This window comes from Enterococcus sp. DIV1375a (assembly GCF_051712205.1).
Taxonomy (GTDB): Bacteria; Bacillota; Bacilli; order Lactobacillales; family Enterococcaceae; genus Enterococcus; species Enterococcus faecalis.
This window is the reverse complement of sequence record NZ_JBIOOM010000001.1, coordinates 2,677,501-2,726,107: the sequence shown is the minus strand read 5'-3', so window position 1 is coordinate 2,726,107 and position 48,607 is coordinate 2,677,501. Positions and strand designations below refer to the sequence as shown.

The following is a 48,607-nucleotide window of genomic DNA, read 5'->3' as shown; positions in this document are numbered from 1 at the left end:
ACAGTGACCTCCTATATGTTTAAATTTTGGTTATCTAAAAAATGTGGATAACTTAAAAGAATGAGCATAGTCGATTTTAGCATTTTTTTAAAACTTTTTCCACAAGCAATTGTTCAATGTGGAAAAAAAGTACACAAGGGTGAAAAAAGTTTTCCACAGGGTGTCGACACTTGCGGAAGGAAGTGGTTGTTGAATGAGTTATCCACAAAAAGTTGAGAATAATTAAGCTTGGCACAATCATGTTTCAAGAACTTATCAACAGCTAAAAAAACACCTGTGCAAAACTTTTTAACAGGCTGTTTTTTTGTGTAAAACTAGTGGAAAAATGGCTGTGAACAGAAAAAAATGTGGAAAACTATCCACAAGCTACTCACAGGAAAATTTAATTTGTGGATAATTGAAACGAATCTTTCTCAGGAAATATTTCTTAAATTTTATTGACAAAAGACCCTATTACTCGTTATACTATCAAAGTATGTCTATATATTGATGGATAGTTACAATTTCAGGAGGTGTAATTGCATGAAAAGAACGTATCAACCAAACAAACGTAAACGCCAAAAAGTTCACGGATTCCGTAAACGTATGAGCACTAAAAATGGCCGTCGCGTATTAGCAAGCCGTCGTCGTAAAGGTAGAAAAGTTATTTCTGCTTAATGATGGTCTGGTCTTTTAAACAGTCAATTTCTAAGAACCCTTAGTTATCTCCATAATTTTTTGGAAGATGTGAAGATAACTAAGGGTTCTTTTTCTGTTTTCAATAAAAGAAAGCAGGATTCTATAGAAAAGGCTACTAAAAAAGAGCGGAAATATGCTATTATTATTAAGAAGTAAAAAAATATAGAAACAAAGGGATGCCGATGAAAAAGTCCTACCGTGTCAAGAAAGAAAAAGAATTTCAACAGGTGTTTAATAAAAAACAATCTTGTGCAAATCGTCGTTTCGTGGTGTACGTTTTAGAGAAACCACAACAAGCCCATTTTCGAGTGGGGATTTCTGTTGGGAAGAAAATTGGAAACGCGGTCACAAGAAATGCTGTGAAGCGGAAAATCCGCGCGAGTTTATTTCAATTAAAAGACCGTATCTCTCCAGAAATTGATTTTATCGTGATTGCATGTCCAGGATTGGAAAAGTTATCGTCTGAAGAAGTGAAAGCTAATTTAACACATGTGTTAAATTTAGCTAAAATATTAGATGTAAGAGAGGGAATTGAGTAGTGAAGAAGTATAAGCGCTTATTATTAATGGCTGGGTTAGTGACCTTAGTCTTTGTTTTATCCGCCTGCGGAACCGCGCCCGTAAGTGAAAGTAGTACAGGAATTTGGGATCGATACATTGTTTATTATTTTGCCCAAGCGATTAAGTTCCTATCATTAGGCGGCAGTGTCGGAATTGGGATTATCCTATTTACGTTAGTCATCCGGATTATTTTATTGCCGTTGATGCATTTCCAAACGAAGAGTATGCGTAAAACACAAGAGTTGCAACCGCAATTAAAGGCCTTGCAACAAAAATATTCTTCAAAAGATCCTGAAACACAACGCTTATTCCGAGAAGAACAGCAACGTTTGTATGCAGAGAATAATGTGAATCCTTACATTGGCTGTTTACCATTGTTGGTTCAACTACCAATCATGATGGCTTTGTATCAAGCCATTTCACGCGTGCCTGAGTTAAAAGAAGGAACGTTCTTGTGGTTAAGCCTCGATAAGCCGGATCCGTATTTAATTTTACCGATTTTAGCGGCTGTCTTTACGTTTGCTAGTACGTATCTTTCAAGTATGAGCCAACTAGAAACAAATGCCTCACTGAAAATTATGAATTACGTTATGCCAGCGATGATCTTCTTTATGGGGATTTCATTAGCCAGCAGTTTATCTCTTTACTGGGTGGTCTCAAATGCCTTCCAAACAGGGCAAACATTGTTATTAAACAATCCATTCAAAATCCGTAAAGAGCGGGAGGAAGCAGCACGTCAAGCCAAAGCACGGGAGCGAGCGCTTGAACGAGCAAAAAGTCCTAAGAAAAAAGGGAAGAAAAAATAAAGGAGGTCGTTCAGATGCCGATTTATGAAGGAAATACAATCGAAGAAGCAACGCAGAAAGGCTTACAAGCACTTGGTTTAACCAAAGAGGATGTTACAATTGATGTGTTAGACGAAGGAAAAAAAGGATTTTTAGGTCTAGGAAAAAAACTTGCCCAAATTTCAATGGAACCAACGATTAGTGAGCAAGTCACAGAAGCGGTCGAAGAAACAGTGGAAGATATTGTTGTTGCCGATGAAGCAACAGCAGTGGAAGAAGCAGTTGAGGAATTAACCGAAGCAATTCCTAGTCTCTCAGAGGAATCAACACATTCTTTAGAAAATCTGGAAGACGAAGCTGCTATTACTGAATTAGCGATGTATTTAACGAATATTTCAAATGAACTGAACGCCCCTGCCATGGTTCGCATAGCGCGCGAGAATGGCAATATTATCTTCCATTTAGAAACAGAAAAACAAGGTATCTTAATTGGAAAACACGGAAAAGTGTTAAATGCGTTACAGTATTTAGCGCAAGTCTTTATTCACCGCATTGCAAGCAATAAGCTATCGATTGTTGTGAATGTCGGAAATTATCGCGAAAAACGTCATGAAATTTTGGAACGTTTAGCGAAACGCACCGCGGAAAAAGCCAAACGCACTGGGCGGCCAGTCTTCTTGGAACCAATGCCGGCTTTTGAAAGAAAACAAATCCATCACACGCTAAGTAAAGATGAGCAAATCAAAACCCATTCTGAAGGGGATGAACCTTATCGGTATTTAGTGGTTGAACCAGTTAAGAAGTATTTTTAAACAGAGGTCGGGACGGAACCGTTTAGCTCCGAGAAATAAGAAGGAATTTCCGAAAATTGCTTTTTAATTTTTGGAGAATTTCGGCTTATTTCCGAAGGAGTTGGTTCTGTTCCCGCCGTTTATCAGGTTTTGAGCCTGGGACAAAAATCCAAAGTGATTTTTGTCCCAGGCTCTTTCCCAGTTAAATGATTTTTTAGCCGTCTCCGTTTCTTTTTTTATGTTATGATAATCAGTAATTACTCCAGTAGTAAATTCAAATGAAAAAGTTTTGTAAAGAGACGTAGGGGGAACAACAGGTATGCGTACGGAGAAAATACTGGTTGTAGATGATGATGCAGCAGTTCGTCGCTTGATTTGGAAAGCATTACAATCAACAGGTATTCTTATTTACCAAAGTGAATCAATTGAAAAAACAAAAGATATCGTGTCCAGAGTTACCTTTGATTTGTTCATTTTAGATGATAACTTGGAACATGACAGCGATGGTTACTACTTAGTCCAAATGATTAGAGAGAAATATCCACTGGTGCCAATTATCTTTTTTAGTAGCAAAAAAGAAGAAGAGGATATTATTGCAGCCTTGGAAATGGGCGTGGATAGTTATATAACGAAACCTTTTTCCTTGAATGTTTTTAAGGCTCAGGTGATTGCTTCGTTGAATCGAGCTCGAATGATTCGAAAACAATTGAATGTTTATAAAAAAGAAGAGCTACAGGTAGGCGATTTCCGTTTTGATTATGGTCGTTATCAACTATTTAAAAAGGATTTACCTATTTCATTGTCTTCGAAAGAAGTTCAATTAATTCAATTTTTTCTGGAGAATCCCGAGCAAGTATTCTCTAAAGAACAAATTTACAGCAGTGTTTGGGGTACTGGGGATGTCGATGCGAATACGATTATGGTTTTTATTAATCGTTTACGAAGTAAATTAGAAGAAAACCCGAAAGAACCTTGTTACCTTCGGACCGTTTGGGGCATTGGTTATACCTTTACGCCAGATGGTTGCGTACAAAAAAAATGAAAAAAGGCCCGCAGTTGCATGAGCGACTGCAGGTCTTTTTTGCTTATTCAATTTGCCGACGTTCCATTTCTTTCAAAATAAATTGAAGCGAACGATTTAGATGTTCATGGGTTAAAAGTGTGATCTGGTCAATATTCTTTGTTTTCATTCCGCGGAAAATTAACCAATGTTCTTCTAGGGCAATACTACGACGTTCTGAGGCACGAATCGCAATATCTCTGAAATAGATTAAGTAAGCATGGAGATCAGTCACAATTTTTTTTAAACGTAGCATCTGACTCTTAGTATAAATAAAGGAATTAAAATCTGAAAAGTTCTGTAGTAAGTCATCTACTTGGTTATTTTTATTGTATTGTTCTCCTTCGAGAAGTAAGGCTTCCAATTCATCAAAATCTTCTGGTGTCATGAGTTCCATGGCTTTAATGGTTGCTAAAGTGTCCAAAGATTTACGAATATCATAAATTTCATAAGCATCTTTCATACTAATCCCTTTAACCACGATACCCACCATAGGTATATGTTCCACCAATTGTTCTTTGACCAATTCTTGTAAAGCAAAGCGAATGGGCGTCCGACTAATGTTTAATTGCTCGGAAAATTCTTTTTCATTAATCCGTTCACCTGCAGGAATATCCCCTAAAATAATGGTTTTCTTAAAGGCTTCATAGGTACAAATTTTTAGAGGTTTACTGCTAGTTAAATCTAAGTTCCGTTTTACTGCTTCAACCGTTGGATTCATATGAGGCACCTCCCTATAGGTTATTTTTATAGATAATAAATATAATATTAAAAATGAAAATATAACGCAAGAAAAGACAAAATGAAAAGAAAACCGAGGAGAAAAGGTACTCCTACGGTTTCAGCGACGACGTTTAATTTTGTGGAATAAATAAAGGCATGTGACCTAAAGCAACAATTGTAACAACGAAAATAACGAAAATTCCTAAGGCATATTTTGCCGATTCTTTTTGCCATTGGCCCATATCTAAACCAGTTAAACGTAATAGCAAGTAAATAAATGCCACTAATGGACTTAATAAGTGGAACGCTTGCCCCATTAAGGAAGCTAAAGCCATAGACATATTGTCAAATCCATAAGAACGTCCAGCTTCTGCTAGGACTGGTAAGACACCGAAATAGAAACCATCGTTTGAAATAAAGAATGTTCCTGGTGCTGAAATGAACGCAATCACTAAGCCCCAAGCGCCGGCTAATTGTTTTGGAATAATATTAACAAAGCTATTTGCTAAGGCATTGGCCATACCAGAACCTTGGAATAAGCCCATGAAGACGCCAGCAGCAAAAACTAAGATAACTACTTGCACAGCATCACCAGCATTTGCACTGATACGGCTGCTTTGATCTTTTAATTTTGGATAGTTGATCATTAAAGCGATACAAGTACCAACTAGGAATAATAATAACGGTGGCATTTCAATCCACGAAGGCAAACCTAATTGACCAACGAATGAACTTAGAACTAACCAACCGATTAAGACAATCGTTAAAATACCATTGAATGCAAAATTCTTTGGACGACGAATTTCTAATAACTCAGGATCGTTAACAATAGTCATTTCTTCCAATTCTTTATCAGTAAGCGTTGTCACGCCTAAGCGAGCACGTTCTTTTTTCCCCATGCGATAAGCAACAAAGAAGATAACATACAATACAGATAAAATCATACCAGGTGCTAAATAAGAAAGAATGTCGGCATCAACTTCTAGTACGGCCATGGCACGAGCTGTTGGACCGCCCCAAGGTAATAAGTTCATAATGGTGTTTTGTAAGATAACAAGCACACCTAAATTCATCAATTTCATATTAAGTTTTTTGTAGATGGGAATAAACGCAGAACAGCAAATCAAGGTCGTAGTTGTTCCATCTCCGTTTAAGGAAACAGCAGCAGCAACTACCGCAGTAGCCATCAAGACTTTCATTGGATCGCCTTTAGCAAAGTAAATCATTTTTTTAGTGATTGGGTCAAACAAACCAGCATCCAACATAATAGAGAAGTAAAGAATGGCAAATAATAACATAATACCAGTTTTTGAAGTAGTTGAAATCCCATCTAAGACGAAATTCCCAATGTTGACTTCAGGGACAACACCGTCAGCACCAGGTGGCGGACTCGCTACTCCAGTTGCAATTGCAATCAAAGTAAAAATAAGAGGAATAATTACTAAAGATGTAAACGGTGACAATTTCTTTTTCATGATTACATACATAAAGATGATAATCATACCATAAGCTAAAATAGTGAGTAACATGTTTTTCTTCCTTTCTTTTTTAGAACTTTTTTGTAAGCGTTAACAACCGGTGTTAATAAAAAAGAATAGCCATGAGAAATGTTTCACAGTATTCTGGTTTACAACAAAAAATATTTTTTGTGTTTGTCTATAGTGTGAGAATATACAAACTTTCGCAGAGAATAAATAGCCTAAAACAAAAAGAACATCAAAAAAACAATTCAACAATCAAATTCTTATTAATAACTTAATATAATATTAATAGAATCTTAACGGTTGATAAATGCTTATATACCAATGTTTACAGAGTTTTTTTCACAAAATAAACAATAAAAGAACAATCTGAGCTAGTGTTTTCACTAGGTTTTTTAATGGTTTTTTCTATAATGAACGTATACCAAGAATTAGTGAAAGGAGAGACAATATGGGCCTATTTAAGTCCTTATTCAAGAAAGAGCAACACACGCAGGATACCGAGATTAATGAAAGCGTTATCCAACGTGAAGCGGATAACTTGGAAAAGCGATGGATAGATATACCAGCATATATTCCTGCTGAGCCAAAAGAATATCAATTGGTAAGTATTGTGGCCACTGCCATCGCAGCAGGAGAGTTTCCAGAAAGTCGTTTTGTTATCAAAAAAATCGCAAAACGAAATCCAGAAGCAAAAGAAGTTGCCATTATTGCAGCCAGTATAGCTGCAGAGCTTTCAGAAGAGTCTCAGCTAGTTGTCAAAAGAATTTCAAAACAAAACCTTGAGGAGGATCATTATGTTACGCAAATTTAAAATTTCAATTGATGGGAAAGAATATTTAGTCGAGATGGAAGAAATCGGTGGCGTCCCACAACCAGCACCTGTTGCGCCACAACCAACAGCGCCAGTTGCTACGACAGAAACACCAGCCCCTGCTGTTGAAGAAGCCCCAGCGCCAGCAGCACAGCCAGCCGCCCCAGCAGGAGCAGATGCAATGCCTGCGCCAATGCCAGGAACTGTGTTAAAAGTATTAGTCAATGTTGGTGATACGGTGTCCGAGAACCAACCATTGTTAATTTTAGAAGCAATGAAGATGGAAAATGAAATCGTTGCAGGAAAAGCAGGTACGGTAACAGGAATTCATGTTACCCAAGGCCAAATTGTGAACCCAGGGGAACCATTAATAACAATTAACTAGAATTAATTTAAGAAGAGGAAGTGATTTGTGTGGAGACACTGATTCAAGGTGTTATAGGAATGGGCCAAGAACCAGGACGCATTGTGATGATGCTGATTGGTGGACTATTAATGTATTTAGGAATAAAAAAAGAGTATGAACCAACACTTTTAGTGCCGATGGGTTTAGGAACGATTTTAGTGAACTTTCCTAATTCCGGCGTATTGAGCGCTGGCGGCGAGCCAGGTCCGTTTAATGTTCTTTTTGATTTTGGAATAAAAACAGAGTTATTCCCGTTATTATTATTTATTGGGATTGGGGCAATGATTGATTTCGGTCCATTGTTACAAAATCCGTTTATGTTGATGTTTGGTGCCGCTGCACAGTTTGGGATTTTCTTTACAGTTATTATGGCTGTTTTATTAGGTTTTGATTTAAACGATGCTGCTTCGATCGGGATTATTGGTGCCGCTGATGGCCCAACGTCTATTTTCGTAGCAAATACCTTACATTCAAAATACATGGGGGCCATAATGGTTGCCGCTTACTCCTACATGGCGTTAGTTCCGATTATTCAACCAGTAGCGATTAAAGCAGTGACGACGAAAGCCGAACGTCGGATCCGTATGACTTATCGGGCCGGTGAAGTTTCTCAAACAGCGAAAATTCTTTTCCCGGTTGTTATTACGATTGTCGCAGGGTTAATTGCGCCGGTGTCATTACCATTAGTTGGTTTCTTAATGTTTGGGAACTTATTAAGAGAATGTGGCGTTTTGGATCGTTTATCCATTACAGCTCAAAATGAATTGGTGAATATTATTAGTATCTTGCTAGGACTATCTATTTCCGTTAGCATGAACTATGCAGAGTTCTTAAAAGTCGATACGTTGATGGTTATTGGCTTAGGGTTAGTCGCTTTTATTATGGACTCAGTCGGCGGCGTGCTTTTTGCTAAATTCTTGAATTTATTTAGAAAAGAAAAAATCAATCCAATGATTGGTGCTGCGGGTATTTCCGCTTTCCCAATGTCTAGTCGGGTCATTCAAAAAATGGCTACAGATGAAGACCCACAAAACTTTATTTTAATGCATGCTGCTGGTGCCAACGTTTCAGGACAAATCGCTTCTGTAATTGCTGGTGGCTTACTATTAGCCTTTTTAACATAGGACGGAAAGGAGAACGAATACATGTCTGTTAACATGGAAGATTTAAAAATTGCTTTTGAACTGTTAGGTTTTGGTTGGGGCGGCGTTTTCGTTGTTTTATTTATCATTTATCTAGCGTCTAAATTACTAACAAAATTATTTCCAATTAAAAAATAAAGGAGGTTATTGCTGTGAGCAGCGTATATACAATGAAAAGAATCTGGTTGCAAAAAGATAAAAAAGCTTATCAAGCTTGGCGCGAATTAATGGAAAAAGCCGAATTGCAAACGACAGAAGCACTTGATTACACCGTTGGCATATATGATGACACAGCATTAATCGCCTCTGGCTCGCTTTCAGGCAAAACGATTAAGTGCGTGGCCGTTTGTAAAAAATATCAATCTGAAAATTTGTTAACCCAATTGGTGGTTCATCTACTTGAAAAACTGAGAGAAGAAAACCAATTACACAGTTTTTTGTATACAAAACCAAAAAATGAACAAATTTTTCAGTCGCTAGGCTTTCAAAAAGTGGTTGCGAATCAAGAGGTGCTATTTATGGAGCAAGGCAAACCAGATTTTGCCGATTATCTTGGTTACCTGACACAGCATAAAAAAGCAGGGCCAGCCAGTAGCATTGTCATGAATGCAAATCCTTTTACGAAAGGCCATCAGTACTTAGTCGAAAAAGCAGCCAAAGAAAGTCCGCACGTTTATGTGTTTGTTTTATTTGAAGATAAATCGCTGTTTTCAAAAGAAGCACGTTTCGCAATGGTGCAAAAAGGGGTAGCCCATTTACCCAATGTGACAGTCCTATCTACAGAAGATTACTTAGTTTCGTCTGCGACTTTTCCTACCTATTTTTTGAAAGAAAAAGCGCCATTAGAGGTAGCTGCAATTCAAGCAACGCTTGATGCAACGTTATTTAAAGAAAGAATTGCGCCAATACTTGAAATTCAACAACGTTATGTGGGAGAAGAGCCTTATTCAGAAGTGACCGCTGTCTACAATCAAGCAATGCAACAAGTTTTCGGACAAACGATAACGCTAACCATTGTCCCGCGATTAGCGAGTGATGGAGAGCTGATTAGTGCGACGAAAGTTCGCAAAGCGATGGCTGAAGGCGACAAAGAGACACTCAAGAAGTTTTTACCAGCAACAAGTTATCAATACTTAGTAGAACACAAGAAACTAATGAGGTGAAGAAAGTGAAGATTATCAAAAATGCTACTGCAGGAACAGTAGAATCAAGTGATATTATGATTACCGTCCAACCCATTGAATCAACAGAAAATACCATTGAATTAGAAAGTAGTGTCGAAAAACAATTTGGCAATCAAATTCGTCAGGTGATTACGACAACTTTGGAACATTTAGATGTCCAAGGCGTTGCGGTCAAGGCGATTGATAAAGGGGCATTAGATTGTACGATCAAAGCTCGGATGATTACAGTTTTACATCGAGGCGCTGAAAAAGAAACGTATGATTGGAAGGAGTTGGACTCATGGAACGTTTAAGAAGAACAATGATGTTTGTCCCTGGAGCGAACGCAGCAATGCTAAGAGATGCACCATTGTATGGGGCAGATTCAATCATGTTTGATTTAGAAGATGCAGTTTCATTAAAAGAAAAAGACTCTGCCCGTGTTTTAGTCCATTCTGCTTTGAAAACTTTCGATTATGGCAATATTGAAATTGTTGTTCGGATCAATGCTTTAGATGCCGGTGGCGCAGAAGATATTGAAGCAATGGTCTTAGCTGGTGTCGATGTGATTCGTTTACCAAAAACAGAAACAGCCCAAGATATCATTGATGTCGAGGCAGTCATTACAGAAGTAGAACAGCAAAATGACATTCCCGTAGGAACAACGAAAATGATGGCTGCTATCGAATCGGCCGAAGGTGTTCTAAATGCGCCCGCGATTGCCAAAAGTTCAACTCGATTGATTGGCATCGCGTTAGGCGCCGAAGACTATGTTACCAATATGAAAACACGCCGCCATCCAGATGGCCAAGAACTATTCTTTGCTCGTAGCATGATTTTACATGCCGCTCGAGCAGCTGGGATTGCAGCTATTGATACGGTCTATTCAGATGTAGACAATACGGAAGGCTTTGAAGCCGAAGTTCGTTTGATTAAACAGCTAGGTTTCGATGGGAAATCGGTGATTAACCCTCGTCAAATCCCATTGGTTAATACTATTTATGCGCCGACAGAAAAAGAAATCCAGAATGCTAAGGAAGTAATCTGGGGCATTCGGGAAGCCGAAGCTAAAGGTTCCGGTGTTATCTCCGTAAATGGAAAAATGGTTGATAAACCAATTGTTGAACGAGCTGAACGGGTCATTGCGTTAGCATTGGCGGCTAAATTAATTACCGAGGAGGAAATATAGACATGGTAGTAAATAAAGTAGGCAAAGACATTCCTCAATCTTATGCAGAGCAATACGGCATTTATGAAGGAGAATTAGCACACATTGATGCTTATCAAGAAGCGAGCCGAGCAATTAAACCAGTGAAACCTCGGGAGACAAAACTTTTAGGAAGTATTCGTGAAGCAATTGAAAAAACAGGGTTGAAAGATGGCATGACCATCTCTTTCCATCACCATTTCCGTGAAGGAGACTATGTGATGAATTTAGTTTTAGCCGAGATTGCCGCCATGGGGCTGAAAAACATTTCGATTGCACCTAGTTCAATTGCAAATGTTCATGAACCTCTGATCGAACACATTAAAAATGGAGTAGTCACCAACATTACTTCTTCTGGTTTGAGAGATAAAGTAGGCGCCGCTATTTCAGCAGGTATCATGGAAAATCCTGTGGTGATTCGTTCACATGGTGGCCGGGCACGGGCAGTAGCAGCAGGCGATATCCATATTGATGTAGCTTTCTTAGGTGCACCAAGTTCAGACGCTTATGGAAATGCGAATGGAACCAAAGGAAAAGCTACCTGTGGTTCTCTTGGATATGCGATGGTCGATGCAAAATATGCGGATCAAGTTGTCATCATTACTGACACATTAGTACCATATCCTAATACCCCTATTAGTATTCCACAAACAGATGTTGATTATGTAGTAGAAATTGATGCAATTGGTGATCCAGATGGAATTGCCAAAGGCGCGACACGTTTTACAAAGAATCCCAAAGAATTATTGATTGCTGAATATGCCGCAAAAATAATTACACATTCTCCTTACTACAAAGAAGGCTTCTCATTCCAAACAGGAACAGGTGGCTCTTCACTAGCAGTTACGCGGTTCATGAGAGAACAAATGCTTAAAGATGGCATTAAAGCAAGTTTCGCTTTAGGTGGAATTACGAATGCAATGGTGGAACTTTTGGAAGAAGGCTTAGTAGAAAAAATTATTGACGTCCAAGACTTTGATCATCCATCAGCTATTTCTTTAGGGGAAAACGCCAATCATTATGAAATTGATGCCAATATGTATGCTTCACCGCTTAGCAAAGGGGCGGTTATTAATCAATTAGACACAGCTATTTTATCTGCTTTAGAAGTGGACACAGATTTTAATGTAAATGTCATTACTGGTTCAGATGGTGTCATCCGTGGTGCTTCTGGCGGACATTCCGATACAAGTATGGCTTGTAAAATGAGTCTAGTGATTGCACCACTTGTTCGTGGACGGATTCCAACAATCGTTGAGCAAGTAAATACAGTCGTTACACCAGGTACGAGTGTCGATGTCGTAGTAACAGAAGTCGGCATTGCAATCAATCCAAAAAGAACAGACTTAATTGATTGTTTTAAAACTTTAGATGTTCCTCAGTTTACGTTAGAAGAGTTGAAAGACAAAGCCTACAACATTGTTGGCACCCCGGAACCAATTAAATATGGAGACAAAGTTGTTGCGTTAATTGAATACCGAGATGGTAGTCTAATTGATGTGGTACGCAATGTTTAATGGGGAAAAAGTAACACTTTTAGAGATGTTGGATGCTCGCGAACAAAGAGCTGCTACACAGAAGGAGTTGTTAGAAACAGCACCAGAAGCTAGTCTCTTATCTGCCACAATGAATATTCCTGGAGAAGTAAAAAATTCGCCCACCTTAACGGCTGTTTTTTTAGAAGTAATTGACGAAGTCGAGCAACAATTGCTGGATCAAGTACCGATTGTTAATTTTTACCGGAATGAAAAAACAGGGCCTGAATATTATTTGGCGGTTTCGTTAGCCCCGCAAGAGTTAAAACAAAGAATGGTCAAAATTGAAGAAACACATCCTTATGGTCGTTTAGTGGACCTAGATGTTTTATGGGGAAATAAAGAACTAAAAAGCCTTCATCGAGGAGATTTAGGCTTGCCACCACGGCGCTGTTTTGTTTGCCAAGAAGAGGCGAAAGTCTGTGGACGAAATCGACGTCACAGTCTTGAAGCAATGCAAGAAAAAATAACAGAAATAATTTTGACACGAAAGGAGCAGCCAAGTGAGTAAAAAAATTCGTTTTACAGAAACGGTGCTACGGGATGGACAACAAAGTTTAATTGCAACACGGATGTCAACCTCAGATATGCTGCCGATTATTAAAACAATGGACGAGGCAGGATTTCATGCATTAGAAATGTGGGGCGGGGCAACGTTTGATTCCTGTGTCCGCTATTTAAACGAGGATCCTTGGGAACGTCTTCGCCAAATTCGCAAAGAAGTTAAAAATACCAAACTTCAAATGTTATTACGAGGACAAAATTTACTAGGATATCGTCATTACGCTGATGATGTGGTGCGGGCCTTTGTCGAAAAATCAGTTGAAAATGGGATTGATATTATTCGTATTTTCGATGCCTTGAATGATGTCCGTAATTTACAAACAGCAATTCAAACAACAAAAGAAGCTGGCGGACACTGTCAAGCAGCGATCTCTTATACCACGAGTGAAATTCATACCATCGATTACTTTGTAAAATTAGCCAAAGAATTAAGTCAAACAGGAGCGGATTCCATTTGTATTAAGGACATGGCAGGCGTTTTGACGCCACAAACTGGTTTTGAATTAGTGAGCAAAATGAAAGATGCCATTGATTTACCTTTAGAGGTGCATACGCATGCGACTAGTGGTATTTCTGAGATGACCTATTTAAAAGTTGCTGAAGCAGGTGCGGATATCATCGATACAGCTATTTCTTCTTTCGCTGGCGGTACGAGTCAACCAGCCACAGAATCTGTAGCCATTGCGTTAGAAGATTTAGGCTTTGAAACAGGTTTAAATATGGAAAAAGTAACAGAGATTGCTGACTATTTCAATCCGATTCGTGATCGCTTTAGAAGTGAAGGCATTTTAAACCCTAAAGTTAAAGATACGGAACCGAAAACCTTGATTTATCAAGTACCTGGTGGTATGTTATCAAACTTATTAAGTCAATTAACGGAGCAAGGCTTACAAGACAAATATGAAGAAGTTTTAGCTGAAGTACCTAAAGTAAGAGCAGATTTAGGGTATCCACCACTAGTTACGCCGCTTTCACAAATGGTTGGAACACAAGCCTTAATGAATGTGATTTCTGGGGAAAGATATTCCTTAATACCGAATGAAATCAAAGATTATGTGCGCGGAGAATACGGCAAATCACCAGCACCTATCGCAGAAGAGATTAAACAAAAAATCATCGGGGATGAAGAGGTAATCACTTGTCGACCGGCGGATTTATTGAAACCAGAGTTGCATAGTTTAGAAAATGAAATCCAACAATACGCAAAATCTGAAGAGGATGTCCTATTATATGCGATGTTCCCACAACAAGGAAAAGACTTTTTAGGCCGTCGTGAAGATCCTTTTTACGATGTACCGTTACAGAAAGTGACAGTCAAACTTGACTTGCCAGAATAGAACGAGCAAGTGCTCCGCAAATGTATAAAGAAGCAAGGGTTTGAGCGACGATAACGGTTGTTCAAACCCTTGCTTCATCAAATAGAAAAAAGGCAGCCCGTGAAAGGAAGTGACAATGTGTTAGAAGAAGTTCTAGCAATTCATCAAAAAAATATTGGTGTGCTAAGTCTTGAAGCAACAGAAGCGGTATTAAACCATCATGATTTAGCCAAAATGTATACACCTGGTGTCGCAGAATTGAGTTTAATGATTGCTCAAAATCATGAATTAGCGCGCGAGTGGACCATTAGTGGTAAGTTAATTGCGGTTATTACAGATGGGTCAGCTGTTCTGGGTCTCGGCAATATGGGCACGCAAGCGGGCTTGCCAATTGTTGAAGGCAAAGCTTTACTTTATAAAAATTTGGCGGGGGTCGATGCTATTCCTTTAGCACTGGAACAAAAATCAGTGGACGAGATGGTTCAAACAATTGAAAATTTACAAAATAGTTTTGCAGGAATCCATCTAGAAGATATTTCTGCACCAAAATGTTTTGAAATTGAAGAAAAACTTCAACAACGTTTGAACATTCCTGTGTATCATGATGACCAAGAAGGCACAGCCATTGTCGTTTTAGCTGGACTAATCAACGCAGCTAAAATTAAAGGAAAACCTTTAAATGAATTACGTGTGGTGATTAACGGAGTTGGTGCTTCTGGTGTAGCGACCGCTAAGTTATGTATTCAAGCGGGGATTACGCATCTCACCTTAGTAGATCGCCAAGGTGTTTTAAGAGAAGAAGACCCGACATTGAATCCTTACCAACGTGCTTTGCTTCGACAGGTAATAAAACCATCAGTAGAAAACAAAGATTTAGCCACCGCTGTCGTCAATCAGGATGTTTTTTTAGGCTTATCAGAAGCGGATGTGCTAACGCCAGCTCTGATTAAATCAATGAACCAAGACCCAATTATCTTTGCTTTAGCAAATCCTAAACCAGAAATTGAACCAGCCCTCGCCCAAGCCAATGGCGTCCGTTTATTAGCAACTGGTTCTTCCAAATATCCGAATCAGGTGAACAACATTTTAGCTTTTCCAGGTCTTTTTAAAGGGTTATTGGCAGCGAAAGGCAGAAAAGTTGATGTCGGTTTGCAAATGACAGTAGCACGAAGCTTGGCCGCTATGATTTCAGAACCCACAGCAGAAAAATTCATACCTAATGTATTTGATGGCGGCGTAGTTGACACGGTTTTTAATGCTGTACTAGACTATATAAAACAAGAAAAGACCATGGCAGAAGAAGGGACGTAAAAGGCAATGACAAAGCAAGCAAGGAGTAAATTAGCGCAGCAAGCACAATTGGCACTACTCTATGAAGTGACCTGTTTAAATAAACCAGGCTTGGTGGATCCAGTCGATGCAGGCGCCCATCAAGATATGGATGTTTTCACTTTTTTAGAAAGTAGTGTGGTTTTGACTCCTTATTTTGAAACCTTCGTTCAAGCTGGGACAGAGCTACGTCATTTGCCGATTGAGGCAACATTTCGCGCGATTCGACAAGTTGGTTTAGAAGCAGAACGAGCGATGTTTGAGGCAACAGAAGGGATCAACACACATAAAGGAGCGATTTTTTCTCTAGGTATTTTTTTAGCTATCTGTGGTCGTCTAATGATTTGGGAGACCCCTTGCACCTTACAATTGTTTCAACAAACGCTTCAAACAATGACGCAAGACTTACTGGCCGACTTTGAAAACCTCGCTACGAATGAGCTAGAAAAACTAACTTGGGGTGAACGATTATTTGTTCAGTATGGCTTGACTGGAATCCGTGGAGAGGCGCAACAAGGGTATCCCGCTGTCTTTAAACAGGGAGTGCCTTATTATCAAAAACATCAAGGCACACAACAACAAAAACTCATTGATACGCTCCTTTATTTATCGCTCTATGTTGAGGATACGAATTTGATTAAACGAAGTCAGAATGTCCGAATTTTTGAAGTATATCAACCGTTAATCCAGGAATATTTTGCTTTAGGGGGGACACAAACGTTACGGGGAACCCTTTGCTTAGAAAGATTGAATCACTTATTCAAAGAAAAAAATTGGAGTATTGGTGGCAGTGCAGATGCTTTAATTTTGGTGGTGTTTTTAGATAAACTAATGAAATTAAATTGGCTGACGCCTTAATTAAAAAGATAGTTACAACGCTGATTTGGTCAGTTATTTTGACCTTATATGCTTATGGAAAGGTCTCAAGAGAATTCAAGAAAGCGATTGACAAATACCACGAAACACAGTATATTTTATTACGAAATCATTCTTATCAGAGTATACAAATACGATGATAAACAGTTGAAGCGAATCTTGATTTGCTTTTCCTAAACCTGATTCTTTTAGAATCAGGTTTTTGTTTGTCTAAAAGGCGGCATTCGTTCAAAAACGGCTGTCGCCTTTTTTTATGAAATTTTTTTAATATAAAAAAATTCATAAAAAAAATCTTAAAAACAGAAAAAATTGTTATAGATTAGAGTCATTTTTTTGATGTAAAGTTTTTATGACTTACAGCCATAAAATTGATAAAAACAGTCAAAGAAGCAGAAAAAATAATAGTGGAATTTCTCAAAAAAATAAAAAAATTTTCCGTTATTTAATTATCGATTTATCAAACGATAAGCTATAATAAAATAATTTATTTATCTTTAATGATTGGGGAGAAACGTATAAACTTCCTCATTTTCCTCTCATTGTATAATAACTCACTAATGAATTAGTGAGTTTTTTAACATATCTAGGACGCTTGTTATCAAATGAATTTTTATATAAAAATTCACAGCATTATATTTTGAAAAACTGAGGAAATGTACTAAACTGCAGGTGTTAAATCCATTTAAATCGCTAAAGGGGGAGATGAACAACTAGGGGAAGCTAATGATTTTGGTATTTATCGTTTATTTTAAAGAAAAGAGGGACGATCAGATGAAAAAGAAAATTGTTGAGGATTTTAATCGGAAAAGTCAGCATAAAAAATGGACAAAACGCAAGATGCTTAATTTAGCAATATCAAGTGGTTTATTATTTACGTCATTAGCAATCCCTGTAAGTATAGCTGTTACCTCTGGCACAATCAGTGCATCAGCAGCGGTCTTGGATATCGAACTATTATCAAATGTTACGTCAAATAATGACAGTGGCACTTCAACGAGTAATCGTTGGACAGCCGCAAACCAAAATCAACCAGTTAATTTCACGGTTTCTGGTGGCGCTTTAGCAGATGCTTCCGCTGTGTTTAGTGGACAAAAACAAGCGGTGTTAGTGGTTCCTCCTGAGTTAAGAGGAAATGTAGCTGCAGCAGGCAGCGCAGCAATCAATACCAATGTCACGATTGATCTTTCAAAAGTTACTTTTTTGACTGCCGTTTTGAATGCAGCCAATGATTTAACCAATGTCATTACTCAAATTACCAGTGGGGCGTTAGGGAATTTAACTGGTGTTGATATTGATTTGACGGAAGTGAATCGTCAATTGGAATTAGTTAATAACATTGAAAACTTAGGTGCTGCTTCATTTACAGCTCCGGAAACGTTAGCAGCTGACGGATCATACATTAGTGCACCGATTAGTGATGGTTTAGGGTTAGTTTTAGCCCAAAATGTTTCAAACATCTTACAAGATTTGAATGCGGCAGTTCAAGCTTTGGAGGCAAAAGGAACCAGTATCCCAAGTAATCTTGTCGCCGCAGCTATAAATGCAGCCTTGCTTCCTGTCAAAGGCACGGTAAACGTGGCTGTTTCAGGTGCTTTGCCTTTATTAGCGGTTGGTGGTTCAGGCGTAAATGAGTTAGTGGATGCTTCTTTACTAGGCACAACCACGGTTACTTTACCAACTACCGTTTCAACACCTCAAAATTTATCCAATAATTAGATGCTCGTTTTGTAGGAACAGTCGTTCAAACAGATCTTTTAGACGTTAATTTATTAGCAACAGCAGACGGTGTATCCAACATTTATTTTGCTGCAGGCACTACTAGTGAAGTAACCGCACCAACAATCACAGGAGTAACAGGTAATTCAACAGCAGGTTACGAAGTTAAAGGAACTGACGATGCCAATGCCACGGTTGAAATCCGAAATGCAGGAGGCACCGTAATAGGCACAGGTACCGCTGATGGGACAGGAGCGTTTACAGTTACCATTCCCGCAGGTGAAGCAGGCGCCAATGAAACATTAACCGCCGTAGCGAAAAACGCCAGCGGTACAGAAAGTACGCCAACAACGTTCCAAACGCCAGCGGATGAGACAACCGTAATCGCACCAACAATCACAGGAGTGACAGGTAATTCAACGGCAGGTTACGAAGTTAAAGGAACTGCCGATGCCAATGCCACGGTTGAAATCCGAAATGCAGGAGGTGCCGTGATAGGCACAGGGAGCGCCGATGGGACAGGAGCGTTTACAGTTAACATTTCCGCAGGTGAAGCAGGTGCCAATGAAACATTAACGGCTGTAGCGAAAAACGCCAGCGGTACAGAAAGTACGCCAACAACGTTCCAAACGCCAGCGGATGAGACAACCGTAACCGCACCAACAATCACAGGAGTAACAGGTAATTCAACAGCAGGTTACGAAGTTAAAGGAACTGCCGATGCCAATGCCACGGTTGAAATCCGAAATGCAGGAGGTGCCGTGATAGGCACAGGGAGCGCCGATGGGACAGGAGCGTTTACAGTTAACATTTCCGCAGGTGAAGCAGGTGCCAATGAAACATTAACGGCTGTAGCGAAAAACGCCAGCGGTACAGAAAGTACGCCAACAACGTTCCAAACGCCAGCAAATCCTAATACGCCCGTGGCGACGCCAATTGTTGAGACTGTAACAGGTAGTACAACAAAAGGCTATGAGGTCAAAGGGACTGCTGAAGTTGGTACCACCATTGAGGTTCGCGATGCAGCTGGCACGGTCCTTGGTACTGCAACAACTGGAACTGATGGAAAATATACAGTGACTTTAGCTCCAGGAAAAGCAACAGCAAATCAAACGCTGAGCGTTGTAGCGAAAAACGCTAGTGGCACGGAAAGTCAACCAGCAACGGCGACAACACCAGCTGATGTCACTGCACCAACAGTTGATAACATCACAGGTAACTCTGGTTCGGGTTATGAAATTACAGGAACAGCAGACCCTAACACAACAATCGAAGTTCGTGATCCAGCTGGGGCAGTCATTGGTACAGGTACCTCTGATGCGAATGGTGATTTTACTGTAACGCTACCAACGGGAACGACCAATCCTGGGGATACGTTAACAGTGATTGGAAAGGATAACGCGGGAAATGAAAGTCAACCGACTGAAGTCCTTGTTCCTGCTGATGCTACGGTTACAGCACCAACTGTAACAGGAGTCACAGGTAATTCAGTTGCTGGCTATCAGGTGACAGGTACCGCTGATCCGAATGCTACCATCGAAATTCGTGATGTAGATGGGAATGTGATTGCAACAGGGACTGCCGATGGGACTGGTTCCTTTGCCGTGAACCTTCCAGCTGGGACGGCAAATGCGAATGAAACATTGACAGCGTTAGCCAAAGATCCTGCTGGCAATCCAAGTACACCGACAACCTTCCAAACACCAGCAGATGAAGTAGTGGCACCGCCAAGTGTCGACAAAGTTACTGGGAATACAACACAAGGATATCAAGTGACAGGTACTGCTGAACTTGGCACCACCATTGAAGTTCGTGCAACAGACGGAACAGTTTTAGGCACCGCAACAACTGGACCGACTGGCCAATATGACGTTAGCTTCAGGAAAAGCAACAGCTAAACAAACAGTGAATGTAGTTGCTAAAAATGATACTGGACTTGAGAGTCAACCAACTACAGCTATGACACCCGCTGATGTTACCACACCAACAATTGGTGACATTCCTGGAGATTCAACAACTGGTTATGAAATCACTGGGACAGCGGACCCTAATACCACCATTGAAGTACGGAACCCAGATGGAACAATTATTGGTACAACGACAACGGATGATCAAGGGAACTTTACTGTGGACCTTCCAGCGGGAGCCGCTAATCCTGGTGATACATTAACAGTTGTTGGAAAAGACGGTGACGGCAATGAAAGTCAACCAACGGAAGTGACGGTCCCTGAAGATGCAACCGTAGCAGCACCAACTGTGACGACTGTTACAGGAACAACTGCCACTGGGTATCAAGTAATCGGCACGGCAGAGCCAAATGTCACCATTGAGATTCACAATGAAGCAGGTTTAGTTATTGCTACGGGAACAACTGATGGTGCTGGCGCCTTTACAATCACTCTTCCGACGGGCACAGCAACAGCTAACGAAGCCTTAACTGCCATTGCGAAAGATGCTGCTGGGAAAGAAAGTAATCCGACTGCTTTCAAAACACCTACTGATCCAGATGCACCAGTCGCGACACCTACTGTTGACAAAATTACTGGTAGCACGACAAAAGGCTATCAAGTAGTAGGAGCAGCAGAAGTTGGTACAACAGTTGAGGTGCGTGACGCCGATGGCACAGTCCTTGGCATGGCAACTACTGGAACTGATGGCAAATACACAGTGACTTTAGAGCCAGGGAAGGCCTCAGCTAACGAAACAATAACTGTCGTAGCGAAAAATGCAACAGGAAAAGAAAGTCAGCCAGCTACAGCAACTACACCAGCCGACTTAGCCACACCAACCATTGATTCTATTACCGGAAATTCTAGTAAAGGTTACGAAATCACTGGAACGGCGGAGCCCAAAACTACTATTGATGTCCGTGACGCAGACGGAACCATCATTGCTGCTACAACTGCTAACGAAACCGGCCAATATACGGTGACTCTACCAGCTGGCGTAGTGACACCAGGAGAAACGATTACGATTATTAGCAAAGATAGCGCTGGTAATGAAAGTCAACCAGCTACAGCCGTTATTCCAGCGGATGTTGTTTTAGCGGCGCCAACTATTACGAAGGTTGAAGGAAACAAAGCCAATGGCTATACAGTCACTGGAACTGCTGATCCAAATGTCACGGTTCAATTTTACAATAGCAGTGAAAAATTATTGGCAAGTGGCAATACAACTACTGGAGGCACCTTCTCCGTTCATATTGCAGCAGGGTTAGCAACAGAAAAAGAAACGTTAACCGCACTAACCACAGATACACAAGGAAATGTGAGTCCTAAAACCACATTTATGACGCCAGCCGATATTACGGGAGAACCAGAAATTAAAATTGCGGCACCAACTGTTTCTTCAGTTTTAGGAACGTCTAAAGCCGGCTACCTCATCAAAGGAACAGCTGAACCAAACCGAATCATTCAAATTAGTAACCGACTATTAAGAAGTGTGATTGCTGTAGGTGCCACCGATGCTGAGGGCAACTTCGCTATCCAATTAACAGCGGGACAAGCGACTGCTCAACAAAGTTTACTTGCGACAGCTACCGATGGCGCAGGACATTACAGTACGGCTACAACCTTCATGACACCAGCCGACCCAACGAAGCCTGGAGGAGGCAATGGTAACACTGGCGGAAATAACGGCAATACAGGCGGCAACACAGGAAACAATGGCGCAACTGGTGGGAATAATGGGAATGGTTCAAACACAGGTTCAAATCCAAATGGAGGTTCTGGTTTAGGCACAACAGGTTCTGGCTTAGGTTCACTAGGCAATGGCCTCGGTACAAATGGTAGTGGCTACAATCCGAAACTAAGTACCATCAGTTATGGCACTGGAAATCACGGGAAAACAGGCTACTTACCTAGTACAGGTGAAAAAGAGTCCTCAGCCGTGACAACAAGTTTGTTTGGCGCCTTTGTCGCATTCCTTGCGAGCATGGGAATCATCAAACGCAAACGTAAAAACTAGCTCTCTCCTTTAATTCCTATAGATGAGAAAACGTATTGTTGAGAATTCCCCACTCAATGATACGTTTTCTCGTTCCATTTAATGAAGAAAAATTGCCAAATAGAATAAAATGTGCTATTCTATTTTCAGAAAATCGAAGGAACAAGCAGTGAAAGTGCTAAATCCAACCTGAATTTTTTAATGCAGGAGGAGTGGGCGCTTTTTTTGTTGTTATGAAGAAAGGAAGCTAATTATGCAATCAGCTACAATGGAATTTGATACAATTGCGGCGATTTCTACGCCGCCAGGTGAAGGTGCGATTAGTATTGTTCGTTTAAGTGGCGAGCAAGCAGTTGCTATTGCAAACAAAGTTTATCGGTCAGGCACTAAAGATTTAGCTAAAGTCCCCACGCACACGATTCATTATGGTCATATTGTTGATCCGCAAAACGATCAATTGATTGATGAAGTCATGCTTTCTGTGATGCGGGCACCGAAAACATTTACACGAGAAGACGTGGTAGAAATTAACTGTCATGGCGGCATTGTCGTGGTGAACCAACTACTGCAATTACTGTTACGTGAAGGCGCACGAATGGCCGAACCTGGGGAATTTACAAAACGTGCTTTTCTAAATGGCCGAATGGATCTTTCACAAGCAGAAGCAGTGATGGACTTAATCCGTGCTAAAACAGATAAAGCGATGAATGTTGCATTGAACCAATTGGATGGTAACTTGTCGGCGTTAATTCGTTCATTAAGACAAGAAATTTTAAATACTTTAGCGCAAGTAGAAGTTAATATTGATTATCCAGAGTATGATGATGTCGAAGAATTAACCACGAAATTACTTTTAGAAAAAGCCGAATTTGTGAAAGCGCAGATTCAACAATTATTAACGACCGCTAAACAAGGAAAAATTTTGCGAGAAGGTCTAAGTACAGCAATTATTGGCCGACCAAATGTCGGGAAATCCAGTTTGTTAAACCATCTGTTACGAGAAGAAAAAGCTATCGTTACAGATATTGCTGGAACGACACGTGATGTCATTGAAGAATACGTTAACGTTCGCGGCGTTCCTTTAAAATTAATTGATACAGCGGGGATTCGCGAAACAGAAGACATTGTGGAACGAATTGGTGTCGAACGTAGCCGCAAAGCGTTAGCAGATTCGGATTTAATTTTGTTAGTCTTAAATCAAAGCGAAAAATTGACAGAGGAAGATCGTCAACTGTTGGAAGCAACGAAAGGCTTAAAACGCGTTATTCTTTTAAATAAAATGGACTTACCGACAAAACTAGATCCTAACGAATTACAAGAATTAGTCCCTGCAGAAGAAATTTTATCCGTTTCGGTGTTGTCAAACACAGGCTTAGACCAGTTAGAAACGAAAATTGCTGATCTTTTCTTTGGCGGCCAAACAGGCGAAAAAGATGCTACCTATATTTCTAATACACGTCATATTGCTTTGCTGGATCAAGCAGCGCTTTCGTTACAAGAAGTGATTAACGGCATCGAAGCAGGTATGCCAGTCGATTTAGTTCAAATTGATATGACCCGTTGTTGGGATTATTTAGGGGAAATCGTCGGCGATAGTGTCCAAGATGAATTAATTACACAGTTATTTAGTCAATTTTGTTTAGGAAAATAAGACAAGAGAGGAATTTTTTATGAATCAATATCAAGCAGAATCATATGATGTTATTGTCGTCGGTGCTGGACATGCTGGCTCTGAAGCAGCCTTAGCAGCCGCACGAATGGGCGTTAAAACGTTACTTTTAACGATTAATTTAGATATGGTTGCTTTTATGCCATGTAACCCTTCTGTTGGTGGACCTGCCAAAGGAGTCGTTGTCCGAGAAATCGATGCATTAGGCGGCGAAATGGGTAAAAACATTGATAAAACCTACATCCAAATGCGGATGCTAAATACTGGTAAAGGTCCAGCAGTGCGTGCGTTGCGCGCGCAAGCTGACAAACATGCCTATGCGACAGAAATGAAACATACCATTGAAAAAGAAGAAAATTTAATCCTTCGTCAAGGGATTGTTGAAGAATTAATCGTGGAAGATGGCGTTTGTCGTGGTGTTGTAACTTCAACAGGTGCCGCATACCGTAGTCAAGCAGTGGTGATTACTGCCGGTACTGCCTTGCGTGGCGAAATTATTATTGGTGAATTAAAATATTCATCAGGACCAAACAATTCGCAACCTTCCGTTGGTTTAGCCAATCATTTAAAAGAATTAGGTTTAGAAATCGATCGCTTTAAAACAGGAACGCCGCCACGAGTAAAATCAAGTACGATTGATTATTCTGTGACAGAGGAACAACCAGGCGATAAAGAACCCAACCACTTTAGTTACAGCACGCCAGATAGTGCCTACAATCAAAACCAAGAACCTTGTTGGTTAACTTATACGAATGAAACAACGCATGAAATTATTCAAAAAAATCTACACCGCGCCCCAATGTTTACTGGGATTGTTGAAGGTGTGGGCGCTCGGTATTGCCCATCCATCGAGGACAAAATTGTTCGTTTTGCAGACAAACCAAGACACCAATTGTTCTTGGAACCAGAAGGGTTGAATACCGAAGAAGTTTACGTCCAAGGCTTATCTACTTCTTTACCAGAAGATGTCCAAACAGAAATGCTTCATTCTATTGAAGGATTAGAAAAAGTAGAAATGATGCGTACAGGTTACGCCATTGAATACGATGTGGTAGTCCCTCACCAATTACGCCCAACATTAGAAACAAAGGTCATTGAGAATCTTTATACAGCAGGTCAAACGAACGGAACTAGTGGCTACGAAGAAGCTGCTGGTCAAGGCTTGATGGCAGGAATTAATGCTGCATTGAAAATTCAAGGCAAAGAGCCTCTTGTTTTAAAACGTAGTGACGGCTATATTGGCGTCATGATTGACGATTTAGTTACAAAAGGTACCAACGAACCTTATCGCTTATTAACGTCACGTGCGGAGTATCGTTTGATTTTACGACATGACAATGCGGACTTACGTTTAACAGAAATGGGTCATGAAATTGGCTTAGTCAAAGAAGAACAATATGCCGCCTATCTAGTCAAAAAAGCGGCTGTTGAAGCGGAAATTGCCCGCTTAGGCAAACATCGGATTAAACCAACCAAAGAAGTGCAAGCATTTTTGGAAACCAAAGGCGCTGCTGGCTTAAAAGACGGTATTTTAGCTAGAGATTTTCTGAAACGCCCAGAAATCAGTTATCAAGAAGTCGCTCAATTTATTCCCGCACCTGAAGAGGCGCTTGATCCAAAAGTGATTGAACAAGTAGAAATTCAAATCAAGTACGAAGGCTACATTAAAAAAGCCATGGAAAAAGTTGAGAAACTAAAACGCATGGAAGCAAAACGCATTCCAGAAAACATTGATTACCAAGCGATTAACGGCTTGGCTACAGAAGCAAAACAAAAACTACAAAAAATCCAACCAGAAACGATTGCCCAAGCAAGCCGTATCAGCGGTGTGAACCCCGCTGACATTAGCATTTTGATGGTCTACATCGAACAAGGAAAAATCGCGAAAGTGCAAGGATAATAAAAATTTGAAGCAGTTGCTTCTTCACGGATGATTGATTGTGAAGAAGCAACTGCTTTTTTGTTTTGAATTAGTCTACTCTTTTTTCTAAACTACAAAAAAAGACTGTCTTAAATAATTTCACAAACTGACCTATACTGAAAGCGCAAACAAATGATAGGAGTGGAACAAATGACAGATTGGTTAGGAATTAAAGGAAAAGTAGTGATTGTTACAGGAGGCTCATCTGGTATTGGTCACAGCATTGTTGAAAGCTTGTTAGCACAAGAGGTCTATGTCGCTAATTTTGATATTTCAGCATCAGAAACGCAACATGAGCATTTACTCTTTGTGAAAGTCGATGTAACTTCTCGAGCAGAAGTAGAAGCAGGTGTCGCTCAAGTGGTTGAAAAATTTGGAACCGTAGATGGCCTAGTAAACAATGCCGGCATCAATATTCCACGTCTATTGGTGGATAAAAATCATCCTCATGGGCCTTATGAATTATCGGATGAGGTATTCGACAAAATTGTAGCCATCAATCAAAAAGGGCTCTACCTAATGAGCCAAGCAGTGGGCCGGATTCTTGTACAAAAACAAGCAGGTGTCATTATTAATATGTCTTCAGAAGCTGGATTAGAAGGCTCCGAAGGGCAAAGTGCTTACGCTGCAACGAAAGCAGCGGTCAGCAGTTATACACGTTCATGGGCTAAAGAGTTAGGAAAATCAAACGTCCGTGTCGTGGGGATTGCGCCAGGCATTATGGAAGAAACTGGCTTGCGCACTTTAGCATACGAAGAAGCATTGGCTTATACACGAAACATTTCTGTGGAGCAATTGCGAGCAGGTTATTCAAAAACAAGTACGATTCCATTAGGTCGTAGCGGAAAACTCCATGAAGTCGCTGACTTAGTATGCTATTATTTATCAGACCGTTCAAGCTATATTACAGGCATCACCACAAACGTAGCTGGAGGTAAAACAAGAGGATAGAGGTGGGAAAACTAAATGACGCTAGTAAATAGATGGTACCAAGTAATAAAATTACTAGTTGATCACAAAGGAATGAGCTTACAGGAATTGCAAGAGAAATTAGCCGCAAGTCCTCAAACAGTTCGTAAAAACATTGATACATTGAATGATGAATTAATCGGTATCGCCCAAATTATTCAGAAGGAAAATCTCTTTCAGTTAGAAATCAATAACTTTGAAGGTTTTGAAGAGGTTTTGTCTGGACGGCTAAAAAGGGAATCTGATTTTAATTCTTCAAGCAAGCGTGTTTCCTACATTATCAAACGATTAATAGAAGAAGATCAATTTATTTCAACTTATGATTTATCCGAAGAACTCGCCGTTAGTCGCGGCACAGTTAATAAAGACATTAAGCGCATGAAAGAGCTGATTGCTCCTTGGCAGGTTGCGGTTGTAGGTACGCCAAACCGTGGCATTCATTTAGAAGGAAAAGAGTTTGATTTACGCTTGCTTCATGTGAATTACGTCCAAGAATATTTTGAAGAACAGTTTCTTCATGAAACTACCAAACAAATGATACAAAAAATAATCAAAGAAACAAGACTAGCGAAACAAGATAGTTTTCTTTTACGAAGAGTGGTTTCAATTGTTTTGCAGCGTGTTTTAGCTGGAAAACTCATTACGGAACTACCACCAGAATATGTTGATTATGTTCGTCATAACGAGCAGATTGAAGAACTGATGTATCACTTGGAAATAACCTATAATGTAACGTTAAGCCAATGGGAACGTTCCTTTATCAGCTTTCCTTTTAACATCAACACAAACCATATTCGTAACTCTTTATTGACTGATGAAGGACTCTTAGCTGACTATTTTCAAAAAATGATGAAAAAAATTCATCATTCAGTTGTTGTTGAATTTGATGAGGACTTCTTGTTTTCAGAAATGAAAGATCATTTAAGAAACGTGATGAATCGACTCGTTTTTCATGTGGAATGTCACGATTTATTTTATGGAGAAATTGAACGACAATATCCTTTGGCCTATGAATTAGCCAAGATTGGCTTGCAAGAATTGGGCCGTTTGTTGAATCGTTGTGTGCCGACGGTTGAATTTGGGTATCTCGCTTTGTATTTTGAACTAGCATTGAGAGGGAACTATGAAGCGGGAGCCAAAAAAGAAATCGCTGTAATCTGCAGTACAGGTCATGGAACGGCCTTGATCATTCAGCGGCAATTGGAAAAAGTTTTGGGTCCAGACGTCCAGATTGCCCATTTCTCTGAAGAAGAGGCAGAGAGAAGAGAATTGAATCAATATTTTGCTATTTTTACAACCATTCCCTTAAAAAATATTCGACCACAAACACCGATGATCCATTTAACTAATTTATTTAATGATACTTGGCTCAGAAATGAGTGGCAGAGAGCAAAAGAAATTCGTTCCGTGGAATCTCAAAATATTCATATGACCTATCAATTATTAGAGAATACTCAAGGTTACCGAGCGAATATCCAGAAAATGATTGCTGATTTAGAAGCAGAAAAATTAGTAGATCCTCAATTTATCGAACGAATTTTTACTAGAGAAGATCAACAAACAACTATTTTTGAATCGGGGATTGCCTTTCCCCATACAATTAATCAAGCCTTACCAACGATTATTTTATCGATTGGGGTTTTTGAAGAATCACTGGTTACACCAGAAGGTAAAGTTGATGTTATTTTACTGTTGGGTATTCCAGAAGAGCTGACGGCCACTGTTGAAGCAGAGTTACTACAACTATATGACCGCTTGTTTACAATCGCAGGAGACGAACGTTTACGTAATGAGTTACGGAAGCAACGAGATGTTTTAGCGGTTAAAGAGTGGATGCAAAGGAAGGGGATTATCATATGAGTTTTATCTACGTATTCGGGGCGCTTTTTTTAACAGCTTACTTCGTTCAGATAGCTATGGGAATGAAACAGATTAAACACTTTAATCAAAACTACCAAGAATTGCGACAATTAGGAAAAGTCGCGATTGGTCGACGTGCAGGGAAGTTAAAAGCTGGCACGATTATCTTGTTTGCTGTGGATTCGCAAGGGAAAATCTTAGCCGCTAGAAAGATGCAAGGTGTCACCGTTCTAGCTAAATTTCATCCCTTACCTCAGTACGTGAACGAGGATATTCATTATATGGATCATTACCATCCACTCGTACAAAAGGAAAATAAATTAACCCAACAAGCGATGGAAAATGCACGAGAAATTTACTTACGTGTTGAGCTTGGCAATTATCAAGAAACACAACCATTAACGCCGCTTAATGGAGCCAAAATTCAATGGCAATTATGGAAAAATAAAGTACAAACAAAATTGAAAGGAAGTGTCGAGTAATGTCTTATATTACAAAATTTGCGGAAGGATTTATGCACCTTTTCCAAACAGGAGCAGAAACATTTATTTCTTGGATGACAGGCATCGTACCTGTTGTTTTGATGTTAATGGTAGCTATGAATACTTTAATTGCTTTTCTAGGAGAAGAAAGAGTAACCAAAGTAGCCAAACTTTCTGCCAAAAATCCTGTTACGCGATATTTAGTGTTGCCTTTTTTATCCGCTTTTATGTTAGGCAATCCAATGTCCTTTACGATGGCACGATTTTTACCAGAATACTATAAACCTAGCTATTATGCTGCACAAGCGCAATTTTGTCATACCAGTAATGGAGTTTTCCCTCATATTAATCCTGGTGAATTGTTCGTTTGGTTAGGGATTGCGCAAGGGATTGATACGTTAGGACTAAATTCGATGGACCTAGCGATTCGCTATATGTTTGTAGGGATATTAATGAATTTTATTGGCGGTTGGGTTACCGATTTCACTACCGCCTATGTTTGCAAACAACAAGGAATTACCCTTAGTAAAACAGTAGAGATTGCTGTAGATTAGAAAGGAGCAAGGTGAGATGACGTACAATAGTATTAAGGTAGTTAAAGGAAATGGCGGTTATGGTGGGCCCTTAGTGATTACACCGACAGAAGAAAAACATAAATTTATTTATATTACAGGTGGCGGCGAGAAACCCGCAATCGTTGATAAAATCGTAGAATTGACAGGAATGGAAGCGGTCAATGGTTTTAAGACATCGATTCCGGATGATGAAATCGCATTAGCCATTATTGATTGTGGAGGCACTCTTCGTTGCGGAATTTATCCTAAAAAAGGAATTCCTACTATTAACGTTGTTCCAACTGGCAAAAGTGGTCCCTTAGCACAATACATTAATGAGACAATTTATGTTTCCGCTGTAGGCCCGAAACAGATTACATTGACATCAGAAGAAGCTGCTGCTGATACAGAAAAGCCCACCTCGAAAAAAACAGAATTTAAATATGATACAAGTAAAAAAATTACTGAACAAAAAGCGGAACAACAAAGTTTTGTTGCGAAAATTGGTATGGGTGCAGGAAAAGTTGTAGCGACATTCAACCAATCAGCCCGTGAAGGCGTACAAACGATGATCAACACAGTGATTCCGTTTATGGCATTTGTTTCTTTATTAATTGGTGTGATTCAAGGTTCAGGAATTGGTGAATTTTTTGCCAATATCATGGCGCCATTGGCAGGAAACATTGTGGGGTTAACAATTATTGGTTTTATTTGTTCTCTGCCGTTTCTTTCTCCTTTATTAGGTCCTGGAGCAGTAATCAGCCAAGTAATTGGTACGTTAATTGGTGTGGAAATTGGAAAAGGCAACATTCCGCCACAACTAGCTCTACCAGCATTGTTTGCTATTAATACACAAAACGCGTGCGACTTTATTCCCGTGGGCTTAGGCTTGGAAGAAGCTGAAGCCGAAACCGTTGAAGTCGGGGTCCCTTCTGTTTTATATTCTCGTTTCTTAAATGGTGCCCCTCGAGTACTAGTTGCTTGGTTAGCAAGTTTTGGATTGTATAGTTAAAAAATTTTTTTGGAGGATGGGAAATGTCAGTATTTACAACAAAGGTTCAGTCTATTGGACCAGAAGCCGAATTATTTAAAGAAGAAAAAATGGTCATCTTATTTGGAAAAGATGCACCAGATGCTTTAGCAGATTATTGTTATAACATTGAGGTTCAGCCAGTCACAGAAGCGATTACGGACAAGCAAACGTTAGTGATTGATGAACAAACTTACCAGATTACCGCTGTAGGCGAGGTAGTATTAACTAATTTAGACACATTGGGTCACATTACTATTAAATTTGATGGCGCAACAACACCTGAATTACCAGGTACATTATATGTTGAAGAAAAAGCTATTCCTGAAATAACTGTTGGTACAACAATCACTATTCTATAATTATCGTTTAAGGGAGGAACGTAAAAGATGGAATTTATGCTAGATACAATTAATCTTGAGGCTATTCGAAAGTATCAGAAAATTTTACCACTGGCAGGCGTAACGTCTAATCCTAGTATTGTTAAGCAAGCAGGAAAAATTGACTTCTTTGCGCAGATGAAAGAAATAAAAAAAACGATTGGACAAGCGAGTTTGCACGTCCAAGTGGTCGGTCAAACGACAGAAGAGATGCTAGAAGATGCCCAAACCATTGTACAACAATTAGGCCAAGAAACATTCATTAAAATCCCAGTCAATGAAGCAGGCTTGGCAGCCATCAAACAACTAAAGCAGGCAAATTATCGGATAACAGCAACCGCTATTTATACAGAATTTCAAGGTTATCTAGCGATTGCGGCAGGTGCAGATTATTTAGCGCCTTATTATAATAGGATGGAGAATTTAACAATTGATTCTCAAAAGGTTATTGAGCATTTAGCTGCAGAAATTAAACGGACGAACGCAAAGAGTAAGATCTTAGCTGCTAGTTTTAAAAACGTGGCACAAGTTAATCAAGCCTGTCAAATGGGGGCGCAAGCGGTCACTATCGCACCAGAACTCGTGACACAAGGCTTGGCAATGCCCGCCATTCAAAAAGCAGTAACTGATTTTCAGGAAGATTGGGTTGCTGTTTTTGGAGTAGAAACGGTAAACGAATTAGCATAAAAAGAACGAGAAGAAAAAGCGGTCATTTTTCTTCTCGTTCTTTTTTTGTTTCACATGAAACATCTACGATTATTCACTTGCTTAAAAATTAGACAATTTCCTTTATTTGTCAAAGAATTTCTTAAAAAAAAGGGTTATCTTTTGGGTATTTTTTTTGGTAGCAGTATAATGAGGGTATCAAATGATAGGAGGAAACGAGAATGAGATACACAAATGGAAATTATGAAGCATTTGCTCGACCAAGAAAACCAAAAGGTGTAGATGACAAGAGTGCCTACATCGTTGGTGGTGGCCTAGCAGGTTTAGCAACGGCTGTTTTCTTAATTCGTGACGGTCAAATGAAGGGCGAAAATATTCACATTTTTGAAGAACTCACGCTGTCTGGCGGTTCTTTAGATGGTAAATTTATTCCCCATGATGGCTTTGTCACTCGCGGCGGACGCGAAATGGAAAACCATTTCGAGTGTTTGTGGGATCTATTTCGTTCGGTACCATCATTAGAAGTAGAAGATGCCTCTGTCCTAGATGAGTTTTACCGGTTAGATTTAGATGATCCGAATTCTTCAAATTGCCGCATTATTCATAACCGTGGCGAACGTGTCCCAGATGATGGACAATTTACTTTATCCAAAAAAGCACAAAAAGAAATCGTTGATTTATTTATGACTTCTGAAGATCAATTAATTGGCAAAAAAATTGAAGATGTTTTCGGCGAAGAATTTTTTGAATCCAACTTTTGGATCTATTGGTGTTCAATGTTTGCTTTTGAAAAATGGCACTCTGCCATTGAAATGCGCCGCTACATCATGCGCTTTATCCACCACATCAAAGGTTTGCCTGACTTTACAGCCTTGAAGTTTACCAAATACAATCAATACGAATCGTTAGTGAAACCATTACTAAGCTTTTTAACCAATCAAGGGGTAGACTTTCAATATGAAACAACAATCAATGATATCCAAGTCGACATCAAAGGAGCTACTAAAGTTGCTCGGCGATTATTGTTGACACAAGCGGGCAAAACCAAAGAAATTCCTTTAACTGAAAATGATTTAGTCTTCGTAACGAATGGCTCAATTACTGAAAGTTCGACGCAAGGAGATCATCATACACCAGCACCAATTACTCATGAACTAGGGGGAAGTTGGAATCTCTGGAAAAACTTAGCAAAACAATCCCCAGAATTTGGGCACCCAGAAGTTTTCTGTGAAAATTTACCAGATGAAAGTTGGTTTGTCTCAGCAACGATTACGTGGGAAAATTTCGATATTGAACCGTATCTTTCTCGGTTAACACATCGTAAATTACGCACAGGAAAAATTGTCACAGGTGGTATTATTACTATCAAAGACTCTAATTGGATGATGAGTTTTGCTATGCATAGACAACCGCATTTCAAAGAACAAAATGATCAACAATCTATAACTTGGGTATATGGATTACTTTCTAATAAACCAGGAAATTATATTAAAAAACCAATCGAACAATGTACAGGCCAAGAAATTACGCAAGAGTTACTTTATCATTTAGGGGTCCCAGAAGGGGAAATTGAACGTATTTCAGAAGAATCGGCTACCACTATTCCGGTGTATATGCCGTTTATCACTTCTTACTTTATGTTAAGAGAACCAGGCGATCGACCATTAGTTGTACCAAACGGCTCTAAAAATCTTGCTTTCATTGGGAACTTCGCAGATACTGAACGAGATACGGTGTTTACAACAGAGTATTCTGTACGGACAGCGATGGAAGCTGTTTATCAATTGCTAGAGGTTGAACGCGGAGTACCAGAAGTGTTTGCTTCTGCATACGACTTGCGCGTCTTAGCAAACTCTGTTTATTATTTATCTGACAAGAAAAAATTAACAGAAATGGATATGCCGTTCGTGGAACGCAAAATGGTTGAACACTTTGTGAAGAAATTTGAGGATACGTATATTGGTGATATTTTAAGAGAAAATCATTTAATTTAGTTGAAAAAGCGAGTGTAAATCACTCGCTTTTTTTGTTAGATTATCAATTGTTGAATAAATATTCATTGTTATGTATATTTATTTTGTGATTTTATGTATATTAAATATATAATATATCGAATGGAGGTAGAAAGTATACAACTTCGCAAAAAAATCTTAATTTCTGAAGAGACTTTTTCAAAATTTTGTTGAAAAGAAGGCGCATTTTTACCATAGTTTCTTCACATTTAACGGCTATTATTTAAACATACCCGATAAACAAAACCCTAACAAAACACTTTTTCATTTTTTAACTCCTCCGCCCGCCCTTCCCCAAAGGGCGGGTTGTTTTTTTTTTGCGTTAAAGCAGTTGGCATTTTGCAGGGAAAGGATTATCATTATAGAAGAAGTATATAGAAAAAGGCGGCGAGAAGATGGGACGTTGGCAAGAATTACAACAAGCAATGAGTGCTGGTGTAGAGGCGGCGATTGATGCTGGCTGGGACCGCCAAGCTGTTTATGGATTAGTGGAAAGCGCCATAAAAGACACGCGTTTCTTGCCACTTAAGCAAGCGAAAACAACAGTCGCGGAACTGTTTTCTGAAGTGGAAGAAGTGGGCTCTTCAGCGTATGAGCGATTATTTCGCTTTTCGGCTTATCGTCCGCAAGAAAAGCTCTCGTTACTTTTATGGCAATTAGGTGCAGTGTTGGATCAGCATGGCATGTTGCAATTAGTAGGACCTTATCGTTTCTCGAAGACGATTGCACCGCATGCGACGTTTTGGCACTTACTGGCAAAAACAGTTCAAAAAGCCTATCCGTTAGGTCTTCTTGGGAGCTTTAATCAAGAGAAAGCGAAAAAGATACATCAATTGAGAATGTATATTGATCGTCAAAATATCACGTATATCCGCGATTTTTTTAAACAAGAAGGGGACACCGATGAACAGGCATTAAAACGTTATGTTTTTGCGGCCAAGCCGCAAGGAATGGGCGGGCGGAAACTGAAAAAAAGCTCTGCTCGTTTGCATAACAAATACCCTGAGGGGGCATCTTATTCTTTAATTAATAAGAAACGATTGACGCCTAATTTTCACAGTGAGTTTATTTTGAATGAAGAAGGGACCTTTGTAACCCAGTGGGATGTGTTAGTTGAGGACTGGCGAGGCAGATTAATTAGTAATCCAGCCTATTATCAAGCGGCCAAAAACAGTGAATACCAGGAAAAAGTCTTGAATGGTGAATCGTTTAATTATGCAAATCGGAATAATCGTACCCATGAATTACTAGATAGTTCACCACCAGGGAGATTTGATCATCAATTACGAAAAACAGCCAAAAAAGGTTGGTTAAGTCCCCGTATCCAAGAATACGACTACCGCAGAGAACGACAAATAAAGTGCGATGATTATAGTAAGTAAAACAAGCCAATGTTTCACATGAAACATTGGCTTGTTTTACTCTTAGAGAAAGGCGGTTTTCGTTGCCGCCAATTGAACATTTTGGCCCATGGCTAGAGACTTTTTACCACATAAAAAGGCGGTTTTTTCTTTTATCATTCAGGCAAAAATCTTCCGAAAAGCATTGCAAGAAATTGCTATTTGCGTTAAAGTAGGAAAAGATGATTGTGAAACATTTTTCTGTTTCACAAAAAAGGAAGGAGTCCTTATGCTACCCGAAGAATTTAGACAACTATTAGCCGCAAAAGGCATTGAATTGACAGACCAACAGATGACACAATTTGACCAATATTTCCATTTATTAGTAGAATGGAATGAAAAAATGAATTTAACAGCCATTACAGAAGAAAAAGAAGTTTATTTGAAACATTTCTATGATTCTGTTTCGTTGGCATTCTTTGAAGATTTTGCCAGTGACAAAGCCATTTGTGATGTTGGCGCAGGCGCAGGATTTCCAAGTATTCCTTTGAAAATTGTTTTTCCTTCATTAAATGTCACAATTGTTGACTCTTTAAATAAACGAATTACTTTCCTAACAGAGTTGGTGAATCAACTAGGTTTGGCTAATGTTTCTTTGTATCATGATCGTGCAGAAACATTTGGTCAAAAAGCAGAATTTCGTGGCGCGTTTGATTACGTTACAGCGCGAGCAGTTGCACGGTTGAATGTTTTAAGTGAACTGTGTTTACCCTTAGTTAAAAAAGAAGGCTATTTTTTAGCCTTAAAAGCATCGAAAAGTGAAGAAGAAATTAATGAAGCAAAACCTGCAATCGCTACATTAGGCGGTCAATTTCAAAAAGAAGTTGGTTTTACTTTGCCGATTACGGCAGACGAACGCCACATTGTCGTGATTCAAAAGAAAAAAGAAACCCCTAAAAAATATCCCAGAAAACCTGGATTACCAAATAAACAACCGATTAAATAAGATGGAGGCACACACATGACACGAATTATTTCTGTAGCGAACCAAAAAGGCGGCGTTGGTAAAACAACGACCACTGTAAATTTAGGCGCATGTTTAGCAAACTTAGGCAAAAAAGTCTTACTGATCGACATTGATGCACAAGGAAATGCTACCAGTGGCATGGGTGTCCCTAAACCAGATGTCGCACACGATGTGTATGATGTCCTTGTAAATGAAGAACCAATCACTAGCGTGGTTCAACATACCAGCCGTGAAAATTTAGATATTGTCCCTGCAACTATTCAATTAGCAGGCGCCGAAATTGAATTAACTTCAATGATGGCTCGAGAATCGCGCTTGAAATTAGCAATTGATGAAGTAAGAGACATGTATGATTTCGTTTTAATTGATTGCCCGCCTTCTCTAGGGCATTTAACAATCAATGCTTTTACAGCAAGTGATTCGATTCTAATTCCTGTTCAATGTGAATATTACGCATTAGAAGGCTTGAGTCAATTGCTAAATACGATTCGCTTGGTTCAAAAACATTTTAACCCTAAATTGAAAATTGAAGGGGTCTTGTTAACCATGTACGATGCTCGGACCAATTTAGGTGCCGAAGTCGTTGAAGAAGTCCGTAAATATTTCCGTGAAAAAGTCTATGACACGATTATTCCAAGAAATGTCCGTTTATCCGAAGCACCAAGTCATGGTTTACCAATCATTGACTATGATATTCGCTCAAAAGGTGCCGAAGTGTATCAAGCACTAGCAAAGGAAGTGTTGGAGAATGAATAAAGGCAAAGGTTTAGGCAGAGGCATCGATGCCTTGTTTCAAGATATCGCAAAGCTAGAAGATGTCGACGTTAAGAACGAACAAGTGACAGAAATTCTATTAAACGAACTTCGTCCCAATCCTTACCAACCGCGGAAAACATTTGATGAAACCTCTTTACAAGAACTTGCAAACTCGATTCTACATTCCGGTGTGTTTCAACCGATTATTGTTCGTAAATCGGCAGTTAAAGGCTATGAAATTATTGCAGGTGAGCGTCGGTTCCGGGCTTCTAAATTAGCCGGCAAAGAAAAAATTCCCGCAATTATTCGCGAATTTGATGAAGAATCCATGATGCAAGTTGCTGTTTTGGAAAACTTACAAAGGGAAGATTTAAATCCGCTAGAAGAAGCAGAAGCCTATGAAATGCTAATGAAAAATTTGAAATTAACACAAGCGGAAGTCGCAGAACGTTTGGGAAAAAGTCGCCCGTATATTGCCAATTATTTACGGTTGCTAACTTTACCAGATGCGGTCAAAGCAATGGTTCAAAAACAAAGCATGTCAATGGGTCAAGCACGGACGTTATTAGGCTTGAAGAACAAAGAACAGCTATTGCCATTAGCTAATCGTTGTATTAAAGACAATTTAACGGTTCGACAATTAGAACAACTTGTCGCTGAATTAAACGAAACACAAGGCAAAAAGGGCAAAAAAGCGAAAAAAGCCATCAAAGAAAAACCCATTTATATTCGAGAAAGTGAAGACCGCTTAATGGATAAATTTGGGACAACCGTAGCGATTCAAGAAAAAGAAGGCAAAGGAAAAATTGAAATTGAGTACTTGTCCTCTTCGGATTTGGCTAGAATTTTAGATATTTTAGATATTCATTTTGACGAGGAATAAAAAGCAAAGTGAGAAAGTAAGACAGAAAGTCACAAATCCTTTTGCTAGTTTCGTTAAAAAATGGTATTGTAATCATGGTATTTTTATATAAGTAAGAGAAGAAAGAAGGCTTGGAACATGTATGATTTAGGCGATATTGTCGAAATGAAAAAGCCGCATGCTTGCCAAGCAAATCGTTGGCAAATCATTCGCATGGGCGCTGATATCAAAATCAAGTGCACGAATTGCGGGCATATTGTCATGATGCCGCGTCGTGATTTTACTAAAAAATTAAAAAAAGTAATCGAGAAAAAAGCAGACTAATGCTTTGATGCCTCTAATAGAAAAGAGAATAGACTGAGAGAAAGAGTGGAAAACAAATGGCACTAACAGCTGGAATTGTCGGCTTACCAAACGTTGGTAAATCGACCCTATTTAACGCAATTACAAAAGCAGGAGCAGAAGCTGCAAATTATCCCTTTGCAACGATTGATCCGAACGTCGGCATGGTTGAAGTACCAGATGCCCGTTTACAACGCTTGACAGAACTAGTAAAACCGAAAAAAACAGTTCCCACAACGTTTGAATTTACAGACATCGCCGGAATTGTTAAAGGTGCCAGCAAAGGAGAAGGGCTGGGAAATCAGTTTTTAAGTCACATTCGTCAAGTAGATGCAATCTGTCACGTGGTTCGTTGTTTTGATGACGAAAATATCATGCGTGAACAAAATCGGGATGCGGATTTCGTTGATCCTTTAGCAGACATTGATACAATTAATTTAGAGCTAATTTTAGCAGATTTAGATTCAATCAATAAACGCTATACTCGCGTGGCAAAAATGGCGAAAGCAAAAGATAAAGAAGCGGTGGAAGAATTAGCTGTTTTAGACAAAATTAAACCAGTTTTAGAAGAAGGTTTATCTGCTCGTACGATTGAATTTACGCCAGAAGAAGAGAAAATTGTTAAATCTCTTTTCTTATTAACCACAAAGCCGGTCCTTTATGTAGCAAATGTTTCAGAAGATGAAGTGGCGGATCCAGACAACAACGAGTATGTACAACAAGTTCGTAATTTTGCAACCAGTGAAAATGCGGAAGTAATCGTAGTTAGTGCGCGAGCAGAAGAAGAAATTGCTGAATTGGATTCTGAAGAAGACAAGGCTGAATTTTTAGAAGCAATGGGCATTGAACAATCTGGCTTAGATCAATTGATTCGTGCGGCGTACGATTTGTTAGGCTTAGCTACCTACTTTACAGCTGGTGAACAAGAAGTTCGTGCATGGACGTTCCGTAAGGGAATCAAGGCACCTCAAGCAGCTGGGATTATCCACAGTGACTTTGAACGAGGCTTCATTCGTGCGGAAACAGTTTCTTATGAAGACCTAGATAAATATGGCAATATGCAAGCTGCCAAAGAAGCGGGCCGTGTTCGTTTAGAAGGAAAAGACTACGTCGTTCAAGATGGCGATGTTATGTTGTTCCGTTTTAACGTTTAAAAAAATGTGCCCAACAAGCAATTTGTTTTGGGATAAGCCCACATATTTAAGGCCATTCAGCCGTTTAGAAAGAGGTTCCCTCTACATGAGGGTGAGGAGGATACAACTATGGAAGCAGAAGCATTACGAGCAATCGTGGCTGAGAATCGTCAATTAGAACAGAATTTGACTAAAAGAAATGAACAATACATTTTTGACTTAAAAAAATCATTAAAAGCGGCTAATTTATCTGAAGAAGAGCTAGCATTGGCTCTACACGGTATTTTGCCAGAATTAGTAGCCGGTCAAAAAACAGGCAAAACAGCCCGTCAGTTATTTGGCACTGTTTCAGAACGGACGGAAGCAATTTTAAATAAACCAGCAGAAGTCAAAGAACCAGCGGGCTGGATGATTTGGCTCGACAATACCTTACTATTACTTGGTTTATTAACAATCATGTTAGCGGCGATGTCTCTATTTTCAAAAGGAACTGCACAGCCTCTCGGATTAACCACATATATCTTAGGTGCGATGGCTGGGGGTTATGTTTTCTATCTAATGCACAAATATGTTTACCGTTTTGATCGTCAAGGTGGCGACAAAAGCAAACGTCCTGGTTGGTTAAAAACGACTGCCATTCTATTTGGCGGAATGTTCTTGTGGATTGCAGTTTTCGCTGGTTCAGCGATGCTGCCACCAGTGATCAATCCCATTTTAGATCCGATGATTGCTTTAGTAATCGGTGCGTTAGCCTTTGTAGCACGCTATTTCTTCAAGAAAAAATACAATATTCAAGGCAGTTTCATGACACGTCAATAAACGGCGCGCGCTCAATTGTGAATGCGCTCGGCTGACGCAGAAACTGCAACAAGCAAAGTCGCTCTCTCAATAGAGCGTTTTAACAGTTAAAGCCTGGGGGATTAGTCGAAAAAACTAGTGTCCCAGGCTTCTGTTTTCAGAAGTTTGTAAAGAAAGGAGCCCCTCTTATGGGACAACAAGTGAAGTCTTGGTGCCGTCAACACGAGCGGCTACTCATTTTTATTAGTTTTCTCTTATTAAGTGGACTTTCTCTCTATTTTGTCTATTTTCAAGATAATTTTTTACGAGCAAGTGATTTCCGCTTTCATCAAAATCGGGTGGAAGGTCTCGCATTAGCAATTAAAAACAACGACTGGTTTCCTAAAATCAATTATTTTTTCTTGGGAGGCTATGGCTATGCCTCTAGTTTGTTTTATCCAGATGCGTATCTTTATTTACCTGCGCTTTTGCGTGTTCTGGGGCTTTCCTTTGTCGCTAGTATGGCGATTTTTGTGTTTGCAGTAAACTTGGCAACATTTAGTCTTACTTATTATGCAGGCCGATTAATGGCGCTCTCTAAAAAAAGAAGCTATCTCTTTGCCATTTTGTATGGCTTATCTATTTACCGCATGCAAGACTTGTTTAATCGCCAAGCGTTAGGAGAATTTTTGGCGCTAAGTTTTTTTCCGTTGGTCTTAGCGAGCCTGTTTTTATTACGAAAGGGAACCACGAAATATTGGCCATTATTAACGCTGGCGATGACTGGGATTGGGTTGGCTCACTTTATTTCTATTGAAATGGTTTCTATTTGGATTGGGTTATACATTCTGTTTTATTGGCAGCAGTTTTTTAAAAAGGAGGTCCTGTTGGCATTAGCGAAGGCTGCAGGTTTGACGCTGCTTTGGCTGGCCTTTTATCTTTTACCAGTTGCTGAACAAATGAAAAATCAAGTGTTTAAAGTTACATCCAATCCACTCACTTATATTTCCGAAAGAAGTTATCCCATTGATTCTCTTTTCATTAATAGTTTAAAGAGCAGTGTTTTTCACGCGAAAACAGCGAATCTAGGAACCCTTTTGTTTGTGGGACTTGTTGTAGCAGTGGTTTCGCTTGCCAGCAAAAAAATTCAGGACAAACGGTTTATTGGTTTGACGCTGGTACTCTTATTGATGGTTACCACGCTTTTTCCTTGGCACTGGCTGAACCACACGCCTTTAAATACGATTCAGTTTCCTTGGCGGTTTTTAGGGATTCTTTCCGTAATGCTCGCTTTTTTCATTGCACAAGACGAATGGGGCGTTTTCCGTAAATCTTGGACTGTGGCTTTGTTGGTTTTCCTTGCCATCAGCAATTTAGGCATTTATCAATATCAAAGTATTCAGTCACAACAAGGTCGCCTGTTAACAAAAGCTGAGTATGAGCAACCAACGCCTTTTTATATCGGTGCGGGCCATGAATATTTGCCAGATGAAATCAATTATCAGGAATTATTGAAACAGAAAAAACGACCACTTGATTATTCGGCAGAACAAGTAACCATTACAAATGTTAGAATGCCTTATGGGAAAATTTCATTTAACTACCAAGTGGTGAAGCAATCAGCGAAGGTGACCGTTCCTTTTATTTATTACTTAGGCTATCAAGCCACGATTCAAATGAAAAACCAAACGGGCGCTAAAAAAATGAGCCTAACCAATCAAGGAGGTTTAGCCGCTCTTTCTTTATCTGGTACAGGACATGTCGACATCCGTTACCAAAGAACAAAAGTGCAAAAAATAGGGACAATGATGACCTTGCTTTCTGTCGGCGGTTTTGGATTTAGCCGATTTTTACAACAAAAAAAGAAACACAAGATAAAAGAACAACGATGAAAGTAGGACCTTAATTAGGAAGAGTTGAATAAAGGACAAACCGATTTCGGCGTTTTGTCCTTTATTCCTCATTGATTATTTAAACAAATCTAGTTGACTTCCTTAGTATTATCTGTTATTTTCATATATAAAATTAAGTCGAGGAGTGGACAAAAAAATGTCAAATTGGGAAACAAAATTTGCGAAAAAAGGTCTTACATTTGATGATGTGCTATTAATCCCTGCAGAAAGCCATGTCTTACCAAATGATGTAGACATGAGTGTACAATTAGCTAAAAATATCAAGTTAAATATTCCATTGATGAGTGCCAGTATGGATACTGTTACAGATAGTAATATGGCAATTGCGATGGCTCGTCAAGGTGGACTAGGTGTCGTACATAAAAATATGACTGTCGCCCAACAAGCAGACGAAGTACGTAAAGTCAAACGTTCTGAAAGCGGCGTTATCATTGATCCATTCTTTCTAACACCAACAAACTTAGTAGCGGATGCAGAAGAATTAATGAGTCGTTACCGTATTAGCGGTGTGCCAATTGTAGAAACAATGGAAAACCGTAAATTAGTCGGAATTATTACAAACCGTGATATGCGTTTTGTAACCGACTACCAAATCAAAATCGAAGAAGTCATGACAAAAGATCATTTAGTCACTGCGCCAGTTGGCACATCTTTAAAAGATGCAGAAAAAATCTTACAAAAACATAAAATCGAAAAATTACCAATCGTTGATGAAGCAGGTCGCTTAAGTGGCTTAATTACAATTAAAGACATTGAAAAAGTGATTGAATTCCCAAATGCTGCCAAAGACGAACACGGTCGTTTACTTGTGGCGGCAGCAGTCGGTGTTACTAGTGATACGTTCGAACGTGCGGAAGCATTATTAGAAGCAGGTGCCGATGCGATTGTTATCGATACTGCACATGGCCATAGTGCCGGCGTTATTCGCAAAATTAAAGAAATTCGTGAAACGTTCCCTGAAGCAACATTAATTGCTGGTAATGTTGCCACTGCTGAAGCAACCAAAGCATTGTATGATGTCGGCGTTGACGTTGTCAAAGTTGGTATTGGACCTGGTTCAATTTGTACAACACGTGTCGTTGCTGGTGTTGGTGTTCCTCAATTAACAGCGATTTATGATGCTGCTTCTGTAGCTAGAGAATATGGTAAAGCAATTATCGCTGATGGCGGTATTAAATATTCTGGTGATATCGTGAAAGCCTTAGCTGCTGGTGGACATGCTGTAATGCTAGGAAGTATGTTAGCAGGTACAGATGAATCTCCAGGCGAATTTGAAATTTATCAAGGCCGTCGTTTCAAAACTTACCGTGGCATGGGCTCATTAGGTGCAATGGAAAAAGGATCAAGTGATCGTTACTTCCAAGGAAGTGTCAATGAAGCAAACAAATTAGTGCCAGAAGGAATCGAAGGACGTGTTGCTTACAAAGGAAGCGTTTCTGATATTGTCTTCCAATTAATCGGTGGCTTGAAATCAGGGATGGGTTACGTCGGTGCAGCAGACCTGAAAGCGTTGCGTGAAGAAGCACAATTTGTTCAAATGAGTGGTAACGGATTGAAAGAATCACATCCACATGACGTTCAAATCACAAAAGAAGCACCAAACTATTCTGTTCAATAAAATAAAAGCTGATTTTTTTGAAATTTAAAAGAGGCAGACGTCATTTCGACGTCTGCCTCTTTTTCTGTAGAATGAAGGATTTGCTTCTGTTTCCGCCGTTTATCAATTTTTAAGCCTGTAACAAAAATCCAAAGTGATTTTTGTTACAGGCTCCTTTTCCTATAGAATAAAAGCCGTTATCTGATATCAGACAACGACCTTCATCTTCCCTTTATTTAATAACTGTTAGGTTACCCATGTAAGGAACTAGGACTTCTGGTACAGTCACAGAGCCATCTTCGTTTTGGTAGTTTTCTAAAATAGCAGCGACTGTCCGTCCTACGGCTAAACCAGAACCATTGAGTGTATGCGCATATTGGACTTTATCATTTTCATCACGGTAACGAATCATCGCACGGCGCGCTTGGAAATCTTCACAGTTTGAGCATGAACTGATTTCACGGTATGTCTCTTGAGCGGGAATCCAAACTTCCAAGTCATAAGTTTTCGCAGCTGAGAAGCCCATGTCACCTGTTGAAAGAGCCATGACACGGTAAGGTAATCCCAGTTTTTGCAGAATTTCTTCGGCATTATTCGTCATTTTTTCTAATTCCTCATAAGAATGCTCTGCATCACTAAATTTAACCATTTCGACTTTATTAAATTGGTGTAAACGAATTAATCCTCGTGTGTCACGACCAGCGCTACCAGCTTCAGAACGGAAAGAAGGGCTCAAGGCCGTAAAGTAAATCGGTAAATCCTTTCCATCTAAAATTTCATTGTTGTAGTAATTAGTTAACGGGACTTCTGCCGTTGGGATTAACGTTAAATCTGTATCTTGTAATTGGAAGACATCTTCTTTAAATTTAGGAAATTGGCCAGTTCCGAACATGGCGGTGTCATTAACGATATAAGGCGTAATCATTTCTGTATAGCCATGTTCATAAACATGTAAATCTAACATGAAGTTGTATAACGCACGTTCTAAGCGAGCACCTAAGCCTTTGTAATAAACAAAACGGCTACCAGCTACTTTGGCACCACGTTCAAAATCTAGAATGCCTAAGTTTTCAGCGACTTCCCAGTGTGGTTTTGGTTCAAAAGCAAAAGTTCTTGGTTCACTCCAACGACGTACTTCTACATTTTCTTCTTCACCAGCACCAACAGGCACAGAATCATCTGGCAAATTCGGTAAAGTAGTTGTGATCCCACGTAGCTCTTCGTCAATAGCGTTAATTTCTGCATCTAATGCTTTAATATTGCCGCCGACTTCTTTCATTTCCGCGATTTTGGCCGTTGCATCTTCTTTGTTTCGTTTTAATTGAGCAATTTCAGCAGACACATCATTCCGGTATTTTTTCATTTCTTCGACTTTGACTAATAAATCACGGCGACTTTCATCTAAACGCAGAAATTCCACTAAGATTTCTTCTTTCACGCCACGGGTTTGTAGCTTTGCTTTTACTTCGTCAAAATTTTGACGCATCATTTTTACATCTAACATATTTTTTCCTCCTTAAAATTAGTACATAATCAATAATAACTGTTGTAGAAAACAACAAAAAAGCCATCTCACCCCAAAAATAAATATTCTTGGGACGAAATGACTGGAAATCTCGCGGTACCACCCAAGTTCAGTAATGTTACTGCCCTTGATTTGCAGATAACGGCTGCAGACCGTTCCAACTTATTTCGCTGGACACCTGGAAGAGACGGACTTCTTTATAGATGAATGTTTGCTCGCACCCCCGCAAACTCTCTGGAATTCAGTGCCATAAATACTTTTTCTCTTAGTTTTCTCTTTTCTATAGAATACCGAAAAAGTTCAGGGATGTCAATTAACTCTCTGATTTCTTGTTGGTACGCTGTAAGGGTAGATGAATAATAAAGGAAGTCCACTTTTGATCAGACTTCGCATAAATATATCCACCATGTAAAGCGACAATACTTTGTGCAATAGCCAGACCTAAACCAGTACCCCCCGTTTCTTGTGATCGGGATTCTTCGACACGATAGAAGCGGTCAAACAACTGATCTAAAGAATGTTTAGGGATAGCTGGTCCATCATTGCGAACAGCAATAATTGCTTCGGTGCCGACTTTGTCTACTTCCATTACAATATGATGGCCACCTTTGCCATATTTCAAAGCGTTTGAAAGAAGGTTGTTAAAGACTCGGACTAGTTTTTCCGTATCGCCTTCCATCATTAAAGAAGCTGGATTGGCTTTTACTTGGATTTGCATATTAATCTTTTTCGCTTCCAATTCAAAATCGGCAGCAAGCTGTTCAATTAATTGTGCCATATCAAAAGTCGTCGTATGAATCGGTACACTTGGTTGACGGACTTTTGTATATTCAAAAAGATCATCAACTAATAATTTCATTTGTTTCGCTTTGACGTAAGCGGTATGCGTATATTTCAGTAAATCTTCTTGGCTATGAAATTGACGATCTTCAATCAATCCCAGATAACCAATAATAGAAGTTAACGGTGTCCGAATATCATGACTGACATTCGTAATTAATTCATCTTTTGATTTTTCAATTCGCCGTTCATCTTCAATGGCTGCGACAGTACTATCCACCAGACCGTTAATACTCGTCACGACTTTTGCTAAATCACCACTTAATTCAAACGGAATGCGGTGATTGTAATTACCATCAGCGATGTAATGTAACTCACTGATAATATGACGCAATTGCATTTGATGGTAGCGACGAATTAAGCGCCAATAGAGAACAGCTGCATCTACTAAAAAGAAAATGGGTAAGACAAATTTATTCCAGCTCCAAAACAAATCAGTATTTAATTCTTTAGCGACCGCATCCTTAGTGGCCCAGATGACACCAGCTAAGGGCGAGTTTTCACTAAGTAGTTGTCCTAAAAGGAACATAATTGAGACATTTAATAGTAGTAATAAAACAATTGTCACAATTGCTTCTGCTAATAACTCGCTGATTTCTTTAGAAGTTAAGGTAATTCGTTTTTGTTTTTCAATCTTTTTAGGTTTAACGAGCATCGATCTTATATCCAACTCCCCACACTGTTTGAATGACTTTTTCTCCACCAGTTGCTTCTTCAATCTTATCTCTTAAATGACTGACGTGAACCATCACGGTTTTAGCAGAAACAATACTTTCTTGTTGCCACACACGCTCAAAAATTTCATCCGCACTAAACACACGATTTGGATGACTAGCTAATAGATAGAGGATACCAAACTCAAGAGCGGTTAATTGAATTTCTTTTCCTTCTATTGTTTTGACTTCGTGAGAGTCCTTATTAATCATTAATGGGCCGACTTCTAATTCATCGGGTTCTTCTTTGGTTAATTGCATTTGGCTTCTACGTAAAATAGACTTTACCCGAGCCATTACTTCTAAAGGATTAAAAGGCTTGGTGACATAATCGTCTGCACCAGCAACTAAGCCTTTGATTTTATCCATATCGGTTGTTTTTGCTGTTAACATAATAATTGGAATTTGCGATTCTTTTCGAAGTTCTTTCACTACTTCCATTCCATCCATGATTGGCATCATAATGTCCAAGATTAATAAATCGATATCTGGTGTTGTGTGCAATTTGGATAGCGCTTCTTTTCCATCATAAGCTTTCACGACTTCGTATCCTTCATTATGAATATAAATACTCAATAGTTCTACAATTTCTTTATCATCATCTGCAACTAAAATTTTCATAAGCGTTCATTTCCTCCATATATAAAAAATCTCTTTTCCATATTTTAACAAATAATTGCTAAAAAGGACAAAATCCTTGATATATTACGATAAATTTAGAAGATTTTGCTAAAAGTTAATAAACTATAGCCAAAAAAGGATGAAAGGGGGTAAAAAACGAACGAAAATACCTATACCAATCATAATAATCGGTATTGAAAAAAAGTTTAAAAAAAGTGAAAATAATGATTGACCAATGCTTGAAATCTTGGTATATTATTACATGTCGCAAGGCGAGTCACACAGCTGAGCGATTCAGAAATCAATAATTAAATAACAATTCTTGATTTCAAATCTCTCGAAAAAAGTTTGAAAAAACAACAAAAAAGTTGTTGACAAATAACAAGCGAGATGATAAGATATAGAAGTTGTCACAACAGACAACAACAACCGAGCAAAACAACTTAAAAAACTTTTTAAAAAAAGTTCTTGACATTCAAACGAAAGTTTGTTATGATATAAAAGTTGCTGCGAGGTAACGTAGGCCTTTGAAAACTGAACAAAGAATAGACGAACCAAATGTGTAGGGCGTCTTGATTCAATTCAAGACAACAAACATTTTTAACAAGCAAGCAATATGCTAGCAAACAAATTGAGCTTAACAATCGCAAGATTGTTCTAACTTTTATTATGAGAGTTTGATCCTGGCTCAGGACGAACGCTGGCGGCGTGCCTAATACATGCAAGTCGAACGCTTCTTTCCTCCCGAGTGCTTGCACTCAATTGGAAAGAGGAGTGGCGGACGGGTGAGTAACACGTGGGTAACCTACCCATCAGAGGGGGATAACACTTGGAAACAGGTGCTAATACCGCATAACAGTTTATGCCGCATGGCATAAGAGTGAAAGGCGCTTTCGGGTGTCGCTGATGGATGGACCCGCGGTGCATTAGCTAGTTGGTGAGGTAACGGCTCACCAAGGCCACGATGCATAGCCGACCTGAGAGGGTGATCGGCCACACTGGGACTGAGACACGGCCCAGACTCCTACGGGAGGCAGCAGTAGGGAATCTTCGGCAATGGACGAAAGTCTGACCGAGCAACGCCGCGTGAGTGAAGAAGGTTTTCGGATCGTAAAACTCTGTTGTTAGAGAAGAACAAGGACGTTAGTAACTGAACGTCCCCTGACGGTATCTAACCAGAAAGCCACGGCTAACTACGTGCCAGCAGCCGCGGTAATACGTAGGTGGCAAGCGTTGTCCGGATTTATTGGGCGTAAAGCGAGCGCAGGCGGTTTCTTAAGTCTGATGTGAAAGCCCCCGGCTCAACCGGGGAGGGTCATTGGAAACTGGGAGACTTGAGTGCAGAAGAGGAGAGTGGAATTCCATGTGTAGCGGTGAAATGCGTAGATATATGGAGGAACACCAGTGGCGAAGGCGGCTCTCTGGTCTGTAACTGACGCTGAGGCTCGAAAGCGTGGGGAGCAAACAGGATTAGATACCCTGGTAGTCCACGCCGTAAACGATGAGTGCTAAGTGTTGGAGGGTTTC

41 protein-coding genes, 1 rRNA gene, 1 pseudogene and 1 other annotated feature (1 of these 44 cut by a window edge) are annotated in these 48,607 nt (G+C 39.5%); of the genes and pseudogenes, 38 read left to right on the top strand and 5 right to left on the bottom strand.

Annotated features, from left to right (window positions below; genetic code table 11):
* The first annotated feature begins 522 nt into the window (after positions 1 to 522).
* From rpmH to IGJ63_RS13165, 5 genes are all read left to right on the top strand, one after another.
* The gene (gene rpmH / locus IGJ63_RS13185; RefSeq protein WP_002356012.1) at positions 523 to 657 is read left to right on the top strand and encodes a 50S ribosomal protein L34; all 135 of its coding nucleotides are present in this window, start codon (positions 523 to 525) and stop codon (positions 655 to 657) included.
* A gap of 203 nt (positions 658 to 860) precedes the next feature.
* Entirely contained in the window at positions 861 to 1,217 is a 357-nt protein-coding gene (gene rnpA / locus IGJ63_RS13180) for a ribonuclease P protein component (protein ID WP_438746610.1), read from the top strand.
* Positions 1,217 to 2,044: a YidC/Oxa1 family membrane protein insertase gene (locus tag IGJ63_RS13175; RefSeq protein WP_002356010.1), complete on the top strand. Its 828-nt coding sequence runs from the start codon at positions 1,217 to 1,219 to the stop codon at positions 2,042 to 2,044. The genes rnpA and IGJ63_RS13175 overlap by 1 nt, the downstream gene beginning before the upstream one ends.
* Before the next feature lie 14 nt (positions 2,045 to 2,058).
* The gene (gene jag / locus IGJ63_RS13170; RefSeq protein ID WP_002361456.1) at positions 2,059 to 2,835 is read left to right on the top strand and encodes an RNA-binding cell elongation regulator Jag/EloR; all 777 of its coding nucleotides are present in this window, start codon (positions 2,059 to 2,061) and stop codon (positions 2,833 to 2,835) included.
* A 298-nt stretch (positions 2,836 to 3,133) separates the two neighbouring features.
* Positions 3,134 to 3,856 carry a response regulator transcription factor gene (locus IGJ63_RS13165; protein ID WP_002363545.1) on the top strand — a complete coding sequence of 241 codons (723 nt, stop codon included), beginning with the start codon at positions 3,134 to 3,136 and terminating at the stop codon, positions 3,854 to 3,856.
* A gap of 43 nt (positions 3,857 to 3,899) precedes the next feature.
* Here the strand turns inward: IGJ63_RS13165 and IGJ63_RS13160 are convergent, their stop codons facing one another.
* Complete coding sequence (locus IGJ63_RS13160) at positions 3,900 to 4,595, bottom strand: GntR family transcriptional regulator (RefSeq protein ID WP_002356006.1); 696 nt, start codon at positions 4,593 to 4,595, stop codon at positions 3,900 to 3,902.
* Between the two features lie 133 nt (positions 4,596 to 4,728).
* Positions 4,729 to 6,126, bottom strand: coding sequence for a CitMHS family transporter (locus IGJ63_RS13155; RefSeq protein ID WP_002356005.1), 1,398 nt, complete (start codon positions 6,124 to 6,126; stop codon positions 4,729 to 4,731).
* Positions 6,127 to 6,529: 403 nt separating this feature from the next.
* On the opposite strand from IGJ63_RS13155, the gene IGJ63_RS13150 reads away from it, so the two are divergent.
* The 32 genes and pseudogenes from IGJ63_RS13150 (at position 6,530) to guaB (ending at position 43,402) form a co-directional block, all read left to right on the top strand.
* Positions 6,530 to 6,892, top strand: coding sequence for a hypothetical protein (locus IGJ63_RS13150; protein ID WP_002356004.1), 363 nt, complete (start codon positions 6,530 to 6,532; stop codon positions 6,890 to 6,892).
* Complete coding sequence (locus tag IGJ63_RS13145; protein WP_002363547.1) at positions 6,876 to 7,277, top strand: acetyl-CoA carboxylase biotin carboxyl carrier protein subunit; 402 nt, start codon at positions 6,876 to 6,878, stop codon at positions 7,275 to 7,277. The genes IGJ63_RS13150 and IGJ63_RS13145 overlap by 17 nt, the downstream gene beginning before the upstream one ends.
* 29 nt (positions 7,278 to 7,306) lie before the next feature.
* Positions 7,307 to 8,422 carry a sodium ion-translocating decarboxylase subunit beta gene (locus tag IGJ63_RS13140; protein ID WP_002383526.1) on the top strand — a complete coding sequence of 372 codons (1,116 nt, stop codon included), beginning with the start codon at positions 7,307 to 7,309 and terminating at the stop codon, positions 8,420 to 8,422.
* A gap of 21 nt (positions 8,423 to 8,443) precedes the next feature.
* Positions 8,444 to 8,578 (top strand): OadG-related small transporter subunit, encoded by a 135-nt coding sequence (locus IGJ63_RS13135; RefSeq protein ID WP_002356001.1) that lies wholly within the window; start codon positions 8,444 to 8,446, stop codon positions 8,576 to 8,578.
* A 32-nt stretch (positions 8,579 to 8,610) separates the two neighbouring features.
* Positions 8,611 to 9,603 (top strand): [citrate (pro-3S)-lyase] ligase, encoded by a 993-nt coding sequence (gene citC, locus IGJ63_RS13130; protein WP_180758872.1) that lies wholly within the window; start codon positions 8,611 to 8,613, stop codon positions 9,601 to 9,603.
* A gap of 5 nt (positions 9,604 to 9,608) precedes the next feature.
* On the top strand, positions 9,609 to 9,917 hold the full coding sequence (gene citD / locus IGJ63_RS13125; RefSeq protein ID WP_002355999.1) for a citrate lyase acyl carrier protein: 309 nt from the start codon (positions 9,609 to 9,611) through the stop codon (positions 9,915 to 9,917).
* Positions 9,905 to 10,792, top strand: a complete 888-nt coding sequence (gene citE / locus IGJ63_RS13120; RefSeq protein WP_002355998.1) for a citrate (pro-3S)-lyase subunit beta — start codon at positions 9,905 to 9,907, stop codon at positions 10,790 to 10,792. Before citD ends, citE begins: the two co-directional genes overlap by 13 nt.
* Before the next feature lie 2 nt (positions 10,793 to 10,794).
* Complete coding sequence (gene citF, locus IGJ63_RS13115) at positions 10,795 to 12,327, top strand: citrate lyase subunit alpha (protein ID WP_002355996.1); 1,533 nt, start codon at positions 10,795 to 10,797, stop codon at positions 12,325 to 12,327.
* Positions 12,320 to 12,856: a citrate lyase holo-[acyl-carrier protein] synthase gene (gene citX, locus IGJ63_RS13110; protein WP_002419346.1), complete on the top strand. Its 537-nt coding sequence runs from the start codon at positions 12,320 to 12,322 to the stop codon at positions 12,854 to 12,856. Before citF ends, citX begins: the two co-directional genes overlap by 8 nt.
* Positions 12,849 to 14,246: an oxaloacetate decarboxylase subunit alpha gene (locus IGJ63_RS13105; protein ID WP_101731817.1), complete on the top strand. Its 1,398-nt coding sequence runs from the start codon at positions 12,849 to 12,851 to the stop codon at positions 14,244 to 14,246. The genes citX and IGJ63_RS13105 overlap by 8 nt, the downstream gene beginning before the upstream one ends.
* Positions 14,247 to 14,363: 117 nt before the next feature.
* Complete coding sequence (locus IGJ63_RS13100; protein ID WP_010714967.1) at positions 14,364 to 15,536, top strand: NAD(P)-dependent malic enzyme; 1,173 nt, start codon at positions 14,364 to 14,366, stop codon at positions 15,534 to 15,536.
* A gap of 6 nt (positions 15,537 to 15,542) precedes the next feature.
* On the top strand, positions 15,543 to 16,412 hold the full coding sequence (gene citG / locus IGJ63_RS13095) for a triphosphoribosyl-dephospho-CoA synthase CitG (protein ID WP_002419347.1): 870 nt from the start codon (positions 15,543 to 15,545) through the stop codon (positions 16,410 to 16,412).
* Between the two features lie 741 nt (positions 16,413 to 17,153).
* Positions 17,154 to 22,112, top strand: a pseudogene (locus IGJ63_RS13090) (Ig-like domain-containing protein).
* 232 nt (positions 22,113 to 22,344) lie between these two features.
* Positions 22,345 to 23,742, top strand: coding sequence for a tRNA uridine-5-carboxymethylaminomethyl(34) synthesis GTPase MnmE (gene mnmE, locus IGJ63_RS13085; RefSeq protein ID WP_101731818.1), 1,398 nt, complete (start codon positions 22,345 to 22,347; stop codon positions 23,740 to 23,742).
* Positions 23,743 to 23,761: 19 nt separating this feature from the next.
* On the top strand, positions 23,762 to 25,660 hold the full coding sequence (gene mnmG, locus IGJ63_RS13080; RefSeq protein ID WP_101731819.1) for a tRNA uridine-5-carboxymethylaminomethyl(34) synthesis enzyme MnmG: 1,899 nt from the start codon (positions 23,762 to 23,764) through the stop codon (positions 25,658 to 25,660).
* A 171-nt stretch (positions 25,661 to 25,831) separates the two neighbouring features.
* Entirely contained in the window at positions 25,832 to 26,632 is an 801-nt protein-coding gene (locus IGJ63_RS13075; RefSeq protein WP_002379285.1) for an SDR family oxidoreductase, read from the top strand.
* 15 nt (positions 26,633 to 26,647) lie between these two features.
* A complete protein-coding gene (locus IGJ63_RS13070; RefSeq protein ID WP_010822403.1) occupies positions 26,648 to 28,510 on the top strand; it encodes a BglG family transcription antiterminator in 1,863 nt (620 codons plus the stop codon).
* A complete protein-coding gene (locus IGJ63_RS13065) occupies positions 28,507 to 28,992 on the top strand; it encodes a transcriptional regulator GutM (RefSeq protein ID WP_002355985.1) in 486 nt (161 codons plus the stop codon). Before IGJ63_RS13070 ends, IGJ63_RS13065 begins: the two co-directional genes overlap by 4 nt.
* Positions 28,992 to 29,546, top strand: a complete 555-nt coding sequence (gene srlA / locus IGJ63_RS13060; RefSeq protein WP_002355983.1) for a PTS glucitol/sorbitol transporter subunit IIC — start codon at positions 28,992 to 28,994, stop codon at positions 29,544 to 29,546. Before IGJ63_RS13065 ends, srlA begins: the two co-directional genes overlap by 1 nt.
* Positions 29,547 to 29,562: 16 nt before the next feature.
* On the top strand, positions 29,563 to 30,558 hold the full coding sequence (gene srlE / locus IGJ63_RS13055) for a PTS glucitol/sorbitol transporter subunit IIB (protein ID WP_002355982.1): 996 nt from the start codon (positions 29,563 to 29,565) through the stop codon (positions 30,556 to 30,558).
* Between the two features lie 23 nt (positions 30,559 to 30,581).
* Positions 30,582 to 30,938: a PTS glucitol/sorbitol transporter subunit IIA gene (locus tag IGJ63_RS13050; RefSeq protein ID WP_002355981.1), complete on the top strand. Its 357-nt coding sequence runs from the start codon at positions 30,582 to 30,584 to the stop codon at positions 30,936 to 30,938.
* A 27-nt stretch (positions 30,939 to 30,965) separates the two neighbouring features.
* Positions 30,966 to 31,643 carry a fructose-6-phosphate aldolase gene (locus tag IGJ63_RS13045; protein WP_002408131.1) on the top strand — a complete coding sequence of 226 codons (678 nt, stop codon included), beginning with the start codon at positions 30,966 to 30,968 and terminating at the stop codon, positions 31,641 to 31,643.
* Positions 31,644 to 31,843: 200 nt separating this feature from the next.
* Positions 31,844 to 33,616 (top strand): oleate hydratase, encoded by a 1,773-nt coding sequence (locus IGJ63_RS13040; protein WP_002361446.1) that lies wholly within the window; start codon positions 31,844 to 31,846, stop codon positions 33,614 to 33,616.
* Positions 33,617 to 34,029: 413 nt separating this feature from the next.
* Positions 34,030 to 35,016 carry a DUF3114 domain-containing protein gene (locus tag IGJ63_RS13035; RefSeq protein WP_101731821.1) on the top strand — a complete coding sequence of 329 codons (987 nt, stop codon included), beginning with the start codon at positions 34,030 to 34,032 and terminating at the stop codon, positions 35,014 to 35,016.
* A gap of 247 nt (positions 35,017 to 35,263) precedes the next feature.
* On the top strand, positions 35,264 to 35,980 hold the full coding sequence (gene rsmG, locus IGJ63_RS13030) for a 16S rRNA (guanine(527)-N(7))-methyltransferase RsmG (RefSeq protein ID WP_002355977.1): 717 nt from the start codon (positions 35,264 to 35,266) through the stop codon (positions 35,978 to 35,980).
* A 15-nt stretch (positions 35,981 to 35,995) separates the two neighbouring features.
* Complete coding sequence (locus IGJ63_RS13025) at positions 35,996 to 36,757, top strand: ParA family protein (protein WP_438746606.1); 762 nt, start codon at positions 35,996 to 35,998, stop codon at positions 36,755 to 36,757.
* Positions 36,750 to 37,640 carry a ParB/RepB/Spo0J family partition protein gene (locus tag IGJ63_RS13020; protein ID WP_002355975.1) on the top strand — a complete coding sequence of 297 codons (891 nt, stop codon included), beginning with the start codon at positions 36,750 to 36,752 and terminating at the stop codon, positions 37,638 to 37,640. Before IGJ63_RS13025 ends, IGJ63_RS13020 begins: the two co-directional genes overlap by 8 nt.
* A gap of 117 nt (positions 37,641 to 37,757) precedes the next feature.
* Complete coding sequence (locus tag IGJ63_RS13015; protein WP_002355974.1) at positions 37,758 to 37,943, top strand: DUF951 domain-containing protein; 186 nt, start codon at positions 37,758 to 37,760, stop codon at positions 37,941 to 37,943.
* A gap of 56 nt (positions 37,944 to 37,999) precedes the next feature.
* Positions 38,000 to 39,115 carry a redox-regulated ATPase YchF gene (gene ychF, locus IGJ63_RS13010; RefSeq protein WP_002355971.1) on the top strand — a complete coding sequence of 372 codons (1,116 nt, stop codon included), beginning with the start codon at positions 38,000 to 38,002 and terminating at the stop codon, positions 39,113 to 39,115.
* Between the two features lie 108 nt (positions 39,116 to 39,223).
* Complete coding sequence (locus IGJ63_RS13005) at positions 39,224 to 39,913, top strand: DUF1129 domain-containing protein (protein WP_002363563.1); 690 nt, start codon at positions 39,224 to 39,226, stop codon at positions 39,911 to 39,913.
* Between the two features lie 167 nt (positions 39,914 to 40,080).
* Entirely contained in the window at positions 40,081 to 41,763 is a 1,683-nt protein-coding gene (locus IGJ63_RS13000; protein ID WP_438746604.1) for a 6-pyruvoyl-tetrahydropterin synthase-related protein, read from the top strand.
* Positions 41,764 to 41,920: 157 nt separating this feature from the next.
* Entirely contained in the window at positions 41,921 to 43,402 is a 1,482-nt protein-coding gene (gene guaB / locus IGJ63_RS12995; protein ID WP_002355966.1) for an IMP dehydrogenase, read from the top strand.
* Positions 43,403 to 43,613: 211 nt separating this feature from the next.
* Here the strand turns inward: guaB and serS are convergent, their stop codons facing one another.
* The 3 genes from serS to IGJ63_RS12980 form a co-directional block, all read right to left on the bottom strand.
* Complete coding sequence (gene serS / locus IGJ63_RS12990; protein ID WP_002355965.1) at positions 43,614 to 44,885, bottom strand: serine--tRNA ligase; 1,272 nt, start codon at positions 44,883 to 44,885, stop codon at positions 43,614 to 43,616.
* Positions 44,886 to 44,972: 87 nt separating this feature from the next.
* Positions 44,973 to 45,179 (bottom strand) — a binding site (T-box leader).
* A gap of 40 nt (positions 45,180 to 45,219) precedes the next feature.
* Positions 45,220 to 46,401, bottom strand: coding sequence for a sensor histidine kinase (locus tag IGJ63_RS12985; protein WP_002363566.1), 1,182 nt, complete (start codon positions 46,399 to 46,401; stop codon positions 45,220 to 45,222).
* Positions 46,391 to 47,080, bottom strand: coding sequence for a response regulator transcription factor (locus tag IGJ63_RS12980; protein WP_002355963.1), 690 nt, complete (start codon positions 47,078 to 47,080; stop codon positions 46,391 to 46,393). The genes IGJ63_RS12985 and IGJ63_RS12980 overlap by 11 nt, the downstream gene beginning before the upstream one ends.
* 665 nt (positions 47,081 to 47,745) lie before the next feature.
* Between IGJ63_RS12980 and IGJ63_RS12975 the strand changes: the two genes are divergently transcribed.
* A 16S ribosomal RNA gene (locus tag IGJ63_RS12975) occupies positions 47,746 to 48,607 on the top strand; it runs 699 nt beyond the window's last position.

Coding starts and splice junctions, on each gene's coding strand:
- rpmH (WP_002356012.1), top strand. CDS start 523: ATGAAAAGAACGTATCAACCAAACAAACGTAAACGCCAAAAAGTTCAC.
- rnpA (WP_438746610.1), top strand. CDS start 861: ATGAAAAAGTCCTACCGTGTCAAGAAAGAAAAAGAATTTCAACAGGTG.
- jag (WP_002361456.1), top strand. CDS start 2,059: ATGCCGATTTATGAAGGAAATACAATCGAAGAAGCAACGCAGAAAGGC.
- IGJ63_RS13165 (WP_002363545.1), top strand. CDS start 3,134: ATGCGTACGGAGAAAATACTGGTTGTAGATGATGATGCAGCAGTTCGT.
- IGJ63_RS13160 (WP_002356006.1), bottom strand. CDS start 4,595: ATGAATCCAACGGTTGAAGCAGTAAAACGGAACTTAGATTTAACTAGC.
- IGJ63_RS13155 (WP_002356005.1), bottom strand. CDS start 6,126: ATGTTACTCACTATTTTAGCTTATGGTATGATTATCATCTTTATGTAT.
- IGJ63_RS13150 (WP_002356004.1), top strand. CDS start 6,530: ATGGGCCTATTTAAGTCCTTATTCAAGAAAGAGCAACACACGCAGGAT.
- IGJ63_RS13145 (WP_002363547.1), top strand. CDS start 6,876: ATGTTACGCAAATTTAAAATTTCAATTGATGGGAAAGAATATTTAGTC.
- IGJ63_RS13135 (WP_002356001.1), top strand. CDS start 8,444: ATGTCTGTTAACATGGAAGATTTAAAAATTGCTTTTGAACTGTTAGGT.
- citC (WP_180758872.1), top strand. CDS start 8,611: ATGAAAAGAATCTGGTTGCAAAAAGATAAAAAAGCTTATCAAGCTTGG.
- citE (WP_002355998.1), top strand. CDS start 9,905: ATGGAACGTTTAAGAAGAACAATGATGTTTGTCCCTGGAGCGAACGCA.
- citF (WP_002355996.1), top strand. CDS start 10,795: ATGGTAGTAAATAAAGTAGGCAAAGACATTCCTCAATCTTATGCAGAG.
- citX (WP_002419346.1), top strand. CDS start 12,320: ATGTTTAATGGGGAAAAAGTAACACTTTTAGAGATGTTGGATGCTCGC.
- citG (WP_002419347.1), top strand. CDS start 15,543: ATGACAAAGCAAGCAAGGAGTAAATTAGCGCAGCAAGCACAATTGGCA.
- mnmE (WP_101731818.1), top strand. CDS start 22,345: ATGCAATCAGCTACAATGGAATTTGATACAATTGCGGCGATTTCTACG.
- mnmG (WP_101731819.1), top strand. CDS start 23,762: ATGAATCAATATCAAGCAGAATCATATGATGTTATTGTCGTCGGTGCT.
- IGJ63_RS13075 (WP_002379285.1), top strand. CDS start 25,832: ATGACAGATTGGTTAGGAATTAAAGGAAAAGTAGTGATTGTTACAGGA.
- IGJ63_RS13070 (WP_010822403.1), top strand. CDS start 26,648: ATGACGCTAGTAAATAGATGGTACCAAGTAATAAAATTACTAGTTGAT.
- IGJ63_RS13065 (WP_002355985.1), top strand. CDS start 28,507: ATGAGTTTTATCTACGTATTCGGGGCGCTTTTTTTAACAGCTTACTTC.
- srlA (WP_002355983.1), top strand. CDS start 28,992: ATGTCTTATATTACAAAATTTGCGGAAGGATTTATGCACCTTTTCCAA.
- srlE (WP_002355982.1), top strand. CDS start 29,563: ATGACGTACAATAGTATTAAGGTAGTTAAAGGAAATGGCGGTTATGGT.
- IGJ63_RS13050 (WP_002355981.1), top strand. CDS start 30,582: ATGTCAGTATTTACAACAAAGGTTCAGTCTATTGGACCAGAAGCCGAA.
- IGJ63_RS13045 (WP_002408131.1), top strand. CDS start 30,966: ATGGAATTTATGCTAGATACAATTAATCTTGAGGCTATTCGAAAGTAT.
- IGJ63_RS13040 (WP_002361446.1), top strand. CDS start 31,844: ATGAGATACACAAATGGAAATTATGAAGCATTTGCTCGACCAAGAAAA.
- IGJ63_RS13035 (WP_101731821.1), top strand. CDS start 34,030: ATGGGACGTTGGCAAGAATTACAACAAGCAATGAGTGCTGGTGTAGAG.
- rsmG (WP_002355977.1), top strand. CDS start 35,264: ATGCTACCCGAAGAATTTAGACAACTATTAGCCGCAAAAGGCATTGAA.
- IGJ63_RS13025 (WP_438746606.1), top strand. CDS start 35,996: ATGACACGAATTATTTCTGTAGCGAACCAAAAAGGCGGCGTTGGTAAA.
- IGJ63_RS13020 (WP_002355975.1), top strand. CDS start 36,750: ATGAATAAAGGCAAAGGTTTAGGCAGAGGCATCGATGCCTTGTTTCAA.
- IGJ63_RS13015 (WP_002355974.1), top strand. CDS start 37,758: ATGTATGATTTAGGCGATATTGTCGAAATGAAAAAGCCGCATGCTTGC.
- ychF (WP_002355971.1), top strand. CDS start 38,000: ATGGCACTAACAGCTGGAATTGTCGGCTTACCAAACGTTGGTAAATCG.
- IGJ63_RS13005 (WP_002363563.1), top strand. CDS start 39,224: ATGGAAGCAGAAGCATTACGAGCAATCGTGGCTGAGAATCGTCAATTA.
- IGJ63_RS13000 (WP_438746604.1), top strand. CDS start 40,081: ATGGGACAACAAGTGAAGTCTTGGTGCCGTCAACACGAGCGGCTACTC.
- guaB (WP_002355966.1), top strand. CDS start 41,921: ATGTCAAATTGGGAAACAAAATTTGCGAAAAAAGGTCTTACATTTGAT.
- serS (WP_002355965.1), bottom strand. CDS start 44,885: ATGTTAGATGTAAAAATGATGCGTCAAAATTTTGACGAAGTAAAAGCA.
- IGJ63_RS12985 (WP_002363566.1), bottom strand. CDS start 46,401: ATGCTCGTTAAACCTAAAAAGATTGAAAAACAAAAACGAATTACCTTA.
- IGJ63_RS12980 (WP_002355963.1), bottom strand. CDS start 47,080: ATGAAAATTTTAGTTGCAGATGATGATAAAGAAATTGTAGAACTATTG.